Origin of the sequence: Paenibacillus sp. IHB B 3415, assembly GCF_000802655.2 — a bacterium.
In the GTDB taxonomy this organism is placed as follows: domain Bacteria; phylum Bacillota; class Bacilli; order Paenibacillales; family Paenibacillaceae; genus Paenibacillus_AQ; species Paenibacillus_AQ phytohabitans.
In genome coordinates this window covers 57,672-115,342 of record NZ_JUEI01000020.1, presented here as the reverse complement: position 1 = coordinate 115,342, position 57,671 = coordinate 57,672, and the positions used below count along the sequence as shown (strand labels likewise).

The window sequence follows — 57,671 nt, the reverse complement described above, 5'->3', positions numbered from 1 at the left end:
AATTTTGGAGAGCTTCGGCATTTCTCCCCAATAATTCGGATTCCGGACAAGTACGGCTTCCTGATCTGTTGTGTAGCTCTCTGCCATCCAGGCGCCAGTTCCGATCGCCTGGATGAATGTACCCGTAATATCCCCGGCAGGCTCCACAGCAGAAGGGCTGATCATCCGTACCGGTCTGGCAAAGGATAACTCCGTTAAGAACGGATAATAGGCTTTGTCGAATGTCATTGTAATCGTATGTTCGTCCACAACGTCAAGGGACTTCATTGCCGTTGCCACATTTAATGAGTTGGCCGGATCATTGATCCAGCGTTCGAAGGAGAATTTAACCGCAGCGGCATTAAACGCCGTACCGTCAGAGAATTTGACGTCTTGGCGGAGATGGAACGTATATACTTTGCCGTCTTCAGAAATATCCCAAGACTCCGCAAGCGCTGGCAGAATTTCGCCCTTTTCACCATACTCCACTAATCCGTCATAGATCATCGCGTGCACATTCATCGGACCATCATAGGCCCCGGCATCTAAGCGGTCTATACCGGCATCAGACGATATGGCAACAGTGACAACCTTCTCCCGGGCAGCAGAAGCCTGTGCGGCTTCATTATTGGCAGTCGGATGGGCTTCAGCTGTAGACGGGCTGTTATTACTGTTGCTACAACCGGATATCAGCATAATTATTACAAGAAGCAGGAAGAATAATGATTGGGATAATAGGCTTGTTGTCTTAGGATTCGTTCTCATTCCTGGTACACCCTTTCTTTACTTAACATCATAGGAATGGCTGGTTTGCCACTCTGTCCACGTTCTCTTCTTCCTTAAGCGGGGGTCCTGCACAGGTACCGAAGAGAGTAATGTTCTTGTATACGGGTGGTCTGCTTGACGCAACATTTGTGCGCCCGATTGCTTCTCCACAATTGCCCCTTGATGCATCACAGCCACACTGTCGCAGAACCGGTTTACAACTGACAAGTCATGCGTAATGAATACATAGGATAATCCCAGCTCGTGCTTCAACGCCAGCAGCAGATCCATCATTTGCTTCCGCAAGGTGACATCAAGACTCGAGAACGGTTCGTCACAGATTATCAGCTCCGGCCGCAGCGCAATCGCCCGCGCAATTCCCACTCTCTGCTGCTGTCCGCCGCTGAGTTCATGCGGATAACGGTGAATATGCTGCCGTTCAAGTCCCACCAGCTCAAGTGTGTCTGCTACCGTGGCCCTGCGGGCTCCGGCCTTACGCTCTCCGTAATTCCGAAGAGGCTCCCCGATAATCTGCTCCACTGTAAACAATGGATTAAATGAAGCCAGACTGTTCTGAAATACCATCTGCATCTTCCTGCGGATCATGCGCATCCCGCTGAAGCTCCAGTCCGTATAATCCTCGTTCTTGTATAGAACCCTTCCGGAGGACGGTTTCTCCAGTCCCAGCAGGAGTCTGGCCAAAGTGCTCTTACCGCAGCCGCTTTCTCCTACTAGTCCAAGGGTCTCGCCGCTCTCTAGACGGAGGGACAAGTTGTTGACGGCATGGACACTCCTGGCATTACGTGTGAACCACCCCCTTTCCGTCCCGTATCTTTTATTCAGGCTTACCGCCTCCAACAGCTTCAAGTTCACCACATCCAATTCATCAATGTAATATTATCGTTGTTATCTGCAATCCATTAAGTATTTAGTATAGGGATGCACCGGATTTGAGAAAATGTCAAACACATTGCCCGATTCCACGATCTTCCCGGACTTCATCACATACACATAATCTGCAAGCTCTGCAACCACGCCGAGATCATGCGTAATTAATAGAATGCCGACATCGTTCGTACATCTGATTCTGTCCAGTTCTTCGAGAATCTGGGCTTGAATGGTTACATCCAGAGCCGTTGTAGGCTCATCTGCAATAAGCAAGTGTGCACCGGTAACCAGTGCGATGGCGATCATTACCCTTTGACACATACCGCCGCTAATTTGAAAAGGATACTGATTGAACAGCTGCTCCGGATCGCCAAGACCCGCCTGCTGCATCTGCCTCACGGCAAGCCGCTTCGCCTCTTTTCCCGATACCCGCTTATGCAGTTTAATAGTCTCCATGATCTGCCTGCCGATGGTAAGCACCGGATTCAGTGCATTCATGGGATCTTGAAAGATAGCAGCCATCCCGGTTCCCCGGAGCTTCCTTATCTGACGGCTGGAGCACTCCCGAATATTGTTGCCCTTAAGCCAGATCTCCCCGCTCTCAACGATGCCCGGAGGATCTACTAAGCCTAGGATGGACATTGCCGTAACACTTTTACCGCTGCCGCTCTCGCCTACCAGCGCGACAATCTGCCGGGATCTCACCTCGATACTGACATCATCTACCGCCGTAATGGTATGACTCCCTGTGTGGAAGCAGGTGCGTAGATGACTGACCTTCAGCAGCGCAGTCTCTGCACTCATGTTCTGGACCCCCGCTTCCCTGCAGAATTGATATTATGCTCTGACCTCTGCAAGCCTTCTCCCAACAGATTAAAGCCCAGAACCGCCAGCATGATCACCACACCCGGGAAGAGCATCAGCCGCGGCTCTGTTTGAATATAGGCACGGCTGTCGTTCAGCATAACTCCCCATTCCGGTGCAGGCGGCTGAGCTCCCAAACCCAGAAAGGACAAACCTGCAATGGAGAGCATAATCGTACCCACTTCCATAGAAGCAAGAACCAGAATAGGCCGGGCAGCGTTCAGCAAAATATGCCTGAGAATAATTTGTAAATGAGAAGTGCCTGACGCTTTGGCGGCGGTAATATATTCACTTTCCTTGATTTGAAGCACCATGCTGCGTATCACTCTGGCATACCCGGTCCACCAGACTGCAGCGAATGCGATTAACAGATTCTTCATACTGGGACCCAGCATGGCTGTAATTGCAAGGGATAGAATTAAGCTGGGAAAGGCAAGCAATATATCTATGATCCGCATAATCAAATGATCGATCCGGCCGCCGGCGTAACCTGCCAGCAACCCGACAGGGATGCTAATTGCAAAAACAACGATCAACACCATGAACGAATAATACAGGGACGTTCGGGTCCCATAGATTAACCGGGATAACACACAGCGTCCCAGATGATCGGTACCGAGCGGATATTGCCAGGAAGGCATACCCAGTTTATGTTCCATCTGTATCTGCAGCGGATCAGAGGGGGAAAGCCACGGGGCAAAGAGCCCGGCACATATGAACACAAGTACGATACCCGCTCCTAACTTTGCTCCGTTATTCTTAAATAAGGTAATACGAAATATGATCATCCGCTCCTTCTACAGCGTCACCGCAGCCTGATTCGCGGATCCAGCAGGAGATGTAACAAATCTACTGTCAGGTTAATCAGGACAACGACAACAGCCATCCATAATACGTAACCCTGAATGACAATATAGTCTTTGGCAAAAATCGCCTCGATGGCATACTTGCCCATTCCCGGCCAGGAAAATATAGTTTCAACAATAACAGAGCCGCCCAATAATCCCGCTATGTTAACCCCAAGGAGGGTAAGACTCGGAAGAAGCGCATTACGCAGTGCATGCCGAAGGATTATTCTCCATTCCTGAAGTCCCTTAGCCCTGGCTGCTGTGATGTAACGCTTGCCCATAACCTCCAGGAGACTGGAACGGATCAAGCGGATGTAGACGCCTGCCATTCCAAATCCCAATGTAAATGCAGGCAGAATGACACTGGCTGCCCCATCCATTCCCATCACAGGAAACAGCTTAAACTTCACTGCACCATAATAAATCAGGAGCAGACTAAGCCAATATCCCGGCATGGAGACACTGAGCAGTGCACAACCTCTTCCCAGCCGGTCAAACATTCCACCGGGATAAAGTGCAGAGCCCACTCCAATAGGCAGGGCAATAAGAATAGCGGACAATACAGAACAGCTACTTAGAAGTACCGTTGCCGGAAATCGGCTCATCAGCTCTGTAAACACTGGACGGCTGCTGCTGTAAGATATACCTAAATCGAGATGAAGCACCCGGTTCAACCACTGAAAATATTGCATATGTATAGGCTCATCCAGACCAAGAGCATGTCTGGTTGCCTCAATAGCTTCATGTGTAGGCTTAATGCCGTCGGCACGCAGCATGATCTCCGCCGGATCGCCGGGTGTTAAGTGCATCAGCGCAAAGGTAATGGCAGAGATGCCAAGCAGCACGGGAATGAGCTGCAATACGCGTTGTAAAAGATATTGTTTGATGGCATTCAACTCCAAAACCTTAATCGTAATATTTACGATTATATCATAAATGTTTTAAATTAATAGTCTTAAAATTATTTAATTCAATTCGCATATGATAAATTAATAAAAACAGCGGCAGACCAAGACTTGAGAAATAAAGTCTTAGACTGCCGCTGTTGTCATCCGAGCTAAAGATTCAGTTCCGTCCTCCGGGACGCAGCCCGCTCATAAGTAACAGGATAGCTCTGGCTTCCCAGCAGAATCCGCTTCCCTTGGAACTCATCATAGATATTCACCCGCACCGTTCCGCCGGTAAGGGCCTTATACGCTTTGTTGTTCAGCGAGAAGGACAAGCTGCCTAAGGCTCCGGCCGGTTCCTCGCCCAGAAAGAGAAGCTTCTCCGAGGGCTGTCCGAACGGATCAATCAGCTGGACCACAAGCTTATGTTCGTTCGCTGCAGTAACATACTGCTCACTGCGGGTTACGCGGTAGTTCATCTGTGCCTCTATAGTCTCCCGGTCTTCGGGCATCGTGGCTGTAGCCTGGGTCACGGACAGGGAGTACGGGAACAGTTCCAGCTTCTGAAGGGACGGCTGCGGTGCGGGATTCGCCGGGTTAAGCTCAAGGCCCATGGTATGAATGTAGGCGGTCGGCGCTCCCCCGGGTGCGGTTAGCTTGCCTCCAGAGATTCCTTCCCCGAGATAGAGGGTTAGCTCCGAAGCATTGATCTCCGGCGGAAGCTTGCTCCAGACAGTCACGAGACTTTTCTCCTTGGCATTCAAGGCCGCGGCGGACTGCGAGATTACCGCTTCGAAATACTGATGATCCGGTGTCCGGTAATAGCCCACCAGTTGCGCGGGCTGGGTTCTCCGTAATTCCTCGTTTGTCATCATCAGCTCGGTATAGATCAGCTTGGAATCCGCGCCGGGATATATCCGGGTCTGTCTCTCCTGAACCTCTGCTTTCTTCCCGGTCAGCTCAAGCTGGAACGGCTCTCCGGCCGCAACGGTTCTTAAGGTATTATCTAACTGGCTGGTGAAAAGTGTAAGGAAATTCGTCTTGGCCTCTCCCGAAGCATACTGGAGGATAATCTTCAGCTTCGTGAGATTATAGGAATAGGGAAGGTTCCCTGCGATATACAGCACCGCTGTTTCCTGCGGAGCCAACTGGCTCTTTGAACCGTCGATCACCATCTGCGAAGTGCCGCTGATATCTATATCTCCCGCCTTTAGAAGAGCTGTAAGCGCCGGGAGTTGTACACTCGCCACACCGGTGTTCCGGAGGCTGACCTTGGTCACTATCTGATCCTGGTCCGACCACGGCAGGCGTTCCACCGATTCGAGCTTCACTACGAAGCTACCCAGACTATTCTGCACAGGGTATTCAGTCGCCAGCAGGTGATCCGGCTGCAAGGAATACGGAATCTGAAAATAGGCCGCCGGGAAGGCGATCCGGTTCGCTTCAGCCGGCTCAGTCATCTGTAGCTGGAGAACGCCCTGATTCAGCTTCAGAGGCAACTCTGCGCTGAGTTCTACCGTCTGCTCTTCCAGCGGCTTAAGCGTCAGACCCGTAAGCGCTTCATTACTCACAGGATAGCTATATCCCTCGGAAGCGGTTAGGCTGAAAGGGTAATCCGGCAGGGTCACCGCCTGGTTGCCTGTGTTCCGCACACGGAACTTCATGCTCCATTTTGCCAAATTGTCATCTGCATACACCGCCGCGCTTGCCAGTCCGGTCTCAATCGTATGGTTACCCACCTTGAGCTTGGCGACTGCGTTAACGGGTACGGTGAAGTTAGGCAATTCCGCTGCGGGCAGCTTATATTGAGCAACTGGAAGTTTCACTTGCAGCGTGCTGTCTTCCTGGACAAATTGCAGGGACATATTATCCAGCTTCGTATAGGAAGGGATGTCTGCCAGATAGTACAGGGTTCTTTTCTCCTTGGGCTGAATCTGGTAATCGGCATGGACGGCGTTCAGCTCAAACCTGGAACCGCCCGAGGATACCAGATATCCTTTCAGGCCTGTATCCTTAAGAACCTTGGCACCCAAATTGGACAAGCTGACCCCAACCCTGGCGTACACTTTTCCGTTCGTTTTAACAATCTGCAGGCTTTCCGCCTTGCTGATAACCGGCATCTCTCCCAGGACCAGCTTCTTGCTCTGGCCTCTGGAGATTACCGTTGAGTAGGAGCCCGGAATCGTGAACATCCCCAGCTTCTTCTGGTAGCTTGCTTGACTGAAGTCCCAGCCGAACAGGGAGATGCGGACTCCGTTTAATTTGGCAGCCTGACCCGCATTGACGTAATACATAACCGACTGGCTGCTATTCGCCGGAATGGACTTGATTGCAGCACTACTTGTCACCGGTTTGCCCTGAATAACAGCGCCGCCTGAAGTGGTGACCTTGGAGAAATAATCGATTAAGCTTACGTTGCGGCTGCTTACGTTGTGGTAATTCAAGGTGTACGTAAGAATATTCCCGCTCTCCTGGGGCTGAAGAGCCGCGTCCAGCAGCTTCACACTCACGCCACTCTTCAATGAAACCGCCCCCAGTCCCTCCAGCGTGGACACGGAGGCTGAAGCCGCTGTTCCCGCTGAAGATCCGTCCGCTGCCGTATAGGCTCCGAAGGCGAACGACTGGCTGAGAACGGCCAGGCTTATCATGGCGACAGCATATTTTCTCGTAGAATGATACATGATTCTCTCCTCCCTTAACTTCGCTTAAGCTTGCGGCAGCCGCATCTCGAACCTTGTCCATATTTCATTGCTCTCTACAGACAAGCTCCCCTCATGCTGCTCTACGATATTACGCGCAATGAACAGCCCGAGACCGGTGCCGCCCTCCTGATGAGTCCTCGCCAGGTCCCCCGAATAATACATCTCGAAGATATGCGGCAGCTCCTCCGGCGGAATGGGATTTCCATAATTGATCACCTCAACCGCTACTACGCCTGAATCGAGACGGCTGGTAATATCCACATATACGCCTTCTTGCCCATAACGGGCGGCATTGGTCAGCAGATTCCCTAATACACGTACCAGCAGATCCCCATCCCCATAGACGCTTAAGCCCGGAGTAACATTCAGCCGGGAGGTCAGGCCATTTCGCTCGAATACCGGGTACAGCTCCTCGTTCAATTGTCTGAGTAGCTCGCTGAGATCCAGGTACGTCTTCACCATAGGCAGCGTGCCATAGTTCATCCTGGTGATCTCGAACAGCCCGTCAATCAGCTTCTCCAGCCGCTGGGACTTGGTGAAGGCAATGGTCGTGAAATGTCTGATCGTCTCGATAGGTAATTGCTTATCCTTAAGAATCAGATCCAGATACCCGAGCACGGAGGTGAGCGGTGTGCGCAGATCATGCGCCAAATTGACGACAAGCTGGTCCTTGCTGCTCTCGGCGAAATCGCCTCTTTGCACCGCCTCCTGCAGTTTAGCCCCTGCCACATTCAAATCCTCGGCGATTGCGCTGAACTCATCCCTGGAGGCAATCTGCACCTGATTCTGAAATTCTCCGTTAGCCAGATGATGAATCCCCTTGGAAATCTCGTCAAGGTAGCGGATGTATGGCTTGGTGAACTTGAAGAAGAATATCAGCATGAGTGGGATAAACAGCATCAGGAACACATTGAAGTCTCCGATCCTGAAGATGATCCGGCGTAATTCTGCCTCCGGGTCCTCCCACCGGACTCCGGCGTAATAGAGCTGAAGCAGCTTGAACAGTCCATAGATAATACTGCCTGACAAGAGCATACTTACGCCCAGTAACTGGACCAATCTGGCTCTGAAGCCCCGGAGTCTCTTAGGCATTGAACGTGTACCCGACACCCCAGATGGTTTTGATAAACCGGTCCTTATTCTGATCCTCTCCCAGCTTCCTGCGCAGGGTGCGGATATGTACCATCACGGTATTGCCGCTTTCATAGTACGCCTCACCCCATACCTGCTGAAATATACTCTCTGCACTAAACACCTGCTTGGAGTGGCTAGCCAGCAAATATAGGATATCGAACTCCTTCGGTGTAAGGTCAATCGCCTCTCCATACAGCGTAATGGTGTGCCGGTCAGGGGAGATGACCAGCCCGCCCACCTCCAGCACCGAAGTCTGATGGGCGGCCGAAGGCTGGCTGAACTGCAAGGAACGCCGCAATTGAGAATTGACACGGGCCAGCAGCTCCATAGGATTGAAGGGCTTGATCATATAATCGTCAGCTCCCATCACAAGGCCGGTAATCTTATCGAAATCTGAGGTCTTGGCACTCAAAAAAATAATCGGCAGATTATGCTTCACCCGCACCTGGCGGGTGACCTCGTACCCGTCCAGCTCCGGCATCATAATATCCAGGATCGCCAGGTCGATGGACTGTGACTGAATTGCCTGCACCGCCGCTTTGCCATCAGATACTTTGATACAGTGATACCCTTCCTTCTGCAAATGCAGGGCCACCAGGTCGGCAATCTCTTTCTCATCCTCTGCGATCAGAATAGTGACTCTCTTCATACCGTGACCCTCCTAGGCCTAGATCTATTCGTTCAGGTATGTGGTCGCCTTGTTCTGAATCAGCTTCGCCACTTCCTCCGCTGTCTTCTGACCGCTGAAGAAGGCACCTGTCTCTTCTCCTAGAATGGAGAGAATCTTGACATCCAGCATGGCGAAGTTATCCGCAGTATTCATCATCTCTTGGAATTCCTTGAACTGCCCGTCAGGCACACTTACAGGCTTGCCGCTTGGAAGCTTATACGTCCCGCTCTTCACCTGCTGCTGAAGCTCGCTGAGCTGCTTGTCATTCACCGATTGAAGTAGGGAGAAGCCTTCTCTGCTCTGGAGGGACTGCGCTTCATCAGAGAGCAGGAACTCCATGAACTTCCAGGCTTGTTCTGCAACCGGCGATTTGGCCTGTATCGCAAATGTGGAGATCGGAATAATCCGCATGGCGCCGGAACTTCCGCTATGCGGCTTATGCAGCAGCTTTGGATTGGTAAAATAAGTATACGGAACATTGACGAAATCGGCCGGGGTTTGCAGAACGGCGGAATAGAACAATTGATTCCCGGCTTCCGCCGGCTTGGAGGTCATCACTTCATCGTCATACATCTCTTTAATTTGCCGCATCATAAATATGAATGCAGGGGAATCAAACTTGGCTGTCCGCGCAGCAGAGTCTACAAACTGGTTATAGCCGTCCACCACCATCTCCTGTAGCAGGACCTCCGGCGGATTCTCCGAGATCGCATAGCGGTGACCGGAGCCTGCCTTCTGCTCGGCTTCAATCATTGATTTGGTAATCGCATTGAATTCCTGCCAAGTCCAGCTCTTATCGTCTATGTTCGCGTGCTTGAGCGCTTCCCCATCTCCAATGAACGCTCTCAGATAGTACCCCGAAGGAATGATATAGGTGCCGCCATTCAGCTTCAGGGCATTCAGCACATTCATCGCAAGATTACCCTGCTTCAGCATTTGCGACTGCTTCAAGTAATCCTCCATATTAAGAAATAGCTGCTTGTTCACGTATTCACTGACAGGCAGGCTGCTTGTTTCATACATGTCGGCTCCTTTTCCCGAGAGCAGTGCCGTACCGGTGCTTTTCAAATATTTCTCATAATCCGGCCCTTCCATAGTCTCGCCGATCCCCTTGTAAGCCTGAATCTGCAAATCAATCTCAGGATAGGCCTTTTCAAACTTCTGCTCTACAGCACGGTAGAATTCAGTGTCCTGCTTAACGGATAACGTAACGATCGTCTTCCCGCCTGTGCTCGAAGCTTCCCCGCTGCTCCCAGGGCTGCATGCAGTCATTAGGGTGGTAAAAGCAAGGCTCACGCCCAGCCAACTCTTCTTCATCTTCATCTTCATCTATAAATACCTCCTATGATTCTTCGTATTGTATGTCGTACAAATACTGCTTACTGAAGACGTACGCGATTCCCGTCCTGTAAGGGCTCACTGCTCTCCAGAATAATCATTTCATCTTCATACAGGCTATCCGTTTGGATGACGCTGTCTATACCATTGGTGGCACTGGACCGGATCTGAACCTCGCGGGCTACGAACACATTGCCTAACGCCCCCCGCTGCTCCTCGATCTTGTACACATAGCTGCGCTCCCCTGTCTGGTGGATAGCCTCACTCGGGACCACCAGCCCCTCTTGAAGAGAAGGCTTCTTCAGCTTGATCTGAACCTGCTCACCCCCCTTAAGCGAATCATCCTCCAGCACAATAAAAACATTCTTTTGCGGGATTTCCTCCGTCTTGCCGTTCTCCTCAGCTGGTGAGCTGCCGATACGCGCCTGAACATCCTTGATCTCCGTAACCTTCCCCTGTACGGAGCGGGCTTGTGGCCCCTCCGGACTCTGAAGCTCCACCTCTAGCTTCTCTCCTAAGGAGACCCCGAGACTGGATAACAGCTCCGCATCCGCCGTAAAATCAAATTGATACCCCTTGCTGCTATTGGAGATGACCAGATCCGGCTCCCCCGCAGACAGCATCCCTTGAATGGCATTAAGCCGGGTTACAATCCCGTCGAATGGAGCCTTCAGTTGCTGCTCACTGGTTAACTTTTCTCTCAGCCCGGCAATTTTACGCGCTTGTGTGGCCTGATCCAGCTTGCCCGCTTCAATCTCGCGTCTGGCCTTGCGAATCTGGAGTTCATCCCCTTCCAGGTACGTCTGAATGAACTGATCCTGCAGGGTTTGCTGTGCGATCTCCTGTTTGTCCAGGAGCGAGATTTCATCCTGCAGCTCTGATTCGGCTGTCTGGCTGTCATAGAGGATCAGCTTCTGCCCCTTCTTGACCTTGTCTCCCTCCTTCACAAGAATCTGCCGGACCTTCCATCCGCTGGAATTCAGGAGACGCGCTTCGCTCACGGGCCGAAGCACCCCGCTGCCCTCCAGCGTAAATTCAAGGCTCCGGCTCTCAAGTTTGACCGTCGTCACTTTGGGCAAGGTCAAAGTCTGCAGCGTATTGCTGAAGAAGGTAAAGAAGAGCAGCACGCCCAAGAGCAGAAGGAAAGCCGTTCCGATCCTTTTTTTGCTCCTGCGGTCTGCCGGCACACCTGTAATCTCCATATCCCGTCTTTCTCCTCCTTCCATAAAAGTCTTTCACACGCGGACATTACCCCTTGATCCCCGACAATTGGATACCTTCAATGAAATACGTCTCCGCATACAGAAAGAGAAGGACCATCGGAGCCATATAGATGGCAGAAGCGGCAAAGGCAAGTCCCTTCTCGCTGCTGACATCGGATAGATAGACCGATAGGGGCTGCCTTAGCGGGTCGTCCAGGAAGATCAGCGGCTGCTCCACCATATTCCAGTAATCGACGAATAACAGAATCGTGAGTGCGGCCAGGCCCGGCTGAACCATTGGAACAATAATGGTATAGAAAATCCGTAAATGTCCGGCGCCATCCATCTTGGCCGCTTCGATATAGGCATACGGAATGTCCAGCATGAACTGCCTGAGCATGAATACACCGAAGGCTGCAAAAATACCGGGCAGGATAATGGCACCTGAGCTATTCAGCAGCCCCAGCCGTTCCGCCATGATGTAATTGGGCACAAGAGTCACCTGAAAGGGCATGAGCATCGTCAGGACATAGATAAGAAACATGAATTCCCGCCCCCGGAATCTCAACTTGGAGAACGCATAGGCAGCAAGCGCAGCTATAAGCGTCTGTCCGGCAATGATGGGCACCACCAGGAATACCGAATTCCAGAACATCGACAGGTACAGCGGGCTGTCCATCAACACCTTGCCGTATTGCTCCAGAGATACCTGATCCGGCAGCCATTTTAAATTTGCAAACGGATCGTTTCTCCCCTCCATAACCTTGTTCATTTGTCCGACAGGACCGTAATTGATCCCTATTTCACGGGTACTCATGAACGAATTGACGAGGGTCACCCCAATCGGGAACAACATTACGAGAGCAATCGCTCCCATCATGACGGTTAACGCTAGCTTGTGTATGACTTTACCAACTGGCAAGACCTCTCCACCTCTATTCCATATATCGCCGGTAGCGGCGTTCCATTGCGAACAACCCGAGTACGATGATAAGAATGCCGCCAACCATTAAGGTGGACGCAGCCGTCATCTTCGGGAGGTCGAGCGACAGGAACATATTGTTCATAAAGTGCTGCAGCATATAGATACTGTCATGCGGATAGGGTCCGGCAATCAGATACGTCTCCCGAAATACCTTGAAGGAATTAATGATCGACATAATGACGACAAAAAACATCGTGGATGTTAAATAGACCAGCGTAATGCTCCGGAACTGCCTTAGTCGGCCAGCCCCTTCAATCTGGGCGGTTTCGTAGTAATCTCTCGGGATCTGCTGCAGTCCGGCCAAGAATAGGATCACGTTATACCCGATGTTTTTCCATACATACATCGTTATGATTACATTCCGCGCTGCCTCCGTCTTCATCCAATCCACCCGCGCCCAGCCGAATCCGCTCATCCAGGCATTCAGCGCCCCGTTCCAGTCAAACAGGATCTGCCAGACCAAGATAATGGAGGCGACAGGAACGACAAGCGGGAGTACATATGCAGTTCTCAGCCATTTCTGAAAATACAAGCTTCTATTGAGCAGCAGCGCCAACCCCAGCGACAGTACAATCAGCAGCGGAACACTCACCAGGCTGAAATAGAAGGTACCCGAGGCTGCCTTCCGGAAGGAATCGCCCGCAATCAGCTCCCGGTAATTATGCAGTCCCACATAATGCCCGCCCACCATGCGGTCCATGAAGGAGTAGAATACGCCCATGCCAAACGGAATCAGGTAGAACAGTGCAAACCCTGCCACGCTGGGTGCCAGAAATAACCATGCAATCGATGAATCCTTACGGGCCCAATTCTTCAAGTTGCTCCCTCCCTGTCCTCAAGAATAGGAAAAACTGTTTAAGAAGAAGTCGGGTAAATATTAAAACTTTCTTAAATTCTCTGAAACTCCCAAAGCAAACTACCGCAGCCCGCCACATTACAAAAAAGCCGCAAACGGATGCCTCATCCATTCGCAGCTATTTATGCGCATTAATTATACTTATTATCTTCACAGAATCAGGAATTTTCAAATGACATACTTTGCCTATTCTTTACGTTTCCCTCCTGGGAATTCTCACCGTCACGGTCGTACCCTGGCCGATTTCGCTGTGGATCGTGATCCCGTACGCCTCGCCAAAATAAATCCGGATTCTCTCCTGGGCGTTGAACAGTCCATACGATTTGGATTGCCTGCTTAATACCGTATCCATCGTCTCCTGAGTCATTCCCGGACCGTTGTCTTCAATGCCGAATACAATCGTATCTTCCTCGAAGCAAGCCCGCAGGCTGATCCTGCCGCGCCCCTCCCGCTTGTTGTCCACGCCGTGCTCAATCGCATTCTCTACAATTGGCTGCATAATCAGCTTGATCATATGGTAGCCCAGCACCTCCGGGTCCACCTCGTACACTACATCGAAGCTGTGGTCATGCATAATCAGCTGCAGATCAATATAAGATTTCGTATTTTCCAGTTCATCATGAACGCTGATGACATCCTGCCCCCTGTTCAGGGTCGTCCGGTAAAATTTCGAGAGGGTTGTGGTAATTTTACTGATGTCATACGCTTTAATGCTTATAGCCTTCCAGTTGATCAGCGACAGGGAGTTATAGAGAAAATGCGGATTGATCTGGGCCTGCAGCGCCTTCAGCTCCGCGTCCTTCTGCACAACCTTGCTGCGGTAGACTTCATTGAACAGCTCATTCAGACTTTGCAGCATATCCTTGAACCGCGAGGTCAGCTCGCCGATCTCGTCATTGGAATCGACCACAATATCCACATGCAGGTCCCCGCGGGTCACCCTTTTCATCGTGCGGTTCAGACGGTAGATCCTTCTCACGAAAGCATTCGACAACAGCCAGACCGCAGGCACCAGAATCAGCAGGCAAATCCCGACCGTGAGCATGGTGGCGCGGAGAATCGTCTTGGCATCGACACCGATCGAGTTCTTGGGCATATAAAAGACAAGCTTCCAGCCCGTCACGCCCAGTGCCTGTGAGATCACAATGAAATCGCTCGCACGCGCTTCCGCTGCCTTAGCCGATTCAAAGGCCGGAAGCCCGTTGTGATAGTCAAACACAGGCTCCCCCGCTCCATTCTCGACCAGAGCGCCGTACTCACCGGAGACCACATTGGTCAGACCCGCAAAAATTTCCTTGCTGTCAAAGCCTAAGTAGATCAGATTGTCATATTGCGTTCCCGAGCCGCCCACCATTCTCCGCACCGCAGACAAGGCCGTACCCTCCTTAATCCAATGCGTCTGGCCGCTGGCCATCGCCGCTTCATACCAGGGCTTCCCGGATACGCTGCTAATCGGCAGAATCGTATTCTTCCGTTCCGTGATGTTGTTCCCTGTATACACCGTCAACTGGCGGATCTCTTCGTTCAGGAACAGAAGCGTATTGAACAGCGGCTCCACGATGGTGTTCAGATCATTGTACATATAATAATAATTATCGGAGTAATCATTGTTGAAGACGGACACCACACTGGAGTTGAAAGTGAACGAATCCAGCGCGGCATTAAGCTTGCCGAACTTATAATCCAGATTGGCGGCGATCTCCGACACATTGTCGGTTAAGGTCAGCCGGGCCTGCTGAACGAGCAGATTCCTGGATTGGTCATACGAATACCAGCCAAGCACACTGAGCGGAATAATGATAACGAGCAAATAAGAGACAAACAGCTTATGCTTAATTCTTAAATTCCTGATGAACCGGCCCAATCGCTCCAGATCTACCCCTCCTGTCTTAAGCCTCTTGTCCTTATAACGTAGCATTGACCCCGGCAAATAACAATCTGTAAAAGCAGCGGCCCGCTGCATGAGCTCTGCCCCAAACAACAAAGGGGTGCCCCCAGCCGTTACCGGCTTACGGGACACCCGCTTCCATGCAGTTTACGATTACTCTTTGACGGCGCCGAGCACGATTCCGCTGACGAAATACCGCTGCAGAAACGGATAGATCAGCATGATCGGAATCATCGAGACCATCACCTTGGCCGCATTGAGCAGTTGGCTCGACATATTCGACAGACGTTTGATCTCTTCCGGGTCGGTAGTGTTCATGATCGAATTCACGCTGATAATCAATTGCTGGATATACGTTTGCAGCGGCCAATTCTCCTTGTGGTTCATCAGGATCATGCCGTCAAAAAACGCATTCCAGTGACCGACGACCGAGAACAGGGTGACTGTCGCGAGTGAGGGCAGGGAGATGGGGATATAAATCGTCACCAGTGTTCTCCACGCTCCCGCCCCATCCATCCCGGCAGCCTCCTCCAGCTCCTTCGGAACGCCCTTGAAGAAGTTCATCAGCAGTATCACATTGAATACCGGAACGGCGGTAGGCAGCACAAGCGCCCAGATGGAATCGAGCAGCCCGTACGTATTGATCGTCATATACCACGGGATCAGCCCGCCGTTGAACAGCATGCAGAAGATAACGAACCACATATAGATATTTCTGCCCGGAAAATGTTTGTTCGATTTCGATAAAGGATAGGCCATCAGCACGGTAACCAGCAGATTGATGGCTCCTCCGAGCAGCACTCTTTTCACAGATACGCCAAAGGAAGTGAAGAAGCTCCGGTCACTGATTACCGACTTATAGGCTTCCAGATTGAAATCAACCGGCCAGAAGAAGACCTGACCCGACATGGCCGCCACCTTGCCGCTGAACGAAATAGCCAAGGTATTCAGTACGGGGGCCAAGGAGAGAAAAGCAATCACGGTTAGAATACAATAAATCACAAAATCAACAGTCCGGTTGGTTCCGCGGATCACAGCAAATCACCTCTGTCAGAAAATACGGTAGTTGGCAAACCGGGCAGCCAGACCATAGGAAGCGGCAATCAGCACAAAGCTTACGACCGATTTGAGCAGGCCTACCGCTGTTGCCAGTCCATACTGGATTTCAAGCAATCCTGAACGGTATACATAAGTATCAATGATATCCCCCGACTCATACACAATCGGATTATACAGGTTGAGAATCTGCTCGAAGCCCGCATTCAGCACATTGCCGAGGCTTAAGGTCGCCAGCAGAATCACCGTGGTCATCAGGCCCGGAATCGTAATATTGGTTAACCGCTGGAACCGGTTCGCTCCATCAATGGCGGCTGCTTCGTACAGATTGGTGTTGATTGAAGTCAGGGCAGCGATGTAGATGATCGTATTGAAGCCGAATTCCTTCCACACATCGCTCGACACGATCACAAAGCGGAACCAGTGATTGCTCTGAAGGAACATAATCGGATCGCCGCCGAACCACTGGATCATCTGATTGATAATGCCGTCCAGACTGAGCAGGTTAATCAGCACTCCCGATAGAATAACCCAGGACATGAAATGCGGCAGGTACACAATCGTTTGGATGGTGCGCTTGAATTTAATATTCGCTACTTCATGGAACAGCAGGGCAAACACAAAGGGAACGGTCAATCCGGCAATGATCTTCATCAGTGCAATGCTCAGGGTGTTTCCGAGAATCAGCCTGCTGTCCGGCAGGCTGAACATATACTCGAAATTCTCCCAGCCCACCCAATCCGAGTGGAAGATGCCCAGCGTAGGCTGAAAGTCCTGGAAGGCAATCACAATTCCGAACATCGGAACTACACTGAATGCTATGAGCAGCAATATGCCGGGGAGCAGCATCAGGTGGTAATTCCAGATGGAAGCTCTGCTTCTCATGGTGACTCAACTGCCTCAGCAACCTCTTTGGTGATTTCATCCCCTCCGATGCTCTTCCAGGTCTTCACGAACTTGTCGAATTCTTCAAGGGGAGAAGTGCCGGTAATGATTTTCAAAAAGGTCTCGTTTTCGAGTTTTTCCAGATTGGCTCCCTTTTTAAGCATCGCTTCGGTCTTGCCGTAGAACACAGGCTCCACCTTCACAATTTCTTTCGCTCCGGTGATGGAGGCGGCAGTATAGAAGGCCAGTGAATCGGCATAAGCGGGAATATCCTTTTTCGGATTCTCATTATTCTTCAAGACCGCCTTGACTCTCGGCAGGATGCGGGCCGGCAGGCCGTCCAGATTCTTATCCTTAATCGCCTTCTCATAGATCGGAACATCACGTGCCAGGGAATCCTGATAATCCAGCTGCACATTAATCGGATAATTGAGCCAGCCTACACCCAGATCCTTATACAGCTCCTGCGCTGCCGGATCAAGCAGGCGGATGCCTTCATACTCCACGCTGAGCATTTTCAAAGCAGCTTCGGGGTGTTCCGCCTTCTTGTTCACCACCATGAAGGTTCCCGACGGCGTGGATGGCACGATATTCCGTTTGCCTTCCCCGTCCAGCGGCACAGCCAGCGGCACCCAATCCGCTTCCGGGTTGGCCTTCACCGCATCAGACAACGCCCAGCCTCCGAACCAGGGGGCGAACAGGATACCGGCCCGGCCGCCTGACACCAGCCCGGCATTATCCTCGTACTTCCGGGTCAGGAACTCTTTGTCGATCAACCCGTCCGCATACATCTCTCTCAGCTCAGAGAGCGCCTGCTTGGTCTCTGGAGTCGTGGAGCCGTAGATGATGTTTCCTCCCTCATCCTTGAACCAGTTCTTCGGATAGGCATGATTGGCATTGAAGATCGGATCGAAGGTGAAGAAGCCGCCGTCTGCGACCACACTTTTATCGCCAAGCAGACCAACGGTATCCGCTTTTCCGTTACCGTCAGGGTCCTGCTCCTTGAACGCTTTGATCACAGTCTTCAGCTCATCCATGGTGTTAGGCAGCTCAAGCTTCAGCTTGTTCAGCCAGTCCTGGCGAATCCACAGGAGCTGATAATTGCCGTCGATGTTGGTATTGGGCAGCGCCATCAGCTTGCCGTCGATTCTTCCGGTGTTCAGCACCCGGTCTCCCGTGTAGGAGTTGTAATAATCCTTAATCAGCGGCGAGGCATATTGATCGTATAATTCAGTCAGATCGGCCAGCATACCCGCTTTGGCCATTCTCTTGAACTGCTGCTCATCCACCACCAGAATGTCAGGCAGGGAATTGCTTGAGATTGCCAGGGTAACCTTCTGGTTATACGCATCCTGGTCTTCCACCGAGAAATCGTATTTCACCTTTACGTTCAAGCGGTCCTCGACATATTTCAGATACTTGTTATTCTCCAGCGTATCTCCTGCCGGCAGGTTATTCCCCGATACGCCCTGTCTCCCCAGAGACACGGTAACGGGTTCTTCATATTTGCTGAAGGGTCCATCTTCCTCCTTGGCGGTGGCGGATGGTTCATTGCCTCCGGCATTCGTGGACTCACTGCCGGCGGGCGCAGCTACCTTCTCCTCCTTTGGACTGCTTCCGCAGGCCGCCAGCACTCCCAGCACCAATACCATAGACAGCAGCAAAGCCATAACACGAATTCTCTTCAATCTCATAGATGCCCCTCCCAAACTTTGTTATAAAACGCTTTCATGCTTACAGTTAAATTGTAAATTAGCCTGGAAGGGAGCGAAATCCCAAATTCTTTGGATACGCGTCAATTAATTTGGAAGCTACATAGATAGAACATGTAAGTTTTATGATCTGGGATGGCCGTGACTCCAGAGAATGTTTGGCCCTCCGGCCGCTGCCCATCCCCTGGGTGCCGTTATTCGTCCAGTATTTCACGATATTTCTGCGGACTGATGCCGTAATATTTTTTAAAGGTCTGGCAGAAGTAGGAGGAGCTCCAATAGCCAGCATGTTCGGCGATATCGACGATTTTCATATTGGTGCTGTCCAGTAAATGCCGTGCCCGTTCCAGACGCTGCTGAGTGATGAATTTAATCAGGCTCTGCCCGGTTTCTTTCTTGAACAAATGGCTCAGGTAGCTGGGATTAAGCGATACGCGCCCGGCGATGACCTCCAGACTGATATCCTCCCTGAAATCCTTCTCCACAATCCGGATGACCTGCTGGACAATATGGCGTCTGCTCTCATCGGGAGGGCCGCTGTCCGGTTCTATTTCCGAGAGCGCCTGCAGCAGCACTTGCTTCACCCCGAGAATCGAATCGCTTTTGAAGATACGCTCCACCGTTTGCTGGAAATCCGCCTTCTGCCTGCGGGCCGACTGTTCAAACGCATTCCGCACCAGGTCCGAACACAGATACTTGACATAAATTGCAGAAGAACCGCCGTTCCGGCTCAAGTGGCTGAACAGCAGCTCAATGCTTTTGGCAGCGCCTGCATATTCCCCATGGGTAATGAATTGGTTGATATCCGCCATCAGCGTCTCGGTGCTGACAAACTCAGGGACACGGCCTGCAAGGTCATCTCCGGCAAACAGCACCACCGTATCCTCAAAAAAGAATTTGTAGTCCAGTGTCTGCTCCATCTGCTCATAACACGCCGAAACCTCCTGCCAATCGGAGATCACACGGCTGTAGACGATGCAGCAATGCCGGTAAAAGCGTTCCGCGATCCGCTCCGCCAACGCTTCACTCATGTCCCTGATCCTCTTCTGTCCGCCGCTGCCCGGACAAGGGACCATAAGCACACTTTGATATTCATTCAGGTTCAGCAGCTCATATTCACCGGCTGTGAGCTGCTCCGCCGCCTGCTCAAATGCCTCGTAGCTGCGGTCAAAGAAACGCTCCTTGAAATCAATCAGCAGCAGAGCGGCCGGCTGCCCCCTGAACGGCAGTGCGGCATCATCCGCGATCCCCTGAACCCCGTTCAGCACATCGGTCAGCCACTTCTCCCTCTCATACTCAAGGCCTTTTTGATACCCCTGCATAAGCTCGGCAGTGCGGCGCTGCTGGGTGGCCTTATCCGCGCATTTCTGTATCACGCCTGACATCACCCCGGCGAACTCCTCGATATCAATCGGCTTCAGCAGATAACTGGAAGCATTGGTATAGAGCGCCCGGCGGGCATAGTCGAATTCCCCGTAGGCACTGTAGATAATAATTTCCAGAGAGGGCTGCGCCAGGCTGGCCTGCTCCGCCAGCTCCAGACCGCCCATGAAGGGCATTTTGATATCTGTGAGCAGGATGTCCACCGGGTTCAGACGAAGATACTCCAGCGCCTTCTCCCCGTTCTCCGCTTCGATAACCCGCAGCTCGTAGTTCATGTCAGCGATCAGCCCCCGGATGCCGTCCCGTTCAATTTTCTCATCATCCACGATCAATATGGTAAACATAGAGTTCCCTCCTGATGTCTGATAGAATTATAAGTAAACGTTATCATTTCATTGAAGCCTACACCATGAGGAGGTCCCGCCATGCGCCTGGCGTACCGCAAAGCCAATACACTTTTGAATCAGCATATCTCAAATATCAGTGACGGACAAACCTCATTTCATATTCATTACTGGGGCTTCATGCCGAATCATTATAATAATTCCCTGCACCGCCATTCTTTTTTTGAAGTCTGTTATGTCCAGCAAGGCACCGGCTCTTACCAGGATGACGACGTGCTTTTCCCCCTCGAGCCGGGAACCCTGTTCTGCTCACGTCCGGGCATCTGGCACCAGATCCGCAGTGAGCAGGGGCTGGTCCTGTTCTTCATTGCCTTTGAAATCGACGAAGCCTTAAGCTCTGCGGACGGCCGCAAGCCGTTTCAGGAACTCGCCGCCGGAGGGCAGGCCATAGCCCCGCATGAAGCTGCCGCACTCTCTGCCCGAATCTGGCGGACTCTCTTCAGCCTTGCAGAGAGCGAAGCGGCGGTGTCCCGGCTGCCGATGAACCATCTGGCGCTTGCTCTGCTGCATTCTTTCCCGCAGGCGTTCTCCCCCGAACCCCATCTGCAGGCCGGGACCATGAAGGAGGACAGCGGGGAGCACCGCCATTTGGAGCGGGCCAGGCGCTATATCCGCGACAATCTGTCCTCCCCGCTGCACATGGCCCAAGTGGCCCTGGAACTGGATATCTCTCCACGCCATCTGTCGAGGATCTTCCAGGCATGCCTGGGCCAGACTTTCGTCCATTATATTCAGGAACGAAGAATCCAACAAGCCAAGGATTGGCTGCTGCACACCGACTTGCCCATCAAGGACATCGCCGAGCGCTGCGGCTTCGAGTCTGTGCACTATTTCACCCGCGTATTCACCAAGCAGCTTGGTGTCTCCCCCGCCCGGTTCCGCAGATCGCAATTTGCAGACGGAAGACAGAACCAGAGCTAATCGTCAGCAAATGTCCGGATTGTACAAAAAATCAGACGCCGTATTCAAAGATAATCCCGCAAGGACTCCTTACAATGGTTGTAAACCCTTAGAAGGAGTGAGTTCCCCATGTTTGTTAAACGACCAGTCAACCTTGTACGCAGCCCTATTCCTGTTCCTCAGGATGACATTCCCTTGGCTGCTCCTCCCGCAGTGCTCCGGGAGGGCTATTCAGCGATTGCCGCTACCCTGCTTCAGCTCGCCAGCGGGAAGGGAAGCGGTAAGCTGTATGTAGCTTTTGACGGAACCCACGGTGCCCCGTTTCAAGCTGTTCTGCAAAAAACAGTGGAGGCGCTCGAGCAGGCGGGTCATTCCGTGTCCCTCATCGGTTCGGGCAGCTATCTCAAGTCAGGCGAAGAGCTGCGGGAATTTTTTGCCGCCAATATTACGGATAACCGCGCCTTCGGCTATTTCACTGACGGAAGTATAGAGGATTATTTCCGGGACGGGGCCAGGGAAGAAGCCGCCCGCAGGCTGAATGAAACGGAGCCGGGTACGGATTCGGCTGCATTCTGTCTGGTTTTTGGCCCGGGGGCCTACTGGCTTGGAGAGGGCCGGTTCGATCTGTCCTTATATCTGGATGTCTCGCGTGAATACCAGCAGGCCGGCCACCGGCAGGAACTGCTGAGTTTCGGCCTTAACTGGAACCGGGATGCCGTGGAGAAATATAAAATCGCCCTGTTCGTGGAATGGCCTATTCTCGAAACCTACCGCAAACAAATCCTGGATCAAATGGACTACTACCTCGACCTGAATCAGCCGAAGCAGCCGGTCATGACTGCCGTGCCGTCCCTGCGCCGGATGATCTCGGATATTGCCGGGTCGCCGCTGCGGGTGAAGCCTTTTTATGCACCGGGGGTGTGGGGCGGGCAATTCCTCAAACAGCTGGCCGATCTGCCGGAGGATTGGGTGAACTGCGCCTGGAGCTTCGAGCCGATTGCCCCCGAGAATTCCATCCTTGTAGGGTATGAAGGCAAAGAGATGGAAATTCCGTTTCTGCTGGTCATGCAGCAGGAGCATCCGGCGATTCTGGGGGAACGTCTGACCAGCTTATTCGGAGATTATTTCCCGATCCGCTTCAACTATCTGGACACGATGGACGGAGACAATCTGTCCTGTCAGGTCCACCCTACCCAGGACTATATCCGCAGCCGGTTCAATGAATTCATGGCCCAGCAGGAATCCTATTACATCATGGAGCAGCAGGGGAATTCCGGGGTCTATCTGGGACTGACTGAAGACTGCCTACCTGAGCAGTTCCGCCATGAGGTGCAGAAGGCTCAGGAGACGGGCATCCCGCTTACGCTGACCGATTATGTCAACCGTTATGAGTCCCGGAAGGGGGAGCTTTTCCTAATCCCGCCCGGAACCATTCATTCCGCAGGCAAAGACAATCTGGTGCTGGAAATCTCCTCTACCACCTGGTGGTTCACCTTCAAAATTTATGATTTTCTGCGCAAGGATCTGGACGGCAAACCCCGGCCGATCAACATCGACTTCGCCTTCGACAATATTGACTTCACGCAGAAGACTGCCCGGGTTGAAGAGCAGCTCATGCCTTCGCCGGTGCTTGTGCAGCAGCAAGGGGAGAATGAAGAGTATGTGCTGGGACAGCGCAGCGATCTGCTGTTCTATGTCCACCGTGTTCATCTGAAGGATACCTGGAAAGACGATACTCGCGGCGAAATGACCATGTATAACCTCGTTGAAGGAGAGGCGGTGCGGATTGTGTCTGCTGCGGACGGGGCGGTGTTTGTGGAGCTGCATTATGCGGAATCGTATATTCTCCCGGCTGTACTAGGGGAATACACCATCGTCAATACCGGTTCCGGCCCCTGCAAGCTGATCAAGGCCGGTGTCTCCGCAGCATGGGATGTGAGTCTACTTGAGCCGTGATATCGTACTCGCGCTGGATGTGGGCGGAACCTTTATTAAGACCTGCGTGCTGGAGGACGGCCTTCCGCTGCAGGGCAGTGACATGGAATTCCCCGCCCTGGCTGACCGGGACCGGGAGACGATCCTTGACCATTTTATGTCTATCTTTCAGGCCCAGTACGACCTGTATCAGCACAGGTTCCGGGACACTGTAACGGACTGCCGCTATCATATCGGGATGGCTTTTCCCGGCCCGTTCGATTACAGGCAGGGGATCTGTCTGATCCGGGGGCTTGGCAAATTCGAGGCGATCTACGGACTGAATCTGGGCCAAGCCTTACGCGCACGCTGGCCCGCTGGCAGTTCCGGGGAGGATGGCGCGCTACCGGAAATGGATATCCGCTTCGAGAATGACGCCCGCCTGTTTGCGCTGGGAGTCAGCGCGGAATTCCCGCGCGAGCGGTTCATGGCCTTGACGCTCGGAACCGGGCTCGGCTCCGCCTTCATCGACAGCTCGCGGATCATGGAATACGGTCCGGGCATCCCGCCGAACGGCTGGCTGTATGACCAGCCTTATCTTGACGGCAGGGCGGATGATTGGTTCTCCCGCAGAGGCATCCTGAAGCTGGCCCGTGAAGCGGGACTTGGGGAGGCGGGGCTTCCGGGAGCAGAGTTGGATGTGAAGGAGCTTGCCCTTGAAGCCAGAGAGGGGAATGCTGCCGCGCGCGGGGTATTCGCCGAATTCGGAGCCCGGCTCGGGGAGATGCTCCAGCCTTACGTGGACGGCTACCGGCCGGACTTCATCATGCTGGGCGGGCAAATCTCCCGAAGCCATGACCTGTTCGGCCCTGCCTTGCTGGACCGCTTGCAGAGGTCATGCTCCCCCGCCCTGACGGTCCGCACGGCGGAGCATGTGCTCGCCTATACCTTCCGGGGCATTGCCCGGATGTTCAGCGGGGGATAGGCAGGGGCATCGCCGGGTGCTTAATCATGTGCTTCGCTGGGAGCTTCGCCATGCGCTTTCGCCGGGTGCTTCGCGGCGAGCTTCACCATGCGCTTTCGCCGGGTGCTTCGCGACGAGCTTCACCATGCGCTTTCGCCGCGGGCTTCGCGGCGAGCTTCACCGTGCGCTTTCGCCGCGGGCTTCGCGGCGAGCTTCACCATGCGCTTTCGCTGAGCGTTTCGCGGCGAGCTTCACCATGCGCTTTCGCTGAGCGTTTCGCCATGTGCTTCGTCGTTGCCACCCGTCCAGCTCAGGATCACAAGTGGAAAAACGTATCTTAATTTGCCCATTTCCGGGGGATGTACGGAAGCAAGTGGAAAAAGTACATCTGTTATTGTGCGTTTTCGCTGCTTGGGGTGAAATCGGAGAATTTAAGTGCTGTTTATACAACTGCTTCCGCCGCAGAGTCCCATCGTCCATCAGCAAGTGTACAAAATCCAACTATTTCCGGTATCGTTACAGCGTGAAATAGTTGGATCATTTGCGGCAAACGCTAATGATTGATGAAGCTGTCAGAGTGAAGGGTGTTTTATGCCAGTCCGCATATTGATGCTCGATGCGGAAGCCCTGACGGGCTAATACAGAATGCAGCGCATCCTGATCCGTAAATCGGCAAGAAATCCGTGAGGTTGTCCGCTTATTCCCCCAATCCCGAATAGTTACCCAATGCATGATCTGCCGGCTGGCATCGTAGCGTTGAGTGCCTGACACCTTGACGATATTCCCGTCCTTATCTATGAACGATCCCCACCCGGTCTCCTCTTCATCAGCTAACTCTGTGCCCTTGGGGTTACGGGTCTCGAAGGCAAAGATTCCGCCGGGCTGCAGATGCCTGTGAACGGTCGCAAGCAACCCGATCTGGTCTTGATCACTTAAAAATGCCTGAAAGGCATTCCCGGTCAAATAAATCATCGCAAACCGCTTGTCCGATTCAAAGGTCCGGGCATCACTTTCTATGAAAGTAACCGGCAACCCTTCCGCCTTCAGCCGCGCATGGGCCAGCATCGCTGAAGAGATATCTACCCCCGTCATCTTAATGCCGGCTTTCGCCAGCGGGATTGTTGTTAAGCCTGTACCGCAAGCCAGCTCCAGCACTTCCCCGGGATTCGATCTGGCAAGCTCAAGGTAGAACTGATATTTGTCCTCTTCACCACCGAATTCAAGATCGTAATTTACCGGATCCTGATATTCTTCAAGGTTGTCATGTTCAATCAATGTCATTCCCCCAATTCTCCTCCGTCACTTTTCCAACCTTGAAGCTTCATCGTCACTGCGGTGAACATTTGGACTTCAGGCCGCTGTTGTCACCAGATTTCTTGATTAATCCCGCTGTTCGCGGGTGAAATTCGGTGACAAAGGCGGTCGCTACCGCTCCTACAGTTCCAAATTTCCCCTCCGCTTCTTTTGCTTTTTGTTAATTTCTTTAGTGCCTCTTAGATGGCCGCTGTTGTCACCAGATTTCTTGATTAATCCCGCTGTTCGCGGGTGAAATTCGGTGACAAAGGCGGTCGCTACCGCTCCTACAGTTCCAAATTTCCCCTCCGCTTCTTTTGCTTTTTGTTAATTTCTTTAGTGCCTCTTAGATATATTTTATATTTTTTCGGATCATCTGCCTGGTAATTAATAAATATAACCAATTCTTATCTACCCTACGGAGAGCCTTCCCTGAACTTGGCCGGAGTGACTCCGTGGTAATTACGAAAGGTCTGGATAAAATAGGTCGAGCTTCTGTAGCCCAGCTTCTTATAGATATCGACGATCTTCATATTCGTTGTATTCAGCAGCTCAACGGCTTTGTCCATTCTCACCTGCGTGATGTAACGGATGAGACTCTGGCCCGTCTCCTTTTTGAACAAATAGCTTAGATAACTGGGGGTCAAATAGACCCTCTCCGCGATGCCTTCCAAAGAGAGATCCTGATCGTATTCCTTGTCGATTACATCTGTAATGGTCCGGATCAGCTTAAGATTGGCACCCTTCTTGGGGCTCGCTCCGCTGCCGGTTTCCATGAGGGACAGGATCGCAAACATATGATCCTTCAGATCGTGAAGGGAAACGGTCTTATGAATTTGCTCCAAGTAATGATTCATTTCCGCAGGCTCATGGTTTTTCTCGCGCGTCACCACCTTTTTCATAATTTCCGAACAGATGAACTTGGTGTACAGGGACGAGAATTGCCCCTTGGTTCTCAGGTAGGTAAACAGCAGCTCTATACTGTATTTCGCACCGGTAAAATCGTTATACTCCAGACACTGGTAGACCTTATCCAGAATCGGATTCAATTCGATCTCGTCAAAACCCGCTTGCTCAAAGGGTTCATCGGCAAATAGAAGAGTATACTCATCCATGAAAAATTTGAATTCCAGCATCTGCTCCATCTCGGTATAGGCATCATATAGCTGTTCCGGCTGATTCACTGCTCTCCCGATCACCAGACCCACATTCAGCTCCAGGCTCCCGGCGGCGGCGCGGATGATCTGATCTCCAAGCATGCGCAGCGTCTCTTTGGGGATGGGGCGGGGGTGCTTGACGAACAGCATGTTTTGATGCTCGCTCAAGTTCACATAATCAAAGGCGTAGCTGAGGTTATTGTGTAACAGCCTAATGAATTCATCATTGTGAATATCAAAAAACTTCCGGCGGCAATCCACCAGAATCATATGCAGCCAATGCTTGTGATGGACATATTCCAGCAGTTCCGGGGACATCCATGCCTCCGTATTTATTTTCACGCCGTTTAGAGAGTCCAGCAGCATTTTTTCCTTCTCATACAGAAGTCCCCGGTTATACCCCTCCACCAGCTGTTCGTTCCGCATTTTCTCTGCCGCTTTGTCTTCACAGGCCTGGATCGCCTCGCTCACCACACTGAGAAACTCCGGGATATGAACCGGCTTCAGCAAATAATTCGATATGTTGGTCCGCAAGGCTCTTCTTGCATATTCAAACTCATGGTAAGCGCTGAAAATGATCATTTCAATATCCAGGCCCAGGCTGCTGACCTTCTCCGACAATTCCAGCCCGTCCATAAAGGGCATCTTGATATCCGTAATCAGAATATCAATCTTGTGCTTCTGTAGGATCTCCAGCGCAATCTCGCCATTCGCCGCAAGGAGTGTCTCCAGCTCCAGATGGTGCTCCTGTATCAATTGCTGAATGCCCTCTCTCTCAATGCGTTCGTCATCCACAATCAGAATACGGTACACAGCGCACGCCTCCCTTTTTTACACAAGACTCATTTCCACATAGAGTGAACTTGCTTTTCTTCTGTTCCGGGATTGCCGTGACTCCAGAGAATGTTTGGCCCTCCGGCCGCTGTTGTCCCCAGATTTCTTGATTAATACCGCTGTTCGCGGTGGAAATCCGGTGACAAAGGCGGACGCTGTCGCTCCTACAGTGCCAAAATTCTCCTCCGTCACTTTTCCCTGTCTGTATATTTTCAAGTTCAATCTATACAGCTTGAAGCCTATAAATTAGACAAAAAAAGGGCTCCTCTATAAAAGATTCAGCCCTTCTTATGCCCGCCGGAATTTATGTGGTTCTGAATGCAACCGTGCCTGCATTGGCACTGTGGCACAACTGAATAGCTTGTTCTGCCGTATCCGCTTCGCTTCCCCATTGCAGCATATACCGGAATTCATAGAATCCCCCGAGGGTCGCCTTGAAGTTCGTCTCCCAGTAATTGGTCAGCACCCATGCATACAATGAGGTATGGGCATTCTCTTCTTGTTGGCCATGCACGAGCCTTGGGCCGTATTCCAAGGGGCCAGTTTGCATCAGAGGCGTATCGGGAGTCGCGATGGATAGTCCGCCTTGAGGAGACATAATCGCAAGCCCTTCCTGTATACAATAGAAATCCGTACAGGTGCCCGGTACCTGATCGATTCCCGGCCTTAGGACAGCCCCAGTCTTCTCAAACCACAGCTCACTGTTGCCCCTATTATTAAAGGGTAGCGAGACATATACATTCTCAGGGTCCCACACACTATCCTTGTGGATGCGGACAGATACATCGACTCGCTTCTGACCCTTGAACACTTTCAGGAATAACGAATAATGACTCATCCCTTGAACCTGATATTTCAATTCAACGATGCCATAAACCGGGCCATTCGTTATTTCCTTCACACCTGAGAGGATACCGGCAGAACGCTGAACATTCATGCCTTTGCGGTTCCTGCCCATGATTCTTCTCACCGTCATCTGATCGTCACCGCCGCCGGGGGTCACTTCATACACCGGTGTGAAGGCTCCGTGAGTCTGACGGGGATCAATGAATTCCTGGCCGGTTTGTTTATCTATCCAGGAGACGATGCCTTCTCCGGCTCTCCACGCAATACGTACGTAAGCCGATTCAATATGATTCTCCGTGATGAACAGACGGGGGGTCTTCTCCTGCACAGGAGGGAAGATATCCCGTATATCATGAATCCGGTCGGCTCCCCGCAAGCGGGTGCTGCTTGTCGTCACCGGGACGGTCTTCGAGGCTTCCCGGATACTGAACCGCTTCTCTTCCTTCGCCCCCAGCTTGACCATGACCGCTATCTGGTATCCTCTGCTTACCTTCTCCTGCTGATGGTTGACCACTTCTCCGCTCTGCTCATCGACCACCTCGAACCCCTGCCGGAAATAATCCGCTTCCCACTGCTCCTCCAGATAGAAATGAGCCAGATCCTCAACGGTGTAATCGAAGGAATTGATTACTTTATAGATAAATGCCCGGTCTGCCCGTAGCAGCACATCGCCCCGCGCCTTCAGAACCGCATCCAGCGAGGCATGAACCAGTCTGCTGGCATTGGCGGCATACGCCTCTTTGCGGACTGCCAGCTCCTGCACCATGATGTGCCAGGGCTCCGAGATGGAGGAGTGATATCCCCAGGTATGCTCGGCATACATCATTAATTGCTGCTCTGCCTGGGCAATATCGCTTGACGCCGCCATCTTGCGCTCTGGGTCCAGCCGCTTGACTACGTCCAGGGTTCGCTGGGCATTCCTGAAGATCTGGGTGTGCATCGCGGTTGAAGCCACACCATCGGACCACCAGTCCGGCCAGTCACCGCTATAGACAGGAATCTCGGCCTCCTGCTGCCGCAATAGGTCGAAGTACCGGTTAAGCGTTGTCATTTCAATCTCTACATGGTCCCCGTGCTTCTGATTCCATTCCTTGATGAAGCTCATAATTCTCGGATTCGGAGCCGAGTTATCGCGCAGCAGTCCCATGACATTCACTAATACAAAATCGTATGGATATTGCTCCTTCTCCAGCTGTTCCAGATACCGCGAGATTCGGGTTTCCGCAAGCTTCCAGTGATCCTTGGAGATGCCCCATACCGGGTCTTCGTCTTTGATGGTATAGGACAGCGCTCCATCCGGATTGATGCCAAGATCATTCCCCATCATGTAATGCTCACCGCTCCATACTAACAGACGGTTTCCTTTGGGCGTCTCCCAATAGAAGGGGAATTGCTTGCGCCCTACCGCAAACATCCCGTGATGCGTGTGGATACTGGACAGCAAATTCTCGACTCCCGCATCTGCCAGAGCCTGTACGTAACCCCAGCTGTAGCCATTAATATCCGCGGTCATGGCCGACTTCACTTGAAGCCCCAGCGGCCGGGCGAATTGCCCTGCCCGTGCAAGCATACTGCCCAGCAGCTCGAAATTGATCAGTTCCGTCATATTCAGGTAGGTGCCCGATAACTCAATATCCCCGCGTCTGAGCGCGGCTGCAAATTGTTCCTTCTCTGCTTCCGTGGCCTCCTCCAGAAATTTCTCCACGGCCCAGAAGGTTTCACAGGTCCATTTGAAGCCCGCCCATTCCTTACGCTCTTCCGTCTGAGCCGCCTCACAGATCGCAATAGCCTGCCTGATAAAGTCCACGTGATATTGCTCGATCTTCTCTTGCCGCTCGGTGTAGCCAATATCCGTATGGGAATGATGAATCACATAAATCGTCCATTTCTTCTTGTTGTTCATGTTTGATTCTCCAATCAATATGGCATTTTATTTTTCACATTTCCATTATATCCAGCAGGCCAAATGGAAGGATATCCTACTTTTTTTTGAATCATATCAGATTTTTGAGGCTGGAGTGATATCAGCCAGCCCCCACACTTCAAGCTCATAGATCCGCGCCTGAAAATCATTCTGGGCCGGATAAGTAATATATAGTCTGATGTATCTGAACGAACAGCCGTCAGCCTCATGCGCGGTTAAGACAGACTCATTATTCCGTACAGCCGCTATCTGGTCCCACTGCTCTTTGTTGTTGCTTCCCTGAAGCTCATAATCCATCGTGATATAGCCGGGGGCAGGCGAATGCCTGATCACAAATCTCAGAAGATCTCTGCGCTTCAGCAGATCCAGCAGCAGCCAATGGACGGGCTGGGCAGTGTCCGAATGCCAGGAATCCGTGACCCAATTCTCCCCCCTGCCATTCACCGCCTGGCTGGCATGACAGACGGTCTCCGGGTCAAGGCTATACTCACTATCCGCCGATACCTCAGCGCAAGCCGCATAATTCGTCCAAGCCTGTGCGGCATTGTGAGATTCCTGCTCCTTATGATGATGGGCGAGCAGCTTACCGAGCAGAGAGAACAGCTCCGTATCCAGATGTCTAATCTCCTCTGTAAGCTGAAGAATTCTATCCGGCGGCATCAGCTTCCGTCTCAGCGTATCCGCATGGAAGCTGGAGATCAGATGGTATCTGAATTTGATATATTGATCCCGGAACCCGCCGAATATCTGCCCCCAATCTTCATGAGCGGATAACCAGGGCAGCGCCTTCTCGAAGATATCAAACATGATGATCGCCGAGCCGTGATAACTCCTGCGCATGGTTTCGAATTCAACCGCAATGGCATTTGCGTCTTTAAGCCCCTCCAGTAGAGCGACATTGTCGTTGAAACGATCCACGGCTTCTATTAGATGGTTGGTGCGGTTCTTATAGCACTGCACGAAATCTTCAACCAGCTCCAGATAGCTGTGATACTCCGGTGAGCCTATTTTCTCTACGCTAAACAGCTTGTTATAACAATAATTCCTGATTTCCTTGAAAGAAGCATTGGATTTATTCCAGATATCCGCTATCAACTCCTCGGTCAGCTGCAGCTTGAAAAAAGGCTCCCCCTTCATTACATTCAAGGTTACCTCCTTGTTCAGCTGATTCTCCCGGATCACGATCAGCCTTCTGGCGGAATCATATTCCGTGATTAACACGGCATGATCATCAATGACCGACCCGTATTGGCTCAAAAAAAACAAATAGTTGTAGTTGGCAATCATCACGACCGGGCACTGCTGATCAATGTTCATGCGAATCGCAGACAGAAGCTCAGCAGCATCCGAGACCTCAGTTACCTTAAGGGTTAGTCCCAGCTTGTTAAGAATAGTGCGCCTGGAGGCAGCCCAGTCCCCGCCCGCTGCCTCTCCCCAATTCATCATGACTGAATACAAAAAGGTGTAGTAGAAATAGTTCTCATACTGATGAAAGCCCGCGGCACCCGCCATGGGTAAATCCACACAATTGGAATGCATGGTCCGGTAGCCCTCGCTGTAATAGTCCATCTCCAAGGCCACTAACATACAAGATCCTGTGAATCAATATATTCTCTCCACTTCTGAAGACTGTACAGTTTATCTATATCGAGAAATTCCGGGCTAACCTCTATCGAGAAATGCTCTTCCATGACAACCACAAAATGAATAAACAATAGCGAATCCATGCCATAGCTTCGCAGGTCCGCGTCCATACCTGCATTCTTCAGATGGGGAGCACCGCCGGGCAATTGAATGAGTATGTTACGAATCTCCTGTTCTCTGTCATCCATAATTCACAGCCTCCCCGTCCGGTCTATCTTCCATGCCGGGCTGCTGGGCATGCTTCCTCCTGGCAATCTCATAGATAGTATTCATGGTTGCCACTCGTTCATAGGATTCGGATAAGGGGATATTCTCTCTTGCGCCCCCAAGAACCTCAGCCAAAAACCGGAGCTGGTTCACATAGTAATTCTGCGGGGAGTATACTAGCTTATCTGTTGTTCCCTCTTCCGTATGTTCAACCTGAATGACGATCTTGTAATCCCCATAGCAAGGCTTGAAAAAACCGCTGATCCTTACCTTGGCCCGCTCAAACTCCAGCCAGTGGGTGGCATTGTTCGGCATTTCAAAGGAACCCAGGAATTCTGCCTCGACGCCCCCTTCATATTGCAGCGCCGCATGAAAGGTCCAGTCGCATTGATTGATGCCTGAGAATGTCGAGAATCCGTCCAGTGCCTGCGGCTTTAAACCAATGACCTTCTGGATAAATTGCAGCCAATACGAGCATTCGTCGATGAAGCAGCCGCCTCCGTACTCCGGCTTGAACCGGTAATTATCCGCGCTATAGTTGCTTTGCAGAATTTCAAAGGAGATTCGGGTTCGGATTTTTTTTAGCTTGCCGTATTTTTCAGTTGCTATCATGTCCGTGATCTCCTGCTGCCACGGATGATGCTGCACCATTAGCGCTTCAAGGACATGTACACCCTGTTCCTTGGCTCGTTCATTGATTAACAGAACCTCATCGGCATGTAGAGCCATCGGTTTTTCAATCAAGACATGCTTGTTGGCCTCAATCGCCTTCAGCGTCCATTCCTTATGCAGGAAATTGGATAACGGAATATAGACCACATCAATGTCCGCCGACTTCAGCAGTTTATCGTAGCTTTCAAAAACATGCGGAATATGATGCTTCAGCGCATAGGCTGTGGATCGTTCCAAATCACGCGATGCTACAGCATAAGTTACAAATTGATTAAGCTCCCTGACCGGGTTAATGATCGAGAACGGAGCTATTGTTGAGCAGCCCAAAATTCCAATACGATATGGCTTCTGAGTATTCATACCCTTACCTCCTGTGATCCCGGATATCTAGCCGCCTGAGCTGTTGTAATTACGAATCGCTTTGGACCAGATCCATCTCGTGATTCCCAGCAATAGGACTGGGGCCAGAATGGCCCAGAGGAAGAGGCCCTGATGTAACCGGTCCAGAACGAATAATGGTGAAAAGTTAGTAATCAATAGAACAGGGATAACAAATATCCCTATACGCTGAATCCATTTGGAGTAGATCGACATTGGCATGTTATTCAGCTCGAACAGCCCGTTGGAGATGTCATTTACAGCAGCAATTTGAATAAACCAGAACGATAATAATTGCGGAATCAGGAACAAAGTGTAGGTCACGAACAGCCCCAGCACGAGGAAGAAGATGAACCCGCTTATTGAAGCAACATCGACCGGAAGCCCCAGTCTTCTCCAGCCCACCACAACCATGGTCACTCCGCCCAGCACATTCGGGATCGCCAGACCAAAGTCAACATTCCGTAATGTCATCATAAATTGCAGGGAAATCGGCTTGGTTAACAAAATATCGAGTGACCCTGTTCTTACATGCTCAGGGATCTGCACGAAGTTGATGGCAAACAGTCCCCAATACAACCCCGTCATCAAGGTGTAGGTGCCAATAAACAGCAATATCGCATCAATGGGCACGCCATCCAGTGTAAGTCCCGCCTCATAGACAATAATCACATACAGGAATTTGGCGAACAGATAGGAGGTCTCCACCAGCAGACCCATCAGGAAATTAACTCTATACTCCATTTGGGACATCAGGGAATTTTTGATGAACAAGGTATATATGAAACCGTACTTCCGGAGTGATTTGAGCATCGGGTTCACTTAACCCCCTACGGCAATATATTTCTTGATCGCCACTTTCCAAATATAGCGCGTAAGCATCATAATGAGTCCAATCCATAACAGTTGAAGCTCTATTACATGCAGCGCCTGAAGCATGGTCAGCTTGCCATTGATTACATTCACCGGCATGTAGATCGTATACTTGAACGGCAAATAGTCGAAGACGGCCAGCCATTTCGCCCCAAAAATATCGAGCGGGAAAATCCCGCCGCTAAAAATCTGAATCAATAACGCTGTAACATGAAAAAAGTAAGAGACATCGGTTAACCAGAAGGCAATCGCACTGACCGAGAATGAAATCATGAAATTAAGCACAACCGCCAGTATGAGCACGACACCAAAAACCAGTATGCGCGATACGCTGATTGGCGCTTTGAAGTAATAAACCATGAACAGCACCACGCTCAGCAGCATGATTAACGTAATGGCAAAAGAGAGGACCTTTCCGCCAAGGTAGACACATATTTTATAAGGAAAATAACCGATCGGCCGCACCAAGTATTTATTGAGTCCCCCGCTTTTAATATCATGGTTAATGTCATATTCCAGACCCGTAGCAACCAGCCGTGAGATCAGGGCAGCTACAATGGTGTAGACGATCATTTGGCGGTAGGTATAGCCATATAAGTTCACATTGGAGGCATGGCTATATACCGCCTTCCACAGGAAGAGCTGAATGAAGATAGGGAAAAAGAGACTGGCAAAACCCATAAAAAAGTTGAAGCGGTATTCCATGGAGTTCTGGATTCCCAGCGAAAAGCTGACGGCAAATTTATTGTTCATCCGCGCGGCTCCGGCTGTTCATATAATCGTGCAATGGCTTCCTCCAGGGGAATGTCCTCCAGATTCAGATCAATGACGGGAAAGTGATCCATGGCCATTCTGGAATACTCCTTGAACTTCGCACGCTCCACTTCGAGAATGACATCATAGCCGTTGTATTCTTTAATTGAACCCAAAGCTGCTAAAGCTTGCCGGTCGACGATGGCCGAGAAGGTCAGCTTCATTAGCTTTTTCTCGTTCATGACCTCATTGATTTTGCGGATTTCCCCGTCATACACCAGCTTGCCTTGATTGATCACGATGGTCCGCTTACACAGGTCTTCAATATCCTTCATATAGTGGCTCGTAAGCAGCAGGGTCGTGCGGAATTCATGATTGTAAGCCTTGAGGAACTCGCGGATGTTCTTCTGTGACACCAGATCCAGGCCAATGGTCGGCTCATCCAGAAAAATAATCCTGGGCCGGTGCAGTAAAGCAGCGATCAGCTCCATCTTCATTCGTTCACCCAAGGACAGTCTTCTGACCTGTACATGCAGCAGGTGTCTGACATCCATCAGCGCAACTAACTCGTCAAGTGTATCCTTATACTTCTGATCGCCGATTTCATAAATACACTTGTTTAAATACAGGGAATCGCTTGCCGGCAGATCCAGCCACAGTTGGTTTTTTTGGCCCATGACAATGGAAAATTGCTTTTTGAAGTCATTCTTTCTTTCCCAGGGAATGTAGCCCAGTACCTCCGCGCTGCCGCCAGTCGGATACAAGATGCCGGAGAGCATTTTTAAGGTTGTGGTTTTGCCTGCTCCGTTCGGACCCAGAAAAGCAACCATCTCGCCTTCATTAATATCAAACGAGACCTTGTTCACGGCATCCTTGGTTAATTTCTCCCTGTGGAACAGATTCTTGACCGAGTTTCTGATTCCCGTTTCTTTTTTGTAGTAGTCAAAGGACTTGCTCAATTGATCCACATGAATGACCATACCGGCATCCCTACTTTGCTATGGTTATCAATCTTATGAACGGGCTGTACATCCGGATATGCTCCGGCTGCAGACAAAATATATTCTGTGCCTGTAACTCCGCAGCGCTATCCAGCTCAACAAGCTCATCTGCGGCCAGTTGAAAGAGCTGATACTGATACTCCTTCAAAAACCGGAATACATCACTTATCGAATTTCCGAACCGCAAAGCCAGAACTTCCGTCGCTTCCAGCATTAGCAGGGGCTTCTCATGATGCTGCTGCAAATACTGTTCCATTCCCTTTAATGCTTTTAATTCGCCGCCTTCAATATCGATTTTCATCAGGTCAATGTGACTGATATGCTGCTGCTCAATGTACGTATCCAGAGTTTGCACCCGGCAACGGTAGGTTTCATGCTGCAAGGCCCGGTCAATCACTAAGGCAGCATCCTCAGACCCGCTTTTTACAGGCAGATAGATCTCTGCTTCACCGTTATAGTCAGAGAGCGCGAGCTGATTTAGAACTACATTCTGCAGCTTGTTTAATTGGATGTTTCTTTCCAGTTCGGAGAATGTGGGGCTTACCGGCTCAAAGCTATGAACTTTGCCCCTCTGCCCCACCGCTTGTGCGAATAACGTGGAATACCATCCATAATTCGCCCCGATATCAAATACTTCAAATCCTTCACGGATCAATACGGACAATAACCGGCTCTCCTCGCGCTCCACAAATCCATCCCGCATAAGAAACCCGAGACTGTTAATATATTGGGTATCCCAATAAAAGCGTCTCCCGTCCGTCAGCCTGATCCGGGTTTCCTCTTTGAGAATTTCAATCTGCTCCACCTGCTCTTTAAGCGCCCGCCTAAGCAATGTAACGGCAGCTATCCTTTTTTCCCAGAATAGCCGCTCGATCTGCTCAACCCTTGTTTCACCCGGCATCCTCAGCCTCCTGTAGTATAGGAATGTAAATAAGCAAGCTCATCCTCCGCAATTTGCTTCAGATGCTTCACGGTAGCCGTTACCCCTCTGTCCAAGCTTATCGTCATCTTCATAAAGCTCACTTCAAGCTTCCTCCACGCTGAGCCAAGGTGAGCATAATCCATGGTGCTGCAGGTGCCGAAATGCCTTAACCGCGATAGAGCAATCGTGCGGATGCAGCCAAACTGTTGTTTGAACACAGGATTATCCATTAAATTCTCCGGCCCCCTATAAGCTCCAACATACATGATCCGTTCCGAAATTTGGGCAAAGGTGCGGGGGAGCAACTCTTCATAGGGCTGTGTTGTTAAGTAAGGCCGGATAGAGTTCAGATCAGGATTCAGGCTCAAGGGCGAGCTAATTTCCATAACCGGTTCGCCGAAGGTGCGCCATGCTTGCTCCACGCAAGTCCTGTCTGCCAATAGGCTTTTTTTGAAATAAGGATCTGTAACTCTCAGGCTCTGATCCGTTACCGCTTCAGCAAGCACATAATGCAGCATATGGTCATTCTCGTAAAATTCCTTCATATAGGACACATAATAGGCGTCCACCGGCAGCAAATACATCCGTCCACTAACCATCGAGTCTAAACGGCAAGGCTTCAATTCAACCCCATAAGCGCGCCGGATAAAGCTAAACAGCTCATTCACCGGCACCGTACCGTCGAACCAGTCATAGCCTGCATAATAATTAATGGAGAAATTATACCTGTACAGCGGATTTGGATCGGCATGATGAACAGACAACCACAATGTAACCGCATTCAACAAACAATCATAAGGGCCTAGGGGAACCACCCAATCCATCACTTTGCGGCTCACAGCGGAATTCTTCGTTATAGCCTCCATTCTTATTTTCCGTGAAGATACAGCAGAATGCATTTGGAGCATACCGGCATCAGGCCGCACTGCAGGGTTTCCCGGACCCTTTCAAAATTCTCGCCATCCCATATCTCTTTGAGATCCTGGTCCGCCAGATTCCCCAAGGAGAACTCCGGAAATAATTTGCAGGCACTGACTTCACCGTCAGCCAGCACATCCAGTCTGGTGCGGATCGACAAGCATTGCGTTTTATTCTGGGCAGGCTTCTCTGAACCCAATACAAAGTCTCGTACTTCATCCATTTCAAGCGCGGGCTGATACCGTGTTCTTAAGTTCCAGGTTCGCTGGTTAATCCTCTCCATTTGTGCAAGCAGCGGTTCAATCCTGTCGGGCGATATTTTATATTTGAACGAATGCCAGCTATTGCGGTGCCCTTCCTCCAGATCCTCCGCCAGCCACTTGAAATGTTCGTTGAAATAGCGGTCCATATTACTCGATACCTCATCCGGCAAATACCACGGGAAGGTAATATACACCGAGTCAATTCCTTTATTCTCAAAAAATTCAACAAAATCATACAGCTTATCAATCATGACATCGCTAATGGTCAGATGGATGGAGATTTTCCCTTGGTAGATGCCCTCCTTCTCCAGCTCCAGCAGCTTATCAATGCCCGCCATTACCTTCTTGAAGGTGCCCTTTCCCCGGATCGCATCGTTCTCCTCTTCGAAGCCTTCCAGACTGATCAGACAGACCAGACTTTTGGACATTTTGAGGATGGAATCCAGCTTCTCAATGATTTGAATTCCATTTGTACATAGTACCGTCCATCTGGGGTCCTTCTCCAGCAGGTCGGCCAATTCATTGAAACGGCTGTAGTACAGAGGCTCTCCTCCCCAAAGGAACATATTGGCGTTCGTTTCTTTGGTTTGCCGGAACACTTTTTCAATCACAGCGAAATCTAGTTCTTCTCTCTGCTCGGCTCTGCCCAAATCCCGGTGATACCCCTCAGCGTTCCATTCGAAACAATGCTTACAGCGCAGGTTGCAGCCATTGGTTAATTTAAGCCCGACCTCCACAGGAAGATTCGTTGAATACGTTGGGTCGAGATGAACCTGCTTGTGCGTGACCGACATATGTTTAATGGTTTTCTTCAGGCGCTCAAAGGAATCCCTGTCCAGAACTACGGATGTTTGCGGCTGTCTCATCAAAACACCTCCCGTAATGTAACACTTGAGTCTTATAGCTTTTTAAGTTCTCACTACATGCCTCCAACATCTCAAGCGGACAACCCATACTCATCCATTTCTCATACCCTATGCCGAACCCAAGCTGCTCCCATAGCTCGGCATTGTTGGCTTCATGTTCACCAAGCGGCTCCAGGAAAATAACCGGCGTGGAGGATTCCAGCGAATCCAGCAGGGTTCCTCCCCCCGGCTTGCTGATAATGGCCTTCGAGTTGCAGATCACCTTATAAAAGCTATGCTTCTCCCGGGTATCCTCGTTAAAGCACTGATTGATAATTTCACCGAATGGCGGTAGGGTATATTCATTGTCTTCGTTCTTCATCCAGGGCGACCAGCCCGGCTTCACCATGTAGTAACGGTGGCCGGCTCCATAAGCCTGATCATCCGCCAGCTCATGAATGACGATGTTCAAATCCAGGGAGTGATTCAGCTCCGCTGCCGTCTCCTTGTAGGTCCCCATTCCCCAGCCGCCGCCATGGATGACGAACCGGTGGTCACGTTCCTTATAGTCCTTAGGGGCAGCATGACCCATGGAAATACTGTAATTCACCCGCCCAGACGCCCCGTCAAAAAACCAGACATCGTTCACCGTAAACAGATCGTTCCGGATATTGTTGGAATAGAGCTTCCACGATGGAGATATGACTGCATCCATATGAATCAGCTCGACATGCACATCCTTGCGGTAACTCTTCGCGTACTCTTCCAGAACAGGCATCCAGAATCCCGAGAAAACCATAAACACCCTCCGGTTCTCTTCCGCCCACTTGCCTAAAAGCCGGGTTACCAGCTGCGGGTCCAGATTCGGTGTGATATCCCTGATCATTCTGTGACCCAGCTTGGCTACTTCAAATCTCGTAGAGAAAACCTTTTTATTTTCGGTTAATTTCAGTCTTATTTCGGGCGGATACAAGCTTTCCAGCACTTCCAGATCGGCCTCATATGACCTGCTTAGCTCGTCACGTAACAGGACCGCAGGTGTATATACCCCCAATGCGACAGATGAGCATAAAATGGTAATCATTTGTCAGCTCCCTCTTTTTACGATCAAGACTGGTCAGTTATAAACCTTAATGGTTAGAGACTTCAAGACGTCCTTCACCCGCTGGATTAGCGTGAATGCTTCACTCACATCAGAGGCATAGGGAGCAGCTACAAAAAGCTTCCCCTTCCGCCATTCAAACTCCGCGTCAGCGAATACGGTATTGCCGGAGCCGAACAGCGTGTTTGCGCCCAGCGGTATAATTCCTTGCCTGTTCTCTTGCGTAAACAACAATCCGCTTGCTCTTAGAACCTCCAGAACCTGCAGCATGGTCACTTCCGTGGAGCAGCCTGCCGAGATAAAGGTCAAAAAGCTGAACAAGGAATACTGCTGTAAATCGTTATTGAGATGATGGTTAATCAGCCCCATGGACTTTCTGGCATTAATCTCAACGATGGGCACCAGCTCACCGCTTGCCAGCAGCATGGAATCTATACATACCTCGCCGTGATAGCCTGTCTCGAACAAGTCCTTGCAGGCACTTTCCATAATGCTGAAATAACCCTTGTCCCGGAGCATCCGGGTAAACCCGGAACCGGCAGGATAGGAGCCTGCATAAGAGAAGGCTTCATTCACCATTCGTTGAACAGACAACAATTCCGCTTCCCCCTGCTCTGTTATGAACAGCTGACAGGAGAAATCCTCCGTTTTATCAAGCAGGGGTTCGATAATGAACTGTGTTTGTTTGCCTCTATTCTCTTGCTCTTGCAGATAGGCGGCAATTCTTCTCAGCATTCTCTCGCTTGAAATTAACATATTGCCTTTGCCTGAGACACCCAGCGGGTCCTTCACCAGCACTTGTCCGGTCCGTAGCAGCAGAAGGCCGTAGGTCAGCAGTTCCTCAGCACTTTCAGCTATCGAGGAACTATTGCGAATGCCCAATCTTTGTCTTAATTCATGAGAATAGGTCTTTGAATTCACTGCTCGAACTGTATCTAAGGAGGGAAAATGATTACCAAAACTGAACCTGCGTACTACCTCATTGGCATCAGAAAGAATAGAATAGGGAGAGATTATAGCATCTTGCGGGAGTAGCTGCTGGTAGTAGCCTGCATCAGCCATTAGAAGATCAAACACATGCAGCCTGTAGTCATCCGCATGAACGGGATTTCTGCAATGAATAGGGGTGAAGGTATAGCCGAGCAGCGATAAATAGCTTCTAAGATGCTCGTCCATGGGCTGCCGGGTGAACAGAATGTCCTGCTCCTTGCATAACGGAAACAACAATTCATCCATGCCCATCGTCACAGCTTGGCTGCTGTTCATTGAAGGAAGCATAGATCCATGCGGACTCCGCCACCACGCCTCGGAATCAAAGGTGCCTAGAACTACGGTTGACTTCATAATGAAGCCCCCTTACGAAGCAGTTTGCGTGGCTGTGATGAACCCCATGAAATCCCCGATCGACTGGAAATCCTCATAGGCAAAGTGATCAAAATCAAACTCAATTTCAAATTCGTCTTCAATCCGGAGAATGAAATTAATCATTTGTAAGGAATCCAGACCCACATCATTCACAATATCGGTGGCTTCAGTGGCAGTGAGCAACAGCTCTGGATTGTTCTTAATTTCACTCAAGATCCGCACAATGGTCTCCTGCATATTACAATTCCCCCCGCATGATGAATTTTAATAAGGAATTCCTTACCAATAATAATACAATCCTATGGTTCCAGCTTCTAACTCACATTTTTATGAAATGTATAGGTTTTTTATTGGATTGATATCTAAACCCTCACCTGCCGGTTCGTCCTCATATAAATCCTGCCACAGAGCAAGGAATCGCGAATGCAAACGTGCTGCCCTGTTCGCTGGTATCCATAAGCCATACTTTGCCGTTCATTAGCTCAGCCAGCTGCTTACAGATGGAGAGCCCAGTCCGGCTCCGCTATAGCTTCCCGGTGAGCGTCTTTCATGAATTTGCGAGAAGGAGCGGAACAGGTTGGCTTTCTGTTCTACAGGCAGTCCAATGCCGGTATCCTTAACTTCAATGGAGAAGGTGACCCGGTCTTCCGCAGCGGCCTCAGTTTGCACAATTAGGCATACCTCACCCTGCTCAGTAAATTTAAGCGCATTGCCCACCAGATTGGTGAGAATTTGACTGATTTTATTGCTGTCCCCCAGCAGAGCAGGCTCATCTCTATGTTCATTGCCATAGACGGCATGTAGCCTTATCCCTTTCTTCTCAGCCTCCGTTGAGAACAACTGCACGACATGGGAGACCACATCACGGATGTGGAAAGGGTTGCTCTCCAGCGTCATGGTCCCGGCTTCCATTTTGGAATAATCGAGAATCTGATCCATCATCGCCAGCAGATTGCTGCCGCTCTTCTCTATCACATCCACGTACAGCGTCTGCTCTTCGGACAGCTCTGTCGTCTGCAGCAGACTCGTCATTCCAATCACCCCGTTCATCGGTGTACGGATCTCGTGACTGAGTACGGCCAGCAAATTATTTTTATCCTCAAGCACTTGAATGGCCTGTTCCTCCGCAGCTTTCAGTTGGGTAAGGGTCGATTCCATTTCCAGCAGATCCGTATAAAAAGCCGACAAGGACAGCAGCAGCTCCACATCCCGCTCCTGATACTGATAGAAATTCTGGTCGAATGAACATAGTGAACCGTAGAACTCCCCTTGTTCATTACGAATCGGCACTCCGATAAACGAACATCCCCCCACGAACTGTGTCGCATCCATATCCCGGGTCAGCGGGTGGGTCAGATTATTATCTATTAAAAGCAGACCTTGACGCATGCTCGGTAACCAGGGCACAATACGATTCCTTATTATCCACCAACCAGCCCCTCGACCAGCATGATCTTATCCCGGTTAAATGATTTGAGCACCTTGGTGGACAGGCTGTCCAGATTGGCAATGCAGAAAGTATTCGCCGGGATTAGCTTACTCGCAGTATCCATAACATTCGCTACCGAAGATATAATTGAGCATTATCCTACAACATTCTGAATGAGATATGATACATTATTAGAGATGCGCTGCACGAAATTCAATGACAATGGAGAATAGAATGAGAAATTTCACGAATGATACCGCCCGTAAAATATTAGCCAATGAAATTAGTGTAGAAACATTATTACAACAGTATCCGGAGTATCAGGCGGAGGTACTGCAAGAACTAAGTATACTAAAAAGCACTAAGAATTCTAATCTAATTCCTGCCATTCTTGATAAATATACGGCAAGTGCAAAGATGGCCAATCATAAAATTTCCAAAAGCGGCTTTAATGAAAAAACAGTTAATGCCTTTCTGCCCAATGTGATTAAGGCCCGATTTGCCATCCATCTGCTGGAGCAGCTAAATATAACGGCTTCTTCAAAAACTCCTGCCGGAAATGTAAAGTTCAACCTCTGGGACGGCATGATCTTACAAAAGCTTTTATTCAAAAAGGGGCTTGAACGAAAGCCGGTTTCTCTGGGCCTATTCAGGCTGTGTTGGCGGATTCTCCTGAATAAAAAGATATTAATGCCCCTCGTCAATAAAAAAGGCATCTATTGTTTCTATTCAAAGCCTTTAATTAACGAACTCTCAAGCTTGATAGGCGATAAAAAATGTCTTGAAATAGCTGCAGGCGACGGTACGTTAACCAGGTTTTTGAACGAAAAAAATATCAACTGCACAGCAACAGACGACTATAGCTGGAAGCACTATATCGATTACCCCGGCTTCGTGGAACAGGCAGATGCCAAAGCTGCCCTTCATAAATACAGCCCTGAAGTAGTACTCTGCTCTTGGCCGGTCCCTAAAAACCCGTATGAAAAACATGTATTTAAGACGGATTCGGTTGACTTATATATCGTTCTTGGAACAAAGGATCCTGCGGTGACTGGAGATTTCGACGCTTATTACAGCGCAGATAAGTTCACAATGGAGCTCAGCGAGGGATTGTCCTCCCTCCTGTTACCCCCTTCGCCTGCTAATGCTGTTTATATTTTCAGGCGGAAATCTGTTTCCTCCTAGGATTGAAGTTTCATAATGACCCTCCCGGAATGAACTTCTGCAGCCTTACCAGAATGGCCGCTGCCTGCTCACGCACCAGAACCTGCTTCGGCTCGAAGCGGCCGCCGCTGCCGGTCATTACTCCGTGTTCATTGACGGCTTGAATCGCCTGGCGGCTGGCCAGAGTCAGGCCTGTAACATCAGCTAAGCCCATACGTTCAGGACTACCGTACGTGGTCAGCTGTGCAGCTTGGACAACCATGACCGCCGCTTCTTCCCGTGTAATACCGCGGTCCGGCTCAAACTTCCCCGAAGAGGGGCTAAGGATGCCGAGTTCCACGGCCTTGGCAACCGTACCGCTATACCATTTGCCTGACGGTACATCGGTAAATCCGGAAGCAGTCTTGGAATCCGGGAACTCATGCAGCAGCCGCAGCAGCAGGGTAAGAAATTCAGCCCGGGTCAGCTTTTGCTTCGGTGCAAGCACATTCCCGCTGGCACTCACCCCCTGGATATATCCGCTGCTCAGCGCCATAGCGAGATCATCCCGTGCCCAGGCAGCGACTTTACCGGCATCCTTAAAGCTGGCCAGTTCGGGTGAAGTAATATGCAGCGCAAACGTACGCTTGGCTAACGCCGGAGCGCCATCTTTCCGGTACTTTGTAATCTGCACAGGATAGACGCCAGGCTTCATTCCGGCAAAGGATACCTTTCCGGCGCTGTCGACGACTACGCTGGTCCCCTGAAGAGTTACCGTCACCCCAAAGGCCGGAAGGCCGCCTAGATGACTGTTGGATTTAGTGATTCGCAGCGAAAACGGTGTATGGGCAGTAGCAAAACTTCCGCTCTGCTGGCCATACTGGTCCTTCCACTCCACCGTTATCTGGTCTAATAGCTCCGTGTCATCGGCATAGTACACCAGCAATTGGTTGCCGTCACCGACCGTCAGCCTGGATGAAATGTTCTCAGGATACAGCCAGGCGCTTCCCCCGCTGTAAACGGCCATTTTCCATTCTCCGCGTCCGTTGTACCGTCCGTTCTGAATCCCTTCAATAGCTGTGAAGGCCGGTTTGGCGGCATCTGCATTCAGCTTATAAGCAAGACCTTTGGACTGTAAAAAAGCTGCGGCTGCCTTCACCGCATCACCGCCCGTTATCCGTCCGCCGGCAAGCGTTCCGCCGGGGCCTTCCAACTGGATCACTGCCCGCTCAGGTCCGGCATGATGCAGTCCGCTGTACAGAAGTCCTGCCTGTTCCGCCAAAAGCTTGTATGAGGTCAGGGCAAGATAGCCGTTCACCGTGGCCGAACGGTCACTTGTGCCGCCCGCCATTTGCGCAAAGCCGCCGCCCGGGAGCTTCGCAGACAGCAAATGGTCCAGCAGCGATGCGCCGCCTTCTCTCTCAAAGTCTGCCGCATCCATTCCCAGGGAGGATAGAGCAATAATGACTTGCGCCGTGGTCTCAGTCTTGCCATCCAACCCGCCGTCCGGCTGCTGCTTGTCCCTCAGCCACTGCACAGCCTTCTCTACAGGCTGCTCCGTTAGTTCCGTTCCAGCTACCGAAGCCAGCGCCGTGAGCACCCGCGCTGTTGACGCCGGATCTCCACTACTCTGGCCGGCCATGGACCAGCTGCCGTCCGCCAGCTGCATGCCGAGCAGCTGATAGAGGATCATATCGGGATAACGGTTCGTCCGCTCATAAGTATTGAAGGTGGAGTTATTCGTAGTAATATAAGCGGCAGCTACGACGGCTGCCCCTTCTGAATCAAGACCGGCATGGTTCATGAGCAGCGGATACAAATCAATGCCGGCGATGTTGTTGATATTCCCGCCCGCAGCACTATAAGCCAGCGCGGTCTGAATCAGATCGGACGCCTTGGCGAACTTGCCCCGCTGCTCCAGAATCCGGTCTGCGGTCCTCTCCAAATATCCCTTGGGCAGACTGCGCCCGTTCTTGAAGAAGCCAACGGCCGCTTCGTCCGGAAACGGCTGCTCAGCCAGCAGAACACGCTCTGCCCCGTCAAGCAGCTCCTGCATTTCCGCTGTGAAATGCACCGTCGCCTTTGGTCCTGCAGAAGGTTCCGCCATTGTTACCTTTCCATCCAGCAATAATAGCAACATACATAATGCGATAAGTGCAGTCTTCCGGATCAACCCGTTCATTGGTGCTGCTCTCATATCTATTCCCCTCCAGTGCGGTTTGCTAATTCTATAAGGTTAGACGCAGATGGTTGGGATTTTGTTCCTTACCTGGAGCAGCCTAAATCAACCCCATCGCTCTTGCCACAAGCACCGCTGCTTCCGCCCGCGTGGCCTGTGACTTCGGAGCAAAATTGCCTGAGCTCCGGCCTTCGATGAAGCCTCCTTCTGCCATGAGGTTCACCGCATCCAGGGCAAACGCGGAGATTAGCGGTGTGTCGCTGAAGTTGACGGCTTCATGATGCTTCGGCAGTTCTTCTCCCGCCGCTTTCAAAACACGGACGGTGATGACCGCCATTTCTTCCCGGGTAATGCTGCGGCCCGCACCGAAGGTACCGTCCCCGTATCCCGTAACAATTCCCAAAGCCTCCGCTGATGCAACCGCATCCGTATACCACTGGCCTGATCTCACATCCTTAAAGGAGGAGCTTTGACCTGCCTGCACTAATTCAAAGGCTTCCATCATCATCTTCAGGAACTCGGCGCGGGATAACGCGCGCCCCGGAGCATAACTATTATTCCCGGTCCCCTGCACAATTTCGCGGGCCGACAAGGCAGTAACGCCATCCTTCGCCCATGAATAGGGCTCCATGTCCTTATAAGAGGATGGAACCGAGACCACCGCATACTTGCTGAAATGTCTGGCGCCAAAGACAAGCCTTCCTGCTGTTCTGTCATATTTGGAATTCCGGATCACCTCCAGACCTCCGTCATCACGCAGGGATGCAGCGACCAGTCCATATACGGATTCATCCGCTTGCGGCGAATAGGGAATCATTACCTTCACCACGCTGCCGTTGGCGAAGACGTTCACACTCTGCCCGTTAACGGAGAGCCCCAATTCATAGACAGGCTTGTTCTTGAGCAGATCCGACAGTGATGCCTGCCATCCGGACCGGTCCGCCTGCCCGACCGACACGGTCAGCTTATCTGTTTCCATCAGGTCACCGGCCGCATCCAGAGGAATTAACAATGAAGCTAATCCGGTCTCAACCGACAGAAACCTGATTCCTTCCCGCTGTGACTTGAGCCAGGCACTGGCCGGAAGCTCCAGCACAAAGGAAGATAACCCTGCGTTCGTCTGCACCTGAATATCCAAGGTGTCCTCCTTGTTCTGGATCGCCTGCTTAAGGGCTTCCTCCAGGCTCTCTTCACTTAGTGTGATTAGCGCTGCTCCCTGATGTACGGCAGGAACAACCTGAATACGGCTTCCATGTACGCTTATTACTGTCTGGACTGGGGCCGGAATGGCGGTCCCCCCTGTATTCCCGCCGTCAACTGGTGAAGCCGGTGGCGGTGACGGCGTTGGCGGTGATTGATCCTCCTCCTTCAGAGTCTTCACCGTATAGTCATTACTTGAAGCCTTGTTACCCGCTTCATCTAAGGCGGTCACCCGGAACGTATAGGACGTATCCGGCAATAACCGGGTGAAGCCATACTCATAGGTATCCCCTGTTACCGTACCATGTACTTCTCCGTTCAGCAGGACCTCATATCCGGCCAACCGCACATTATCAGCCGGGGCATTCCAGCTCAGCTTCAGGGAGTTCGCAGTAATGGAGGAAGCCGTTAATCCGGTCGGTGATGCCGGAAGTACCGGCGGCGTTGGCGAATCTTCATCCATTACAGCCACATTGGCGACTGCCGGCACATCCGTGCCGTAGACCGCGCCGGTTACCGTGAAGCTTCCCACGGAGCTATATTGAACCGGGTCGATATCCTGCCATAGTACAGACAGGGATCTGACCGTCTTATCGCTATATACTGCTTCTACTACCGACGGCAGCTCCGGAGCTGTTCCCACTGCTGTTGTTACTTCCACCTTGTTCAGACTGACAATGATTGCTTTGACCACCAAATGCTCCATGGCAGCGTGCAAACCGGATGCTGCCGCGTCGATCGAGAATTGGGCCGCATCCGCAGCCAGGTCCAGTGCGGCAGCTTTTGCCGTATCCAGAACTACAAGACTCTCTTCCGTATAGAGGTCACGTTGCACACCTTCGGCCTGCTCTCTCAGATACTCCAGCAGTGTCCGGTCAGCTGTCTTCTGATAGAATTCCAGCTCAGCCACGTTGGCGTTCCCGCTTGGGGAATAATAACGCAGATAGCGGTAAGCTGTATCTTCACTTATGGCAGCCGTATGCCATTCAGCGGTGGTGATACCGTTTATGGTGTATAGATCCGTATAGTGCTCTCCATCTGCAGAGCCCTGAAGAATCGCTCCATTGACCCGGGCGAGATGGGCCTGGGTGCTTCTCGGATAGAATTTGAAGCTGGACAACGCCTTGTCATTGCCAGCTCCCAGATCGGCAACAATCCATCCTGGATTAACCTTGGTATCGGTATACGTAGCCTTGTCGCCGTCGAAGGCCTTCCAGCCGTTGGCAGCTTCGGATAATTTACCGTCCCACGAGATATGAGACGCCTTCACCATCGATTCGGTAACTGCTATTCTCTCTGCTGGCAGCTCCGTGACCGTAACCAGCAGCCGCTCCGCCTGGAACAGCTCATTAAGCAAGGCCAGCATATCTGCGCCTTGATCTCCGGCAGCTTCCACAATCCGGTCCGCCTCTTGCTTGTACTGGTAGTAGCTGAGCCGGGTATATCCCTCAGGCCCTTTCACCTTCGCCTCAAGGGCCGCGGCTGGAATACTATATTCGCCGTATATTTCTGCTTCAGCTACATTGCCGCTCCATGAAGCAGGGTTAACTATTCTTAGATACCGGTAAGGCTTGCTGTCCTTCATTTGTTCTTCATTAATATAGGTCCAGGATTGGTCAGCCGCCCCAGACACAGCCGGGGTGAGATTACTCCAATTCAGCTCATCATTGGAGCCTTGAATGATCAGGCCGTTCATCCGACTGGCATAACCCGTTCTCGGCAGCAGAATGACGCCGCTGAGCCTGATGGACGCTTCTGGCCCAAAGTCTAGCGTATAATAAGCCCCGTTGCCACCCGCCAAGTCTCCATAGGTTGCGGTGTTGCCGTCAAACAGCAGATAGCCGACCTTGTCCGCAGGCAGACCGTTATTGCCGTATTGGGCACTTGAAGCAGTCACACGGGCCAGCTTCGTGACATCCACATATTTGGATTTATTGACATAGTAGAGCACTGAATTATCCGTAGTGAACAGGGCAGGCGCGGCCGGTAATCCGCCTGCGGTTGTGTAGCTGACAGAGAATTTAATCTTGCCCGCCGGCATAGCACTGTCCATGACTACAGAGGCCGTCCAGTTGACCCGGTCCGTGGTGTGAACGGAGGCTTGCCGACCCTGTAGGGTAACCTCTACACCCTCAATAGGTTCGGTAGATTGGAAGGAAAGGTCCACCCTGCTACCGGTTTCTACCCTGTTCTGAGTACTCTGCGGGGAGCTGAGCGTTACAGACTTCAGCTTGTTATGGGTCTCATGCCGCAGGCCATAGATGCGAAGCTCGGACAATTCGAACATCGTGCTTGACGGCTCGATCATCTGAAGCTTCAGGAAACGGAACTGGCCTTCCTGCTGCGCTTCACCGACCTCCAGAGTCTGCATTGCATCCGATACCGTAGTTACTCCCGGAGTGAGCCGGGTCCAGGACTCCTTGTCATTCGAGCCATATACTGCAGACCCGCCAATCCGCTCAGGGAATCCGGTTCTGACTTGAAGCGCGAAGGCAGTGGCAGATACCTTGAAGTTCTCTCCGAAATCCAGGATATAGCTGAGACTGTCGGCCAGATAATATCCGGCAAAGCTGTCCGGCGCGTTATCGATCAGATTACCGATCTCTGTACCGAATGTGGAAGAAGCTATCGTATCAAAATAACGCATGCTTCCGTCTTTCATCAGGGGTGTCAATTCCTTAAGACCTTGGGCGGCGAGATTCAGCCCGGCCAGCTTCCGGTACATCTCTTCATCGGTTGCGCTTGGCAGCGCATCCGTCACATCATCGATCATGGCCATATATTCCGCCAGTGTCGTGGAGATGTAGCTGGTTTCCGGATCATACCTGCTGGCGGCAGCCTCCACCGCTTCCTGCCTGTTCCTGGCCACTGTAACGGTTACAGCTTTGGCCGTTACAGAGACTCCATCGTCCGCGCTTACGATCAGGGAGTATACTCCCGGCTGCTCCGGCTTCCAGGAGAACTCACCCGTGCTCTCAATAAATACAGACCCGTCAGGTTTAGGGTCCAGCTGATAGGTCACAGTATCGCCTGCGGCTGCATCTTGGGCAGATAGATTAACCTGTAGTGTAGCTCCAGAACCCGTATAGGCAAATGCATTCACATCTGCCGGTCCGGAAGTGAAGACCGGCGGGGTCAATCCGGCTGCCGGCGCCAGCAGCAGATGATCGATGTCGACCAGTGTTCCGGGACCCGTAACCTTGAAATAGATCAAATCGCCCAATCCATGATATTGATCCATGGTCAGCGTTATATATTTCCACTGGCCCTTCGTATCCGGCAGTACCAGCTCCGATTCTGTCCAGCCGTTGACCTCCAGCCTGGCTGTTCCGTTCGTCCGGATGCGGAGGGCAACTGTCTTCAGGCTTGTGCTTGAAGCGACCACAGAAACCCGGCTGCCTGCTTCGGTAGCCTTAACCTGCACGTAGGAAATGTCTCCTTCTTGCCGGGTCACCGCATTGGAATCCAAGCTGGTAGCCCGCTGCTCGATTTCTGTCCAATCTGCACTGGGCGAAACTTCGGGCAAGGTGGATGCCCCTTCGGAAGCCGCTTCCTTCGGGATGAACAGCCAGTAGTCCGCCCCGCCATCGGGTGATTCCCAGTAATACGGCGTACGCTTATTGAACATTTCGGCATAGTATGGAGCTTCCTTCTCTATATCCAGCCCCATGCTGTATTTATAATAATAATATTGTCCGTATACATTGCCGCCGATCCGCCCCCGGTATGCACCGGACAGCACTTTATAAATCACCGGATTGCCCTCCGCATCGTAGCGTGCCACCACGGGTGTCCAGGGTGTGTCATAGCCCAGCATATATTGGGCGAAGTAATCGGCTGCCTTCAGAATCCGGTTGCCCAGGAAGGCGTAAGCGGTTACAGCATTATCCGCAGTGGACAACGTTCCATCCACCGGATCAACCTTCGTGCCCTGGGCATCCAGTAACCGTCCCAGAATCTCCACATTGGTAAGATCTCCAGCGCCGTGAGCCTGGTCCCGGCCCATCTCCACATGCTGAACTCTTGGCGTCTCCAGCTGCTCACCGGTTACGGCATCTTCCGTGACCAGCCGGAACAGCTGCCGGATCGCACCGTTCTGGCCCTGATCCACGGCAGTCTTATTAACCGTAAACCATTCAACGCCTTCCTTATACCGGTCCGTATTGTCTGTGAAGATATAACCGGACATCGCGCCGAGCAGCGGATACAAATGCTGGTTCATGAAATAGTTATTGCCGTGCAGAAAGGTCTCCGTCATCGGCACAATCAGATTGGATGTGAACTTGGCGGTATCCGCTTCCGTCCAGCTTAGCGCCCCGTTCCGGGCAACGGTGTACCGGAGAATCTCCGCCGCGGTCACCATCCGGTTCAGCGGAATGCCCATATGGATATGAGAGTCTGTAAAATACGTATACTGGGCCGGGTCCATCTGCTCCCAGATCCGGATAACAGCCATCGCATTGGCTCGGTAAACTTCATCTCCGGTAATATAATACATAAGAGCTTGCGTATACGCACTTAACCCGTCTGTAACGAATGCTCCTTTGCTGTTCACGGCAACGCTTTTCGGCTTGGCCGGATCTGCCGCGCTGGCCAGGTTTGATGTAACGGTTCTGGAAGCATACGACGACTTCGTCATGGCCGCATAATACGAAACCCAGGGCTCCTGCCCCGCGATCACCTGCTCGCGCATATTTTCCAGAACAGACTTGGTCACTCCCACCCCGGGATGGGTAAACCCGCCTCTGACCGTCTCATGAATAACGACCAGATCACTTGGTTCAGGAATACTGGCCTCCGCCTTAGCCGCAGGCAGGGCAATATCTCCAATCAAGGTTACAGCTAACAGGATGCTTGAGATCATAATGACAAACGCTTTCGATAACAGGGATTTCCGGATGCTCATATCCAACCTCCTTTTGAATGAATAACTTTGTGTTCTACTATCCAATTCCTCACGGAAACACGGCTCATCATAGCAAATTCTCTGCCTGCTATCTATTGCAAATTCTCTTGTTTTCTTATGTTATCATTCAAACTTTAACGAAAGCTCCAATCCCCCCGCAGGAAAGATCCGGACTATGAAAAGCATTAATTAATGCACTATTTCTAATATAATTGGAATTTATTCCCGGACAGAATTGGGCTATAGTACTGGATGGAAGCGATTCCATAATAAGAAGGAGAGCTGATACATGAAAAAATTTATGATGATCCTGTTCATCCTCACCCTTGCAGCCGGTATAACCGGACTCGTGCCGGTGAAGAAAGCGGACGCGGCAGGCGCATTTGCACATCCGGGCCTGCTCCATTCGCAGGCGGACTTCGACCGCATGAGGCAGATGGTGAATGCCGGAACCCAGCCGGTTCTGGATGGGTGGAACCAACTGGTGAACAGCCCGCTGTCGCAAGCCGGCTGGACCCCGCAGGCAACCGCCACGATTATCCGCGGCGGCACGGGAGATAATGTGGCTCTGCTCTATAAGGATACAGCCCGCGCTTACCAGAATGCCCTGCGCTGGAAGATCAGCGGAAGCACGGCCAACGGAGACACCGCGCGCGATATTCTGAACGCCTGGTCTTCCACCCTTACTGCCGTCTCGGGCAATGCGGACCGTTATCTGGCTTCCGGCCTGTATGGCTATGAACTGGCCAATGCAGCCGAACTCATGCGGGATTATCCCGGCTTTAATCTAACGCAGATGCAGGATATGCTGATCAATGTCTTCTATAAACCGCTGAATGAACGTTTCCTGATCGGCAATGAATACGGCCAGGACCACAATGACGCCTACATCCAGAATTACTGGGCCAACTGGGATCTGGCTAATATGGCTTCGACTGTGGCTATCGGGATCTTCTGCGACCGCGCGGATATCTACAATATTGGAGTTGAATATTACAAGCATGGGGCCGGCAACGGCTCGATTTATAACGCAATTCCATTCCTTCATCCTAACGGACTGGCCCAGTGGCAGGAATCCGGGCGTGACCAGGCGCATACCCAGCTTGGCGTCGGTCTGATGGCTGTGATTAACGAAATGGCCTGGCATCAGGGCGATGATCTGTACGGATGGGCGAACAACCGCTTCCTGCGGGCCGCCGAATATGTAGCCAAATACAATAACGGAGCAGATGTGCCGTTTGCTGCCTATGAGTGGGGCACGGGTACGAACGGCAGCGTCCAGTCCCAGACCGTTGTCTCCGATGCCAGCCGCAATGAACCCCGCCCCATCTGGGAAATGATCTACAATCATTATGCCAACCGGAAAGGAATCGCAGTCCCCAATATTGCCGCCCGCGCCGCACTGGCAAGACCGGAAGGAGGCGCCAATACGCAGTACCCCTCCACCTTTGACCAGCTTGGATTCGGAACACTGCTCTATACCCGCCCGGCTGGCTCCGGGGAATCAGCCTCTCTTCCCGGAGGCAATATTCCGGATGGTACTTACCGCTTCTCCGTCCGTTTGGATGGCAAGGCTATGGAAGCCGCGGGTACGGCGAACAACTCTCCGGTACGGAAATCAACCTATACTGGAGCAGTCAGCCAGCAATGGACCGTAACCCATCTTGGCGGCGGCCAGTACAGCATTAAGAATGTGCAGAGCGGGCTATTCCTCGAGGTCGCAAGCGGCTCTCTGGACCATGGAGCCAAATTCCAAGTATACTCCGGCAATGGTGGAGACCATCAGAAGTTCGCTTTCATCCCTACGGGCAGCGGATACTACCGGATTACCCCTGTGCATTCCAATAAGCCAGCCGATGTAGTCAACGCCTCAACTAGTGAAGCCACCCTGATTGATCAATGGCGGTACACGCTCGGTAGCCACCAGCAATGGAGACTCGAACCCGTCTCCGTGAATGTCCGCCTGCAGTCGTATAACTATCCGGACCGCTTCATCAGGCACAGCAGCTACCGCGCCCGGATAGATGCCGGCGTCTCCCCTGCCCAGGATTCACAATTCAAGATGGTTGCCGGCCTGGCCAATGCGGGTGGTGTATCATTCGAGTCTGTCAATTACCCGGGACGGTTCCTGCGGGTCCGTTCCAACGGGGAGGTATGGCTGGACCAGAACGATAGCACAGCAGCCTTTAACAATGAAGCGACCTTCCGCCGTGTGGCCGGCTTGGCCGACCCGCAGAAGTCCTCTTATCAGATGTGGGCAGACCAGACCAAATACCTTCGCCACGCTAATTATCTTTTATTCGCGCAGGCCGAGTCCGGCTCTGCGTTCAGCGCAGACGCTACCTTTACAGAGGTCACTCCTTAAGCCGGTTTGTTGCAAATTTATCCTAATGGCTGGCTCAAAAGCAGATTTTCTACAAGCGGAAAAAGAGCAGCGCTTCCCCTGTTATTGGAGGAGCACTGCTCTATGTTTTTGGTATATCCCCGCTTAAACAGCGGAGAGGACGGACTGATTGTGTAAAAGCGGCAGCGGTCGCCTTTGCCCCCGGATTTTCACCGCTAAGGAGAATCAATAAAATCTGGGGGCAACAGCGATTGGAACAACAGTCCGTTCGTGGAGCGTCCATCCAAGTGCTGACGTTGATCCTTCTCAAGAATTAGAGCAGTCCCAACCCTTACAACACCTTTATCCCATGAGCATGCTTCCCGATGATGACATACGGCTCCTCCAATTGAAAGGCGCTGCCATTCACGGTTACATTCTCAAAAGTAACGTCCTGGACAACCCGTGCATCGTCGTACCCCTCAATATGTGAAGGGTTCGTGCAGGTACCGTTAAAGTGAATGTTCCTGAAGGTGATCTGTTCGATCCGCTTGCCGGGAGCCGGGTTATATTTCTCGTTCTGCAATACCCGCAGATTGAACAATTCACCAAGCTCAAACGATTCAATCCGGATATCCTCGTATGTTACGCTGCGGACGGTATTGTTATCCCCTGCGTTTATCGCCAGACAGCCCCAGTAATCAGGCTGGGGCTCATGATGCTCCAGAATATCAAGCTCCGTGAACCGGATATTCTCAATCACATCGCCTTTCCCGTCATAATCGCCATGCGTACCGATATTGACCGGGTGGGCGACATCCGCCCACAGAATGGAGCCGCTGACCGAGACATCCCGTGTATCGCCCCGGAATTCGCCGCGTGAAGCATACACCGCAATACAGTCATCAGATGTGCGGAGGAAACCTCCTTCAATGGTGACCTGTTTGCAGGCCATCATATCGATACCGTCACACCAGCCGCGCGTACTGAACGATTTCAGGTTGCGGATCAGGATATGCTCCGACTGGCCGAGAAGTACGGTGTAGTGCGGGGGATCAATTACGGTTATCCCTTCGATGTGGATATGACTTGAATACTTGATTTCGAAGCCCCGGTAAAAGGTATTCTTCTCATAATCCGACATGTACAGGATGCCCCTGCCTTTAACCGTCACGTCATGAACCCCGTTACACACAAACCCTCCGTAAACGACAGCACCTCCCGGAATGTACACCGTGCTGCAGGATGGAAGATTCAGCAGCGGCTCACTCAGCCGGTGAACACCCGGTCTGAAGACAACGGTTCGCTGGGCGCAAGCATCCACAGTATGTTCCAGCTGTTGCTGAAGCTCCTCTGTGTTATGCAGTCCCGGCTCCAGCATCAGAAGCTCACCGCCTTCCATATCCGGCAGCTGCTCTTCCGGCGGATTCGCAAAAATATGAAGATTATGAAACCGTTCGCCATTGACTTCAACCGACAGCAGCTTGGGCCCGTCTATAGTGAACGACAAGCTCCGTCCGCCTATGTCAGCATGTAAACCGGCTGATAGCGGCCGGATCACAGCCTCGCGGACCGTCTCAGGATGATACTCCACTTCAATGTCAACCGTTCCCGAGCAATCGAACATGACCATAGATGCGTTCCGTACATTATGCATATCCACTTTGACGTTGTAGCTGAAGAGCGGCTTCCACTCCTCACCCGGCGTCCGGACGCGGACAGAGAAATCCGGGTTGTGCACGGCACCCTCCGGTGCCGCATAGACATGAATCCAATTTTCAGATAGCAATATTCCCACTCCTGTCAGTAATGATGAAACCGGCCATGTTTAGCATGTCTCCATGTCTGCACAGCCGGTCATGAATTCGTGCGTGTAATAGATTTATTTGCTGCGCTCTTCGTAGATCTTCTGGGCTTCATCAAGCTCCGCTTGTCCGCCTGACTTCAGCCACTGGGCTTTGAAATCATCGAATGCCTTGTCCGTGTCTGCTTCTCCTGTGATAGCTTTAATATAAAACTGGGTCTGAAGCGTATTCAGAATCGTCTCATATTGCGCCTTTGTCGTCATAACAGTCGATTGCATCAGGTCTGTCAGCACAGTGAGTCCGTCGATTTTGGTGTGCTGGTCACGGAAGGCAATTTTGTCAGCAGAGAAATGATATTTGGTCATCGCTTCCACCTTGCCGCCAAGCGGATTATAGAAGCCTACACCTAATGCGGCCAAGGTCTCCGCAGGATTCTCAATAGCAACGGCCAAATCGCCCTCCAGATTATACGTTACCCCTTCCTTGCCGAAAGTGGTGGTCAGATAGCCTTCTGCATCCGTTGCGGCATATTCCAGAATCTCCAGAATTCTCTGTCTCTTCTGATCTTCCTTCTCAAGCTGAACGCCGAAGAAGATGGGAGGCTGCAAGGCGCCATTGGAGAATGCATACTTCTTGCCGTCCGGCCCGGTAAGCGGAGTCCCCGGAACCAGCTCAATTCCCTTATCTGTCGATACCTGTCCGAAGTAGCCGTCTTTATACAGATGATGCCACATGCCGGTATCGAACATTCCTGTACGCAGGCTGATGAACTTGTTCTGAATGGAGCCGTTGTCGTCCGTAACGAATTCCGGATCAATAATTCCCGCCTCGAACCATTTGTTCAGAAGTGCCAATCCTTGTCTGGCTCCCTCCGTAATCGCACCGTATTCCACTTTACCGTCCGAACCCAGTTTGAACTGGAACGGGTTCACACCGTAAGCGGCAAAGATGGGATTAAACATCTGCATTTGCGCATCTTTACCGCGTCCGGACATCCCGAAGGTATCCTTCTTGCCGTTGCCGTCCGGATCGCCATTCGTGAACTTGGTCAATACATCTTCCAGCTCCGTCAGATCTTTGGGAGCCTCGCTATAACCAATCGCTTTCAGCCATTGTCCGTTATACCCCGGCATGAAGCCTGTGCTGCCGTTGGACCATACCTTTGGAACTCCCCAGTTCTTGCCGTTATAGCTCCCGGCATCCCATGCCTTGGGATCAACACTCTCCACGTCTGCCACATATTTGGGCATATAAGTCTTAATATCCTCCACCGGAATGCTGGCGATTACGCCCTGATCCGCCCATTGCACCATGTCCCCGACACTTCCATCGACAGCCAGAACATCCGGTATGTTGCCGGAGGCAAGCATGACCCCAAGCTGTTCTTTCCAGGTTGCCGTTTCAAATTTCACATTTTTAATTTTGACGTTGAATTTCTGCTCAATGAATTTCTGCACATAGTTAT

At 51.4% G+C, this 57,671-nt stretch carries 42 protein-coding genes and 1 pseudogene (2 of these 43 cut by a window edge); 5 read left to right on the top strand and 38 right to left on the bottom strand.

Annotation, left to right across the window (positions count from 1 at the left end; translation table 11 throughout):
- The 17 genes from QW71_RS11355 to QW71_RS11275 form a co-directional block, all read right to left on the bottom strand.
- Positions 1–744, bottom strand: the 5' end (the start) of a protein-coding gene (locus tag QW71_RS11355; RefSeq protein ID WP_039297544.1) for a nickel ABC transporter substrate-binding protein. Its footprint begins 930 nt before the window's first position; the window shows 744 of its 1,674 coding nt (coding positions 1–744); its start codon is at positions 742–744; its stop codon lies beyond the left edge, outside the window.
- Between the two features lie 18 nt (positions 745–762).
- Positions 763–1,611, bottom strand: coding sequence for an ATP-binding cassette domain-containing protein (locus QW71_RS11350; RefSeq protein ID WP_039297542.1), 849 nt, complete (start codon positions 1,609–1,611; stop codon positions 763–765).
- A 39-nt stretch (positions 1,612–1,650) separates the two neighbouring features.
- On the bottom strand, positions 1,651–2,436 hold the full coding sequence (locus QW71_RS11345; RefSeq protein WP_052769986.1) for an ABC transporter ATP-binding protein: 786 nt from the start codon (positions 2,434–2,436) through the stop codon (positions 1,651–1,653).
- Positions 2,433–3,284 (bottom strand): nickel transporter permease, encoded by an 852-nt coding sequence (gene nikC / locus QW71_RS11340; protein ID WP_047013737.1) that lies wholly within the window; start codon positions 3,282–3,284, stop codon positions 2,433–2,435. The genes QW71_RS11345 and nikC overlap by 4 nt, the downstream gene beginning before the upstream one ends.
- 17 nt (positions 3,285–3,301) lie before the next feature.
- Positions 3,302–4,240 (bottom strand): nickel ABC transporter permease, encoded by a 939-nt coding sequence (nikB, locus tag QW71_RS11335; protein WP_235441446.1) that lies wholly within the window; start codon positions 4,238–4,240, stop codon positions 3,302–3,304.
- A gap of 161 nt (positions 4,241–4,401) precedes the next feature.
- On the bottom strand, positions 4,402–6,912 hold the full coding sequence (locus tag QW71_RS11330; RefSeq protein ID WP_039297539.1) for a hypothetical protein: 2,511 nt from the start codon (positions 6,910–6,912) through the stop codon (positions 4,402–4,404).
- A gap of 24 nt (positions 6,913–6,936) precedes the next feature.
- Complete coding sequence (locus QW71_RS11325) at positions 6,937–8,025, bottom strand: HAMP domain-containing sensor histidine kinase (protein ID WP_039297537.1); 1,089 nt, start codon at positions 8,023–8,025, stop codon at positions 6,937–6,939.
- Positions 8,018–8,716, bottom strand: a complete 699-nt coding sequence (locus QW71_RS11320) for a response regulator transcription factor (RefSeq protein WP_039297534.1) — start codon at positions 8,714–8,716, stop codon at positions 8,018–8,020. Before QW71_RS11320 ends, QW71_RS11325 begins: the two co-directional genes overlap by 8 nt.
- A gap of 24 nt (positions 8,717–8,740) precedes the next feature.
- Entirely contained in the window at positions 8,741–10,066 is a 1,326-nt protein-coding gene (locus QW71_RS11315; protein WP_235441445.1) for an ABC transporter substrate-binding protein, read from the bottom strand.
- A gap of 50 nt (positions 10,067–10,116) precedes the next feature.
- On the bottom strand, positions 10,117–11,277 hold the full coding sequence (locus tag QW71_RS11310; RefSeq protein ID WP_039297531.1) for an efflux RND transporter periplasmic adaptor subunit: 1,161 nt from the start codon (positions 11,275–11,277) through the stop codon (positions 10,117–10,119).
- A 46-nt stretch (positions 11,278–11,323) separates the two neighbouring features.
- Complete coding sequence (locus QW71_RS11305) at positions 11,324–12,157, bottom strand: carbohydrate ABC transporter permease (RefSeq protein ID WP_047013745.1); 834 nt, start codon at positions 12,155–12,157, stop codon at positions 11,324–11,326.
- Positions 12,158–12,212: 55 nt separating this feature from the next.
- Complete coding sequence (locus tag QW71_RS11300; RefSeq protein WP_039297524.1) at positions 12,213–13,079, bottom strand: carbohydrate ABC transporter permease; 867 nt, start codon at positions 13,077–13,079, stop codon at positions 12,213–12,215.
- Positions 13,080–13,311: 232 nt separating this feature from the next.
- Entirely contained in the window at positions 13,312–15,102 is a 1,791-nt protein-coding gene (locus QW71_RS11295) for a sensor histidine kinase (RefSeq protein ID WP_083442509.1), read from the bottom strand.
- A gap of 57 nt (positions 15,103–15,159) precedes the next feature.
- The gene (locus tag QW71_RS11290; RefSeq protein WP_039297521.1) at positions 15,160–16,041 is read right to left on the bottom strand and encodes a carbohydrate ABC transporter permease; all 882 of its coding nucleotides are present in this window, start codon (positions 16,039–16,041) and stop codon (positions 15,160–15,162) included.
- A gap of 15 nt (positions 16,042–16,056) precedes the next feature.
- A complete protein-coding gene (locus tag QW71_RS11285) occupies positions 16,057–16,947 on the bottom strand; it encodes a sugar ABC transporter permease (RefSeq protein WP_039297518.1) in 891 nt (296 codons plus the stop codon).
- Positions 16,944–18,641 (bottom strand): extracellular solute-binding protein, encoded by a 1,698-nt coding sequence (locus QW71_RS11280; protein ID WP_083442508.1) that lies wholly within the window; start codon positions 18,639–18,641, stop codon positions 16,944–16,946. The genes QW71_RS11285 and QW71_RS11280 overlap by 4 nt, the downstream gene beginning before the upstream one ends.
- A 212-nt stretch (positions 18,642–18,853) precedes the next feature.
- Positions 18,854–20,386, bottom strand: coding sequence for a helix-turn-helix domain-containing protein (locus QW71_RS11275; protein WP_039297515.1), 1,533 nt, complete (start codon positions 20,384–20,386; stop codon positions 18,854–18,856).
- A gap of 81 nt (positions 20,387–20,467) precedes the next feature.
- Between QW71_RS11275 and QW71_RS11270 the strand changes: the two genes are divergently transcribed.
- The 3 genes from QW71_RS11270 to QW71_RS11260 all read left to right on the top strand — a co-directional run bounded on the left by QW71_RS11270 (position 20,468) and on the right by QW71_RS11260 (position 24,245).
- Positions 20,468–21,367 carry an AraC family transcriptional regulator gene (locus tag QW71_RS11270; protein ID WP_039297512.1) on the top strand — a complete coding sequence of 300 codons (900 nt, stop codon included), beginning with the start codon at positions 20,468–20,470 and terminating at the stop codon, positions 21,365–21,367.
- Between the two features lie 108 nt (positions 21,368–21,475).
- Positions 21,476–23,302, top strand: coding sequence for a class I mannose-6-phosphate isomerase (locus QW71_RS11265; protein WP_039297509.1), 1,827 nt, complete (start codon positions 21,476–21,478; stop codon positions 23,300–23,302).
- Positions 23,292–24,245: an ROK family protein gene (locus QW71_RS11260; RefSeq protein WP_047013736.1), complete on the top strand. Its 954-nt coding sequence runs from the start codon at positions 23,292–23,294 to the stop codon at positions 24,243–24,245. Before QW71_RS11265 ends, QW71_RS11260 begins: the two co-directional genes overlap by 11 nt.
- 516 nt (positions 24,246–24,761) lie before the next feature.
- Here QW71_RS11260 and QW71_RS11255 read toward each other — a convergent pair.
- The 17 genes and pseudogenes from QW71_RS11255 to QW71_RS41810 form a co-directional block, all read right to left on the bottom strand.
- Complete coding sequence (locus tag QW71_RS11255) at positions 24,762–25,505, bottom strand: class I SAM-dependent methyltransferase (RefSeq protein ID WP_083442507.1); 744 nt, start codon at positions 25,503–25,505, stop codon at positions 24,762–24,764.
- Between the two features lie 428 nt (positions 25,506–25,933).
- On the bottom strand, positions 25,934–27,487 hold the full coding sequence (locus tag QW71_RS11250) for a response regulator (protein WP_039297506.1): 1,554 nt from the start codon (positions 27,485–27,487) through the stop codon (positions 25,934–25,936).
- 325 nt (positions 27,488–27,812) lie between these two features.
- Positions 27,813–30,257 carry a glycoside hydrolase family 38 C-terminal domain-containing protein gene (locus QW71_RS11245; RefSeq protein ID WP_039297502.1) on the bottom strand — a complete coding sequence of 815 codons (2,445 nt, stop codon included), beginning with the start codon at positions 30,255–30,257 and terminating at the stop codon, positions 27,813–27,815.
- Between the two features lie 96 nt (positions 30,258–30,353).
- Positions 30,354–31,865, bottom strand: coding sequence for a discoidin domain-containing protein (locus tag QW71_RS11240; RefSeq protein ID WP_039297498.1), 1,512 nt, complete (start codon positions 31,863–31,865; stop codon positions 30,354–30,356).
- On the bottom strand, positions 31,859–32,110 hold the full coding sequence (locus QW71_RS11235; RefSeq protein WP_039297495.1) for an acyl carrier protein: 252 nt from the start codon (positions 32,108–32,110) through the stop codon (positions 31,859–31,861). Before QW71_RS11235 ends, QW71_RS11240 begins: the two co-directional genes overlap by 7 nt.
- Positions 32,103–33,161 carry a Gfo/Idh/MocA family protein gene (locus QW71_RS11230; protein ID WP_047013735.1) on the bottom strand — a complete coding sequence of 353 codons (1,059 nt, stop codon included), beginning with the start codon at positions 33,159–33,161 and terminating at the stop codon, positions 32,103–32,105. Before QW71_RS11230 ends, QW71_RS11235 begins: the two co-directional genes overlap by 8 nt.
- Positions 33,162–33,188: 27 nt before the next feature.
- Positions 33,189–33,992 carry an ABC transporter permease gene (locus tag QW71_RS11225; RefSeq protein ID WP_039297620.1) on the bottom strand — a complete coding sequence of 268 codons (804 nt, stop codon included), beginning with the start codon at positions 33,990–33,992 and terminating at the stop codon, positions 33,189–33,191.
- A 9-nt stretch (positions 33,993–34,001) separates the two neighbouring features.
- Positions 34,002–34,805: an ABC-2 family transporter protein gene (locus QW71_RS11220; protein WP_039297491.1), complete on the bottom strand. Its 804-nt coding sequence runs from the start codon at positions 34,803–34,805 to the stop codon at positions 34,002–34,004.
- Positions 34,802–35,785 carry an ATP-binding cassette domain-containing protein gene (locus tag QW71_RS11215; RefSeq protein WP_039297488.1) on the bottom strand — a complete coding sequence of 328 codons (984 nt, stop codon included), beginning with the start codon at positions 35,783–35,785 and terminating at the stop codon, positions 34,802–34,804. The genes QW71_RS11220 and QW71_RS11215 overlap by 4 nt, the downstream gene beginning before the upstream one ends.
- 10 nt (positions 35,786–35,795) lie before the next feature.
- A complete protein-coding gene (locus tag QW71_RS37930; RefSeq protein ID WP_052769983.1) occupies positions 35,796–36,707 on the bottom strand; it encodes an FkbM family methyltransferase in 912 nt (303 codons plus the stop codon).
- A 2-nt stretch (positions 36,708–36,709) separates the two neighbouring features.
- Complete coding sequence (locus QW71_RS11205; protein WP_039297485.1) at positions 36,710–37,594, bottom strand: hypothetical protein; 885 nt, start codon at positions 37,592–37,594, stop codon at positions 36,710–36,712.
- 2 nt (positions 37,595–37,596) lie between these two features.
- Entirely contained in the window at positions 37,597–38,775 is a 1,179-nt protein-coding gene (locus QW71_RS11200; RefSeq protein WP_039297483.1) for a radical SAM protein, read from the bottom strand.
- Complete coding sequence (locus tag QW71_RS11195; RefSeq protein ID WP_039297481.1) at positions 38,729–39,838, bottom strand: hypothetical protein; 1,110 nt, start codon at positions 39,836–39,838, stop codon at positions 38,729–38,731. The genes QW71_RS11200 and QW71_RS11195 overlap by 47 nt, the downstream gene beginning before the upstream one ends.
- Before the next feature lie 33 nt (positions 39,839–39,871).
- The gene (locus QW71_RS11190) at positions 39,872–41,200 is read right to left on the bottom strand and encodes a hypothetical protein (protein ID WP_052769982.1); all 1,329 of its coding nucleotides are present in this window, start codon (positions 41,198–41,200) and stop codon (positions 39,872–39,874) included.
- A gap of 12 nt (positions 41,201–41,212) precedes the next feature.
- Entirely contained in the window at positions 41,213–41,458 is a 246-nt protein-coding gene (locus tag QW71_RS11185) for an acyl carrier protein (RefSeq protein ID WP_039297479.1), read from the bottom strand.
- A gap of 151 nt (positions 41,459–41,609) precedes the next feature.
- Positions 41,610–42,271, bottom strand: a pseudogene (locus QW71_RS41285) (ATP-binding protein).
- Positions 42,272–42,642: 371 nt separating this feature from the next.
- Entirely contained in the window at positions 42,643–42,774 is a 132-nt protein-coding gene (locus QW71_RS41810) for a hypothetical protein (RefSeq protein ID WP_268794613.1), read from the bottom strand.
- A 110-nt stretch (positions 42,775–42,884) separates the two neighbouring features.
- Here QW71_RS41810 and QW71_RS11175 point away from each other — a divergent pair, with 110 nt between their 5' ends.
- Positions 42,885–43,835 (top strand): hypothetical protein, encoded by a 951-nt coding sequence (locus QW71_RS11175; RefSeq protein WP_039297477.1) that lies wholly within the window; start codon positions 42,885–42,887, stop codon positions 43,833–43,835.
- Positions 43,836–43,845: 10 nt separating this feature from the next.
- Here the strand turns inward: QW71_RS11175 and QW71_RS11170 are convergent, their stop codons facing one another.
- Together QW71_RS11170 and QW71_RS37925 are read right to left on the bottom strand one after the other, a co-directional pair.
- On the bottom strand, positions 43,846–45,990 hold the full coding sequence (locus QW71_RS11170; protein ID WP_039297476.1) for an S-layer homology domain-containing protein: 2,145 nt from the start codon (positions 45,988–45,990) through the stop codon (positions 43,846–43,848).
- 82 nt (positions 45,991–46,072) lie between these two features.
- The gene (locus QW71_RS37925) at positions 46,073–52,078 is read right to left on the bottom strand and encodes an S-layer homology domain-containing protein (RefSeq protein WP_052769981.1); all 6,006 of its coding nucleotides are present in this window, start codon (positions 52,076–52,078) and stop codon (positions 46,073–46,075) included.
- Positions 52,079–52,367: 289 nt separating this feature from the next.
- Here QW71_RS37925 and QW71_RS37055 point away from each other — a divergent pair, with 289 nt between their 5' ends.
- Positions 52,368–54,443, top strand: coding sequence for an RICIN domain-containing protein (locus tag QW71_RS37055; RefSeq protein WP_152679740.1), 2,076 nt, complete (start codon positions 52,368–52,370; stop codon positions 54,441–54,443).
- Between the two features lie 310 nt (positions 54,444–54,753).
- Here QW71_RS37055 and QW71_RS11155 read toward each other — a convergent pair whose 3' ends face one another.
- Positions 54,754–56,190: a glycosyl hydrolase family 28 protein gene (locus QW71_RS11155; RefSeq protein ID WP_047013734.1), complete on the bottom strand. Its 1,437-nt coding sequence runs from the start codon at positions 56,188–56,190 to the stop codon at positions 54,754–54,756.
- A 93-nt stretch (positions 56,191–56,283) separates the two neighbouring features.
- Positions 56,284–57,671, bottom strand: partial view of an extracellular solute-binding protein gene (locus QW71_RS11150; protein ID WP_039297474.1) — the 3' portion only. Its footprint extends 184 nt past the window's final position; only the last 1,388 of its 1,572 coding nucleotides appear in the window; its start codon lies off the right edge, out of view — the gene reads right to left on this strand; its stop codon occupies positions 56,284–56,286.

Excerpts from the sequence above, each read along its gene's own strand:
- QW71_RS11345 (WP_052769986.1), bottom strand. The coding sequence starts at position 2,436 with ATGAGTGCAGAGACTGCGCTGCTGAAGGTCAGTCATCTACGCACCTGC.
- nikC (WP_047013737.1), bottom strand. The coding sequence starts at position 3,284 with ATGATCATATTTCGTATTACCTTATTTAAGAATAACGGAGCAAAGTTA.
- QW71_RS11330 (WP_039297539.1), bottom strand. The coding sequence starts at position 6,912 with ATGTATCATTCTACGAGAAAATATGCTGTCGCCATGATAAGCCTGGCC.
- QW71_RS11325 (WP_039297537.1), bottom strand. The coding sequence starts at position 8,025 with ATGCCTAAGAGACTCCGGGGCTTCAGAGCCAGATTGGTCCAGTTACTG.
- QW71_RS11320 (WP_039297534.1), bottom strand. The coding sequence starts at position 8,716 with ATGAAGAGAGTCACTATTCTGATCGCAGAGGATGAGAAAGAGATTGCC.
- QW71_RS11315 (WP_235441445.1), bottom strand. The coding sequence starts at position 10,066 with ATGAAGATGAAGATGAAGAAGAGTTGGCTGGGCGTGAGCCTTGCTTTT.
- QW71_RS11310 (WP_039297531.1), bottom strand. The coding sequence starts at position 11,277 with ATGGAGATTACAGGTGTGCCGGCAGACCGCAGGAGCAAAAAAAGGATC.
- QW71_RS11305 (WP_047013745.1), bottom strand. The coding sequence starts at position 12,157 with ATGATGGGAGCGATTGCTCTCGTAATGTTGTTCCCGATTGGGGTGACC.
- QW71_RS11285 (WP_039297518.1), bottom strand. The coding sequence starts at position 16,947 with ATGAGAAGCAGAGCTTCCATCTGGAATTACCACCTGATGCTGCTCCCC.
- QW71_RS11280 (WP_083442508.1), bottom strand. The coding sequence starts at position 18,641 with ATGAGATTGAAGAGAATTCGTGTTATGGCTTTGCTGCTGTCTATGGTA.
- QW71_RS11275 (WP_039297515.1), bottom strand. The coding sequence starts at position 20,386 with ATGTTTACCATATTGATCGTGGATGATGAGAAAATTGAACGGGACGGC.
- QW71_RS11270 (WP_039297512.1), top strand. The coding sequence starts at position 20,468 with ATGCGCCTGGCGTACCGCAAAGCCAATACACTTTTGAATCAGCATATC.
- QW71_RS11265 (WP_039297509.1), top strand. The coding sequence starts at position 21,476 with ATGTTTGTTAAACGACCAGTCAACCTTGTACGCAGCCCTATTCCTGTT.
- QW71_RS11255 (WP_083442507.1), bottom strand. The coding sequence starts at position 25,505 with ATGACATTGATTGAACATGACAACCTTGAAGAATATCAGGATCCGGTA.
- QW71_RS11245 (WP_039297502.1), bottom strand. The coding sequence starts at position 30,257 with ATGAACAACAAGAAGAAATGGACGATTTATGTGATTCATCATTCCCAT.
- QW71_RS11240 (WP_039297498.1), bottom strand. The coding sequence starts at position 31,865 with ATGTTAGTGGCCTTGGAGATGGACTATTACAGCGAGGGCTACCGGACC.
- QW71_RS11235 (WP_039297495.1), bottom strand. The coding sequence starts at position 32,110 with ATGGATGACAGAGAACAGGAGATTCGTAACATACTCATTCAATTGCCC.
- QW71_RS11230 (WP_047013735.1), bottom strand. The coding sequence starts at position 33,161 with ATGAATACTCAGAAGCCATATCGTATTGGAATTTTGGGCTGCTCAACA.
- QW71_RS11225 (WP_039297620.1), bottom strand. The coding sequence starts at position 33,992 with ATGCTCAAATCACTCCGGAAGTACGGTTTCATATATACCTTGTTCATC.
- QW71_RS11220 (WP_039297491.1), bottom strand. The coding sequence starts at position 34,805 with ATGAACAATAAATTTGCCGTCAGCTTTTCGCTGGGAATCCAGAACTCC.
- QW71_RS11215 (WP_039297488.1), bottom strand. The coding sequence starts at position 35,785 with ATGGTCATTCATGTGGATCAATTGAGCAAGTCCTTTGACTACTACAAA.
- QW71_RS37930 (WP_052769983.1), bottom strand. The coding sequence starts at position 36,707 with ATGCCGGGTGAAACAAGGGTTGAGCAGATCGAGCGGCTATTCTGGGAA.
- QW71_RS11205 (WP_039297485.1), bottom strand. The coding sequence starts at position 37,594 with ATGGAGGCTATAACGAAGAATTCCGCTGTGAGCCGCAAAGTGATGGAT.
- QW71_RS11200 (WP_039297483.1), bottom strand. The coding sequence starts at position 38,775 with ATGAGACAGCCGCAAACATCCGTAGTTCTGGACAGGGATTCCTTTGAG.
- QW71_RS11195 (WP_039297481.1), bottom strand. The coding sequence starts at position 39,838 with ATGATTACCATTTTATGCTCATCTGTCGCATTGGGGGTATATACACCT.
- QW71_RS11190 (WP_052769982.1), bottom strand. The coding sequence starts at position 41,200 with ATGAAGTCAACCGTAGTTCTAGGCACCTTTGATTCCGAGGCGTGGTGG.
- QW71_RS11185 (WP_039297479.1), bottom strand. The coding sequence starts at position 41,458 with ATGCAGGAGACCATTGTGCGGATCTTGAGTGAAATTAAGAACAATCCA.
- QW71_RS41810 (WP_268794613.1), bottom strand. The coding sequence starts at position 42,774 with ATGGATACTGCGAGTAAGCTAATCCCGGCGAATACTTTCTGCATTGCC.
- QW71_RS11175 (WP_039297477.1), top strand. The coding sequence starts at position 42,885 with ATGAGAAATTTCACGAATGATACCGCCCGTAAAATATTAGCCAATGAA.
- QW71_RS11170 (WP_039297476.1), bottom strand. The coding sequence starts at position 45,990 with ATGAGAGCAGCACCAATGAACGGGTTGATCCGGAAGACTGCACTTATC.
- QW71_RS37925 (WP_052769981.1), bottom strand. The coding sequence starts at position 52,078 with ATGAGCATCCGGAAATCCCTGTTATCGAAAGCGTTTGTCATTATGATC.
- QW71_RS37055 (WP_152679740.1), top strand. The coding sequence starts at position 52,368 with ATGAAAAAATTTATGATGATCCTGTTCATCCTCACCCTTGCAGCCGGT.